This is a genomic window from Novosphingobium anseongense (genome assembly GCF_037482895.1).
In the GTDB taxonomy this organism is placed as follows: Bacteria; Pseudomonadota; Alphaproteobacteria; order Sphingomonadales; family Sphingomonadaceae; genus Novosphingobium; species Novosphingobium anseongense.
This window is the reverse complement of record NZ_JBBHJZ010000005.1, coordinates 230,687-285,301: the sequence shown is the minus strand read 5'-3', so window position 1 is coordinate 285,301 and position 54,615 is coordinate 230,687. Positions and strand designations below refer to the sequence as shown.

Annotated in this window: 62 protein-coding genes (2 of these 62 only partly in view); 39 read left to right on the top strand and 23 right to left on the bottom strand. The window is 65.2% G+C overall.

Annotated features, from left to right (window positions below; all coding sequences use genetic code 11):
- On the bottom strand, positions 1–136 hold the 5' end (the start) of the coding sequence (locus WG901_RS21020; RefSeq protein WP_339589082.1) for a tannase/feruloyl esterase family alpha/beta hydrolase. It extends 1,802 nt beyond the left edge of the window; the window shows 136 of its 1,938 coding nt (coding positions 1–136); it begins with the start codon at positions 134–136; its stop codon lies beyond the left edge, outside the window.
- A 106-nt stretch (positions 137–242) separates the two neighbouring features.
- Positions 243–1,379: an amidohydrolase family protein gene (locus tag WG901_RS21015; protein WP_339589081.1), complete on the bottom strand. Its 1,137-nt coding sequence runs from the start codon at positions 1,377–1,379 to the stop codon at positions 243–245.
- An 842-nt stretch (positions 1,380–2,221) separates the two neighbouring features.
- Here WG901_RS21015 and WG901_RS21010 point away from each other — a divergent pair.
- On the top strand, positions 2,222–2,773 hold the full coding sequence (locus tag WG901_RS21010; protein ID WP_339589080.1) for a sigma-70 family RNA polymerase sigma factor: 552 nt from the start codon (positions 2,222–2,224) through the stop codon (positions 2,771–2,773).
- A 2-nt stretch (positions 2,774–2,775) separates the two neighbouring features.
- Complete coding sequence (locus WG901_RS21005; RefSeq protein WP_339589129.1) at positions 2,776–3,819, top strand: FecR family protein; 1,044 nt, start codon at positions 2,776–2,778, stop codon at positions 3,817–3,819.
- Here WG901_RS21005 and WG901_RS21000 read toward each other — a convergent pair.
- Positions 3,816–4,871: a Leu/Phe/Val dehydrogenase gene (locus WG901_RS21000; protein WP_339589079.1), complete on the bottom strand. Its 1,056-nt coding sequence runs from the start codon at positions 4,869–4,871 to the stop codon at positions 3,816–3,818. The genes WG901_RS21005 and WG901_RS21000 overlap by 4 nt on opposite strands.
- A 120-nt stretch (positions 4,872–4,991) precedes the next feature.
- Between WG901_RS21000 and WG901_RS20995 the strand changes: the two genes are divergently transcribed.
- The 3 genes from WG901_RS20995 (at position 4,992) to WG901_RS20985 (ending at position 10,320) form a co-directional block, all read left to right on the top strand.
- Positions 4,992–5,456: an Lrp/AsnC family transcriptional regulator gene (locus tag WG901_RS20995; RefSeq protein ID WP_339589078.1), complete on the top strand. Its 465-nt coding sequence runs from the start codon at positions 4,992–4,994 to the stop codon at positions 5,454–5,456.
- Between the two features lie 188 nt (positions 5,457–5,644).
- Complete coding sequence (locus WG901_RS20990) at positions 5,645–8,161, top strand: TonB-dependent receptor (protein WP_339589077.1); 2,517 nt, start codon at positions 5,645–5,647, stop codon at positions 8,159–8,161.
- Between the two features lie 158 nt (positions 8,162–8,319).
- Positions 8,320–10,320, top strand: a complete 2,001-nt coding sequence (locus tag WG901_RS20985) for an Atxe2 family lasso peptide isopeptidase (RefSeq protein WP_339589076.1) — start codon at positions 8,320–8,322, stop codon at positions 10,318–10,320.
- Here the strand turns inward: WG901_RS20985 and WG901_RS20980 are convergent.
- The 8 genes from WG901_RS20980 to WG901_RS20945 form a co-directional block, all read right to left on the bottom strand.
- Positions 10,280–12,055, bottom strand: coding sequence for an asparagine synthase C-terminal domain-containing protein (locus tag WG901_RS20980; RefSeq protein ID WP_339589075.1), 1,776 nt, complete (start codon positions 12,053–12,055; stop codon positions 10,280–10,282). The genes WG901_RS20985 and WG901_RS20980 overlap by 41 nt on opposite strands.
- A gap of 71 nt (positions 12,056–12,126) precedes the next feature.
- Positions 12,127–12,765 carry a lasso peptide biosynthesis B2 protein gene (locus WG901_RS20975; RefSeq protein ID WP_339589074.1) on the bottom strand — a complete coding sequence of 213 codons (639 nt, stop codon included), beginning with the start codon at positions 12,763–12,765 and terminating at the stop codon, positions 12,127–12,129.
- 52 nt (positions 12,766–12,817) lie between these two features.
- Positions 12,818–13,006: a hypothetical protein gene (locus tag WG901_RS20970; protein ID WP_339589073.1), complete on the bottom strand. Its 189-nt coding sequence runs from the start codon at positions 13,004–13,006 to the stop codon at positions 12,818–12,820.
- A 68-nt stretch (positions 13,007–13,074) separates the two neighbouring features.
- Positions 13,075–13,206 (bottom strand): benenodin family lasso peptide, encoded by a 132-nt coding sequence (locus WG901_RS20965; RefSeq protein ID WP_339589072.1) that lies wholly within the window; start codon positions 13,204–13,206, stop codon positions 13,075–13,077.
- Positions 13,207–13,311: 105 nt separating this feature from the next.
- Positions 13,312–13,923: a GntR family transcriptional regulator gene (locus WG901_RS20960; RefSeq protein ID WP_339589071.1), complete on the bottom strand. Its 612-nt coding sequence runs from the start codon at positions 13,921–13,923 to the stop codon at positions 13,312–13,314.
- Positions 13,920–14,819: a phytanoyl-CoA dioxygenase family protein gene (locus WG901_RS20955; RefSeq protein WP_339589070.1), complete on the bottom strand. Its 900-nt coding sequence runs from the start codon at positions 14,817–14,819 to the stop codon at positions 13,920–13,922. Before WG901_RS20955 ends, WG901_RS20960 begins: the two co-directional genes overlap by 4 nt.
- Positions 14,816–15,457: an acyl-homoserine-lactone synthase gene (locus WG901_RS20950; RefSeq protein WP_339589069.1), complete on the bottom strand. Its 642-nt coding sequence runs from the start codon at positions 15,455–15,457 to the stop codon at positions 14,816–14,818. The genes WG901_RS20955 and WG901_RS20950 overlap by 4 nt, the downstream gene beginning before the upstream one ends.
- A gap of 136 nt (positions 15,458–15,593) precedes the next feature.
- Positions 15,594–16,340: a LuxR family transcriptional regulator gene (locus WG901_RS20945; RefSeq protein WP_339589068.1), complete on the bottom strand. Its 747-nt coding sequence runs from the start codon at positions 16,338–16,340 to the stop codon at positions 15,594–15,596.
- Between the two features lie 236 nt (positions 16,341–16,576).
- Here WG901_RS20945 and WG901_RS20940 point away from each other — a divergent pair, with 236 nt between their 5' ends.
- The 11 genes from WG901_RS20940 (at position 16,577) to WG901_RS20890 (ending at position 26,165) form a co-directional block, all read left to right on the top strand.
- Complete coding sequence (locus WG901_RS20940; protein WP_339589067.1) at positions 16,577–17,368, top strand: helix-turn-helix transcriptional regulator; 792 nt, start codon at positions 16,577–16,579, stop codon at positions 17,366–17,368.
- 119 nt (positions 17,369–17,487) lie between these two features.
- A complete protein-coding gene (locus WG901_RS20935; protein WP_339589066.1) occupies positions 17,488–17,715 on the top strand; it encodes a helix-turn-helix domain-containing protein in 228 nt (75 codons plus the stop codon).
- Positions 17,708–18,265 carry a S26 family signal peptidase gene (locus WG901_RS20930; RefSeq protein WP_339589065.1) on the top strand — a complete coding sequence of 186 codons (558 nt, stop codon included), beginning with the start codon at positions 17,708–17,710 and terminating at the stop codon, positions 18,263–18,265. The genes WG901_RS20935 and WG901_RS20930 overlap by 8 nt, the downstream gene beginning before the upstream one ends.
- Positions 18,266–18,279: 14 nt before the next feature.
- Positions 18,280–18,972: a lytic transglycosylase domain-containing protein gene (locus WG901_RS20925; RefSeq protein WP_339589064.1), complete on the top strand. Its 693-nt coding sequence runs from the start codon at positions 18,280–18,282 to the stop codon at positions 18,970–18,972.
- A 130-nt stretch (positions 18,973–19,102) separates the two neighbouring features.
- The gene (gene dinB / locus WG901_RS20920) at positions 19,103–20,182 is read left to right on the top strand and encodes a DNA polymerase IV (RefSeq protein ID WP_339589063.1); all 1,080 of its coding nucleotides are present in this window, start codon (positions 19,103–19,105) and stop codon (positions 20,180–20,182) included.
- A 61-nt stretch (positions 20,183–20,243) separates the two neighbouring features.
- Positions 20,244–20,477, top strand: coding sequence for a hypothetical protein (locus WG901_RS20915; RefSeq protein ID WP_339589062.1), 234 nt, complete (start codon positions 20,244–20,246; stop codon positions 20,475–20,477).
- A gap of 113 nt (positions 20,478–20,590) precedes the next feature.
- Complete coding sequence (locus tag WG901_RS20910) at positions 20,591–21,589, top strand: hypothetical protein (RefSeq protein WP_339589061.1); 999 nt, start codon at positions 20,591–20,593, stop codon at positions 21,587–21,589.
- Between the two features lie 464 nt (positions 21,590–22,053).
- The gene (locus tag WG901_RS20905) at positions 22,054–23,025 is read left to right on the top strand and encodes an ArdC family protein (RefSeq protein ID WP_339589060.1); all 972 of its coding nucleotides are present in this window, start codon (positions 22,054–22,056) and stop codon (positions 23,023–23,025) included.
- The gene (locus tag WG901_RS20900; protein ID WP_339589059.1) at positions 23,022–23,423 is read left to right on the top strand and encodes a DUF2958 domain-containing protein; all 402 of its coding nucleotides are present in this window, start codon (positions 23,022–23,024) and stop codon (positions 23,421–23,423) included. The genes WG901_RS20905 and WG901_RS20900 overlap by 4 nt, the downstream gene beginning before the upstream one ends.
- Before the next feature lie 108 nt (positions 23,424–23,531).
- Positions 23,532–25,379: a ParB/RepB/Spo0J family partition protein gene (locus WG901_RS20895; RefSeq protein WP_339589058.1), complete on the top strand. Its 1,848-nt coding sequence runs from the start codon at positions 23,532–23,534 to the stop codon at positions 25,377–25,379.
- A gap of 234 nt (positions 25,380–25,613) precedes the next feature.
- On the top strand, positions 25,614–26,165 hold the full coding sequence (locus WG901_RS20890) for a Ros/MucR family transcriptional regulator (protein WP_339589057.1): 552 nt from the start codon (positions 25,614–25,616) through the stop codon (positions 26,163–26,165).
- A 4-nt stretch (positions 26,166–26,169) separates the two neighbouring features.
- Here the strand turns inward: WG901_RS20890 and WG901_RS20885 are convergent, their stop codons facing one another.
- From WG901_RS20885 to WG901_RS20875, 3 genes are all read right to left on the bottom strand, one after another.
- Positions 26,170–26,430, bottom strand: a complete 261-nt coding sequence (locus tag WG901_RS20885) for a hypothetical protein (RefSeq protein WP_339589056.1) — start codon at positions 26,428–26,430, stop codon at positions 26,170–26,172.
- 74 nt (positions 26,431–26,504) lie between these two features.
- Positions 26,505–27,059: an AAA family ATPase gene (locus WG901_RS20880; RefSeq protein ID WP_339589055.1), complete on the bottom strand. Its 555-nt coding sequence runs from the start codon at positions 27,057–27,059 to the stop codon at positions 26,505–26,507.
- Positions 27,060–27,080: 21 nt separating this feature from the next.
- Positions 27,081–27,290, bottom strand: a complete 210-nt coding sequence (locus WG901_RS20875; protein ID WP_339589054.1) for a hypothetical protein — start codon at positions 27,288–27,290, stop codon at positions 27,081–27,083.
- A 374-nt stretch (positions 27,291–27,664) separates the two neighbouring features.
- On the opposite strand from WG901_RS20875, the gene WG901_RS20870 reads away from it, so the two are divergent.
- The 3 genes from WG901_RS20870 to rlxS all read left to right on the top strand — a co-directional run bounded on the left by WG901_RS20870 (position 27,665) and on the right by rlxS (position 30,774).
- A complete protein-coding gene (locus WG901_RS20870) occupies positions 27,665–27,985 on the top strand; it encodes a DUF736 domain-containing protein (protein WP_339589053.1) in 321 nt (106 codons plus the stop codon).
- Between the two features lie 329 nt (positions 27,986–28,314).
- Positions 28,315–28,449, top strand: a complete 135-nt coding sequence (locus tag WG901_RS20865) for a hypothetical protein (RefSeq protein ID WP_339589052.1) — start codon at positions 28,315–28,317, stop codon at positions 28,447–28,449.
- A gap of 345 nt (positions 28,450–28,794) precedes the next feature.
- Positions 28,795–30,774 (top strand): relaxase/mobilization nuclease RlxS, encoded by a 1,980-nt coding sequence (gene rlxS / locus WG901_RS20860; RefSeq protein WP_339589051.1) that lies wholly within the window; start codon positions 28,795–28,797, stop codon positions 30,772–30,774.
- A gap of 151 nt (positions 30,775–30,925) precedes the next feature.
- On the opposite strand, the gene WG901_RS20855 is transcribed toward rlxS, so the two are convergent.
- Positions 30,926–31,201: an HU family DNA-binding protein gene (locus WG901_RS20855; protein WP_339589050.1), complete on the bottom strand. Its 276-nt coding sequence runs from the start codon at positions 31,199–31,201 to the stop codon at positions 30,926–30,928.
- Between the two features lie 218 nt (positions 31,202–31,419).
- Between WG901_RS20855 and WG901_RS20850 the strand changes: the two genes are divergently transcribed.
- The 14 genes from WG901_RS20850 (at position 31,420) to WG901_RS20785 (ending at position 44,286) form a co-directional block, all read left to right on the top strand.
- A complete protein-coding gene (locus tag WG901_RS20850) occupies positions 31,420–33,444 on the top strand; it encodes a conjugal transfer protein TraG (RefSeq protein ID WP_339589049.1) in 2,025 nt (674 codons plus the stop codon).
- Between the two features lie 3 nt (positions 33,445–33,447).
- Complete coding sequence (locus WG901_RS20845; RefSeq protein WP_339589048.1) at positions 33,448–33,876, top strand: CopG family transcriptional regulator; 429 nt, start codon at positions 33,448–33,450, stop codon at positions 33,874–33,876.
- 32 nt (positions 33,877–33,908) lie between these two features.
- Positions 33,909–34,862: a P-type conjugative transfer ATPase TrbB gene (trbB, locus tag WG901_RS20840; protein WP_417603852.1), complete on the top strand. Its 954-nt coding sequence runs from the start codon at positions 33,909–33,911 to the stop codon at positions 34,860–34,862.
- Between the two features lie 40 nt (positions 34,863–34,902).
- On the top strand, positions 34,903–35,190 hold the full coding sequence (locus tag WG901_RS20835) for a TrbC/VirB2 family protein (protein ID WP_339589128.1): 288 nt from the start codon (positions 34,903–34,905) through the stop codon (positions 35,188–35,190).
- Positions 35,187–35,462: a VirB3 family type IV secretion system protein gene (locus tag WG901_RS20830; protein WP_339586475.1), complete on the top strand. Its 276-nt coding sequence runs from the start codon at positions 35,187–35,189 to the stop codon at positions 35,460–35,462. The genes WG901_RS20835 and WG901_RS20830 overlap by 4 nt, the downstream gene beginning before the upstream one ends.
- Positions 35,456–37,909, top strand: a complete 2,454-nt coding sequence (gene trbE, locus WG901_RS20825; RefSeq protein ID WP_339589046.1) for a conjugal transfer protein TrbE — start codon at positions 35,456–35,458, stop codon at positions 37,907–37,909. Before WG901_RS20830 ends, trbE begins: the two co-directional genes overlap by 7 nt.
- A gap of 26 nt (positions 37,910–37,935) precedes the next feature.
- A complete protein-coding gene (gene trbJ / locus WG901_RS20820; protein ID WP_339589045.1) occupies positions 37,936–38,679 on the top strand; it encodes a P-type conjugative transfer protein TrbJ in 744 nt (247 codons plus the stop codon).
- Positions 38,680–38,799: 120 nt separating this feature from the next.
- Complete coding sequence (gene trbL, locus WG901_RS20815) at positions 38,800–40,104, top strand: P-type conjugative transfer protein TrbL (RefSeq protein WP_339589044.1); 1,305 nt, start codon at positions 38,800–38,802, stop codon at positions 40,102–40,104.
- 2 nt (positions 40,105–40,106) lie between these two features.
- Positions 40,107–40,925 (top strand): conjugal transfer protein TrbF, encoded by an 819-nt coding sequence (gene trbF / locus WG901_RS20810; protein WP_339589043.1) that lies wholly within the window; start codon positions 40,107–40,109, stop codon positions 40,923–40,925.
- The gene (gene trbG, locus WG901_RS20805; RefSeq protein WP_339589042.1) at positions 40,922–41,761 is read left to right on the top strand and encodes a P-type conjugative transfer protein TrbG; all 840 of its coding nucleotides are present in this window, start codon (positions 40,922–40,924) and stop codon (positions 41,759–41,761) included. The genes trbF and trbG overlap by 4 nt, the downstream gene beginning before the upstream one ends.
- Positions 41,754–42,968 (top strand): TraB/TrbI/VirB10 family type IV secretion system protein, encoded by a 1,215-nt coding sequence (locus WG901_RS20800; protein WP_339589041.1) that lies wholly within the window; start codon positions 41,754–41,756, stop codon positions 42,966–42,968. The genes trbG and WG901_RS20800 overlap by 8 nt, the downstream gene beginning before the upstream one ends.
- A 3-nt stretch (positions 42,969–42,971) precedes the next feature.
- Positions 42,972–43,181: a DUF2274 domain-containing protein gene (locus WG901_RS20795; protein WP_339589040.1), complete on the top strand. Its 210-nt coding sequence runs from the start codon at positions 42,972–42,974 to the stop codon at positions 43,179–43,181.
- Complete coding sequence (locus WG901_RS20790; protein WP_339589039.1) at positions 43,150–43,419, top strand: helix-turn-helix transcriptional regulator; 270 nt, start codon at positions 43,150–43,152, stop codon at positions 43,417–43,419. Before WG901_RS20795 ends, WG901_RS20790 begins: the two co-directional genes overlap by 32 nt.
- A 144-nt stretch (positions 43,420–43,563) precedes the next feature.
- Positions 43,564–44,286 (top strand): phosphoribosyltransferase, encoded by a 723-nt coding sequence (locus tag WG901_RS20785; RefSeq protein WP_339589038.1) that lies wholly within the window; start codon positions 43,564–43,566, stop codon positions 44,284–44,286.
- Positions 44,287–44,900: 614 nt separating this feature from the next.
- On the opposite strand, the gene WG901_RS20780 is transcribed toward WG901_RS20785, so the two are convergent.
- On the bottom strand, positions 44,901–45,473 hold the full coding sequence (locus WG901_RS20780) for a TetR/AcrR family transcriptional regulator (RefSeq protein WP_339589037.1): 573 nt from the start codon (positions 45,471–45,473) through the stop codon (positions 44,901–44,903).
- Positions 45,474–45,615: 142 nt separating this feature from the next.
- Here WG901_RS20780 and WG901_RS20775 point away from each other — a divergent pair, with 142 nt between their 5' ends.
- From WG901_RS20775 to WG901_RS20760, 4 genes are read left to right on the top strand one after another with little or no spacing between them, the layout of a single operon-like run.
- Positions 45,616–46,473, top strand: coding sequence for a TauD/TfdA dioxygenase family protein (locus WG901_RS20775; protein ID WP_339589036.1), 858 nt, complete (start codon positions 45,616–45,618; stop codon positions 46,471–46,473).
- Positions 46,474–46,499: 26 nt separating this feature from the next.
- Positions 46,500–47,906, top strand: coding sequence for a hypothetical protein (locus WG901_RS20770; RefSeq protein WP_339589035.1), 1,407 nt, complete (start codon positions 46,500–46,502; stop codon positions 47,904–47,906).
- Positions 47,906–49,390, top strand: a complete 1,485-nt coding sequence (locus WG901_RS20765) for an acyl-CoA reductase (protein ID WP_339589034.1) — start codon at positions 47,906–47,908, stop codon at positions 49,388–49,390. The genes WG901_RS20770 and WG901_RS20765 overlap by 1 nt, the downstream gene beginning before the upstream one ends.
- Before the next feature lie 23 nt (positions 49,391–49,413).
- A complete protein-coding gene (locus tag WG901_RS20760; RefSeq protein WP_339589033.1) occupies positions 49,414–50,151 on the top strand; it encodes an SDR family NAD(P)-dependent oxidoreductase in 738 nt (245 codons plus the stop codon).
- A gap of 313 nt (positions 50,152–50,464) precedes the next feature.
- Here WG901_RS20760 and WG901_RS20755 read toward each other — a convergent pair whose 3' ends face one another.
- The 7 genes from WG901_RS20755 to WG901_RS20725 all read right to left on the bottom strand — a co-directional run bounded on the left by WG901_RS20755 (position 50,465) and on the right by WG901_RS20725 (position 54,095).
- The gene (locus WG901_RS20755; protein WP_339589032.1) at positions 50,465–50,611 is read right to left on the bottom strand and encodes a hypothetical protein; all 147 of its coding nucleotides are present in this window, start codon (positions 50,609–50,611) and stop codon (positions 50,465–50,467) included.
- Positions 50,608–50,841, bottom strand: a complete 234-nt coding sequence (locus WG901_RS20750) for an antitoxin Xre/MbcA/ParS toxin-binding domain-containing protein (protein WP_339589031.1) — start codon at positions 50,839–50,841, stop codon at positions 50,608–50,610. The genes WG901_RS20755 and WG901_RS20750 overlap by 4 nt, the downstream gene beginning before the upstream one ends.
- 100 nt (positions 50,842–50,941) lie before the next feature.
- On the bottom strand, positions 50,942–51,079 hold the full coding sequence (locus WG901_RS20745) for a hypothetical protein (protein WP_339589030.1): 138 nt from the start codon (positions 51,077–51,079) through the stop codon (positions 50,942–50,944).
- A gap of 123 nt (positions 51,080–51,202) precedes the next feature.
- The gene (locus tag WG901_RS20740) at positions 51,203–51,409 is read right to left on the bottom strand and encodes a cold-shock protein (RefSeq protein ID WP_339589029.1); all 207 of its coding nucleotides are present in this window, start codon (positions 51,407–51,409) and stop codon (positions 51,203–51,205) included.
- 279 nt (positions 51,410–51,688) lie between these two features.
- Positions 51,689–52,732: a rod shape-determining protein gene (locus WG901_RS20735; protein WP_339589028.1), complete on the bottom strand. Its 1,044-nt coding sequence runs from the start codon at positions 52,730–52,732 to the stop codon at positions 51,689–51,691.
- Between the two features lie 132 nt (positions 52,733–52,864).
- Complete coding sequence (locus WG901_RS20730) at positions 52,865–53,191, bottom strand: hypothetical protein (RefSeq protein ID WP_339589027.1); 327 nt, start codon at positions 53,189–53,191, stop codon at positions 52,865–52,867.
- Positions 53,192–53,531: 340 nt separating this feature from the next.
- Complete coding sequence (locus tag WG901_RS20725; RefSeq protein ID WP_339589127.1) at positions 53,532–54,095, bottom strand: TetR/AcrR family transcriptional regulator; 564 nt, start codon at positions 54,093–54,095, stop codon at positions 53,532–53,534.
- Positions 54,096–54,165: 70 nt separating this feature from the next.
- Here WG901_RS20725 and WG901_RS20720 point away from each other — a divergent pair, with 70 nt between their 5' ends.
- Both WG901_RS20720 and WG901_RS20715 read left to right on the top strand, forming a co-directional pair.
- Positions 54,166–54,375, top strand: coding sequence for a hypothetical protein (locus tag WG901_RS20720; RefSeq protein ID WP_339589026.1), 210 nt, complete (start codon positions 54,166–54,168; stop codon positions 54,373–54,375).
- Positions 54,372–54,615, top strand: the 5' portion of a protein-coding gene (locus WG901_RS20715) for a quinone oxidoreductase family protein (RefSeq protein WP_465263054.1). The gene runs 764 nt beyond the window's last position; only the first 244 of its 1,008 coding nucleotides appear in the window; its start codon is at positions 54,372–54,374; the stop codon falls past the right edge of the window. The genes WG901_RS20720 and WG901_RS20715 overlap by 4 nt, the downstream gene beginning before the upstream one ends.

Here is a 54,615-nt window from a genome sequence, read left to right as displayed (position 1 = left end):
ATCTCTTGGCGAGTTTTTGCATGATGGTAGGATTCCTGAAAAGTGAAATGGTCTTCTGCGACGCGGGGTCAAAGGCATCGCCTACGCTGCTGATCCGAGTTGCGCCGTTTGGCCATTCGAACGCCGACCATCGCAATTCGGCCTTGTGAAGCGGATGGGTTCGAAATCTCGCGCGGGCACGGTTGAAGGGGCTTGGACTTTGTTCATACCGAACACCGTGAGCCGCCCGTGTCGCGCAGCGGTCAGCGGTGTTCGAGCCTGTAGACGCGAACGGCGTTGTTCCAGGCGATATTCCGGAAAGTGCTGCGGTCGACCGAGTTCCAGGTTATGCTCAGAAGCTCGCGCGCGATGCATTTGCCCGCCAGTCCGCCCATCGCGGCCATACGCATCTGCATGGCCGCGGCATTGCCGGCATTGACGCCGCCGGCCGGACGTTGCGGATCCGACCCCGGAGGCACCGGCACGCTCGGCGCCATGGTGCCCATGCCGCCCCGCCCGTCGGCGCAGCCGCAGTCGCTGCCGAACATCAGCTTGTGCTGGTGACGTTGCAGAAAGCCGCGAGTGAACTCGGGATCGCGTCCCATCTGGATCAGGCAGGACGGTGCCCCGAGATCGCCATAGAGGTTCGGATAGTCGGCAAGCAGTCGGTCGATCAGACCACCGGGTTGAACCTTGTCCGTCAGGTATCCGCCCCCGTCGCTATAGCGCGCGTCGATGTGCCCCCAGAAATCCGATGCATGGCCAACGAGCTTGGCCTTCGGATATTTCTTGAGCATCGGCTCGATGTGGCTGAAGCCGCGCCCGGGCTGCGACGGTCGTCCCGGTAACCCGGCCTTCTGGAAATGCATCATTATCGGAACGTCGAGCTCGGCGGCCATTGCGAACATGCGATGCATGTCGGGACTGTCGACATCGCCAACCGCGCCGCTTTCCGCAAAGCCCTTCCAGCCTCGAGCTTTCAACCTTCGAAGCTCGTCGATCGCCTGCGCGCTCGCGCCGGCGGTGCTCAGGCTCGCCATGTTGAACGGCGAGGGCGCGGCATCGGACGCGCTCGATCCTCCCGGGGGGCTGAAACCAGCGCCTCTGGCCCAGCCGATGAAGCGCCCAGGATGTTTCCCGCGCAGTTGGGCATAACGAGTCGAAGCGTCGCCAAATGCGAGCATCAGGGCGCTGGAGACGCCCGCTCCGTCGAGGTGGGCGATCATCGCTTCTTCGGAGGCTCGCTCATGGAAATGGCAATCGACGATCTTCTCTCCGGCCCAGGGCGTGATCCTGTCAGGCGTTGGCGATGCGGCCGCCTGGACGAGGCGTGAGCCGAGGACGGCGGAACCGGCTGCCGCCAGGACAAAATTTCTACGATTTAGCTCGATCACCGGCACCCTCCCAGATTCATTGAGTTAGATCATCTAACATTCATATGCGTATGGTCAAAATTGGAATTCTGCATGACGCTCTGTTCGCAACACCATTCCCCGATCGCCGGGTGGCCAAACGAAGAATTTGTGAGGCATTACAGCGAAATAGAGCATAGGACTTGACCATTTCGGATTGTTTTGCTGCCCCGATGCAATGCCGATCGTCGCATGGAGGATATCATAAACATACGCATGAGTTGGGTGGATGTGGCGCACTGGCGCGCGAACGGTCTTTCCGGTCGCCAGAGGACGCCCGCGGCCTGCTGGGTCGATTGGGGTAACGCTCGGCCGCGAATTGCGATCTTGATCGATTCAGGCGGATGCTTTGCAGTTAAGGACGGCACCCAAGCTGTGAGCCACTTCTCATCGTGAACCTGAAACTCTAGCCGCAAGCATCGACACCATTTCGACGCCCCGGCGGCCCTTATGAGCTGGTTCGCCGGTACGCCGCGTTCAGTGCCGGTTCGCTCAGGCGACCCAAGACCAGCAGATACTCCGAGATGAAAATATTGCGGCTCGCTCAGCCGCTGCTTGGCTTGCAATGCTGGTAGGGGACACTAGACTATGCCTCGCGCTCGAACAGGGCGCCGAGACGCAAAGTCCTCGCCCGGATCGACACTGAGACCTGGCGATTGGCAGGTGGCCAAATCCAGGTCGTCGACGCGCATGTCCAGGTGCTGATCCAGCGCCAAAGGCGTCGATGCTAGTCCGCAGCGCAGGCTTTTGATTCCGGCTGGTCCGGCGTCCCGACAGGAGAAGCCCATGGCGACGAGCATCGCGCACTGGCGCGTGTCCTCAGCCATCGCGTGCGTCTGAGGATCTGGGGAAAGCTCGATCCGGCCGCGGACGGTCCGGCGCATGGCACCGCGGTCGATAGCGACCTTGCGTTGCTCTACCGAAACGAAGCGCCGCGTATGCGGCGATGGCTCGCGGCGCGCTTCACGCCGGACAAGGCGGCCGACTTCGTCCAGGCGACCTTCGTTCGCATGCTGCGCCTCGGCGCCGACAGGCGCGAGGCCATAGAGCATCCGCGCGCCTATCTGTACCGCGCCGCCGACAACCTCGCCACCGATCACCTGCGCTCACCCGCGCATCGCCTCGAGCATCAGTCTAGCGAGGATATGTCTGGTTCGAGTGATCCCCATAGTGCTCTGGAGGCGCGCGACCTTTTGCGCAGGATCGAGGCTGCTATACCCAAGCTCCCTGATCGAACCCGTGAGATATTCATGGCCCACCGCTTCGAGGACCTGACCTATCAGCAGATCGCCGATCGGCTCGGGATCACCACCAAGGTCGTCGAGTATCACATCAAGGTCGCCATGCGCGAACTGCACCGCGCCGTGAGCGAACGGCCGTGACAATGGCGCGGGACGACATGGGCGAGGGTGGGGATCGCTTCGCGCAGGCGAGTGCCTGGTTCTCGCGCATGCGCGGCCCTGATGCGGAGAAGTTTCGGGGGGCTTTCGCGGCCTGGTTGGATCAGTCCGGTAACGCCGACGCCTACCGTGAAATGGAGGCGATCTGGGGCGCGTCGGCGCAGGCATCGACTTTGGTCGCTCGGCGGCGTCCCGCCTACCTGCGGCCAGGCCTCATCGCGGCCGGCGTCGCGACCGCGCTGACCATCGGCTTCCTGGTCGTCTACGGAGGCCGCGGCAGCGACACGTCGGGCTTTGCCAGTTTTGCCAGCGACCGTGGCCAGATCCGTGTCGTGGAGTTGGCGGATGGCTCGCGCGTCACGCTCGATAGCGACAGCGCGGTGCGCGTTGATCTGACGAGCACCGAACGGCGCGTCACCTTGGTGTCGGGACGTGCGCGCTTTTCCGTCGCGCACGACGCCGAGCATCCCTTCGTCGTCGTGGTCGGCGAGGATGCGGTCGTCGCGCGCGGGACGATCTTCGATGTCAGGCTCGTGAGCGGTCAGGCGGAAGTGGCGCTCTACGAAGGCGCGGTCGACCTCGAGCGGCGCGAAAGCCGCGCGCCGCCGCGCGTCATCGGCCGCTTGCGCCCAGGACAGAAGGCGCGCTTTGCGGCGAACGATGCCGAACCCAAGATCGCGGCCGCGGGCATCGATCCCTGGCCGGCCGGAATACGACCGGGGCAATCGATGCGTCTTGCCGACGTTGTCGCCGAGGCGAACCGCTACGGCGCCACGCAGATCGTGCTCGCAGAACCGGCTATCGGCGACCTGCGTCTGTCGGGCGGCTTCCGGCCAGCGGACACGCGCGACCTGGCCCACGCGCTCGCCGCGGCTTTCGATCTGTCGATCGCCGAGGGACAAGCCGGTTCGATCACATTGTCGCGACACCTGTCCGCGCCGACGCACGCGCCTGGATCCGAGCCCCTGTCGCTACGCGCGCGCTGCACGAAATCGCTGCCCGACTGTCGCCTCACGGCCTCGGGCTAGATCCCGCCGGGTGGTTCCATGCCGATCATGATCTTCTCGGCGATGCGGTCGGCGACGAGCGCCGGGGACGTCTTCGTGCGCAGCGCCTCTTCGAGGATGATCGCTACGCGCATGCCGATCCGGCCGACACGCAGCGCGACAGCTTCCTCGTCCTCATCGAGGTATTCGGCCGAGGCGCTGATGATGCCGCCGGCATTGGCCGCATAGTCGGGGACGTAGACCACGCCGTTCTGGCGGAGGACCCCCGCGATCGCGGGCTCGGCGAGCTGATTGTTGGCCGCGCCGCAGATCAACCGCGCCTTCATCGTCGCGGCGACCCTGCGTGTGATCACTCCCCCGAGCGCGCACGGCGCGAAGACGTCGGCATCGAACAGCGCGACATCTTCGACCGAGGCGATCCTGGCACCGTAATCTCGCGCGATACGGGCGGTTCGGTCGACATCGATGTCGGCGACGACGAGGTCGGCACCGGCTTCGGCGAGCAGGCCGCATAGCCGCGATCCCACCTGGCCCAGTCCCTGGACGGCTACGGTCTTGCCCGAGAGCTCGCTGCCGAGGGCCGCGCGCGATCCGGCGCGCATGGCGTGGAATACGCCGAGCGCTGTCCAGGGTGCGGGATCGCCGCCGGCGCGCCCGGCCGCGCGGTCGCGACCGACTACGTGGCGTGTGTGCCTTGCGACCACGTCCATGTCGGCGATGGTGGTTCCGACATCTTCGGCCGTGACGTAGCGACCCTCGAGACGCTCGACCGCCTCGCCAAAGGCCGAGAGCAGTGCTTCGCGATCGAAGGGAGCGTCGGGCTGGCGGATCACGGCCTTGGCGCCCCCGAAAGGGAGGCCCGCCAGGGCATTCTTGTAGCTCATCCCCTCGGCGAGCCGGACGGCATCGACGAAGACCTCGTGGATGGAGGGATAGGTCCACAGCCGGCATCCGCCCGCGCCGGGGCCGAGCGCGGTCGAATGGATGACGATCATGCCTTCAAGCCGCGCATCGAGATCGTGCAGACGGACATATTCGGGGGGCGGGGCGGGCAATTTCTTGGTGGCATCCATCAGGGTCATTCTCCTCCCGCTCGTTATCCCGCGGCCGCCGAGGGCGTGCTTGATCGATTTCGCGGAGGCGGACGGCGGGATCGGTCGGAAAATCCTTGATCGCGCCTCTGGGAGAACGAATTGACCGAGCTTGACCTGTTCGAGACCAGAATCCTTCGCGAGCTGCAGCACGACGCTGATCTCACCACGGCGGAGATCGCCGAACGCGTCGGGCTATCGGTGTCGCCGTGCTGGCGCCGCATCGATCGTCTGGTGCGCGAGGGCGTGATCCGCGCGCGCGTCGCGCTGGTCGATCGCAGGAAGGTGGGGCTCAATGCGCACATCTTCGCGCAGGTCCGCCTGACCGCCCATGGCCGCGCAAATCTCGACGAGTTCGGTGCGGCGATCCGTAGCTTTCCCGAAGTGCTCGACGCCTATGTCATGATGGGCACAATGGATTTCCTGCTGCGCATCGTCGCGCGCGACATCGACGCTTACGAGCGCTTCTTCCTCGAGCGCCTCAGCAAGCTGCCCGGCGTCCAGGAAATCCATTCGACCGTCGCGCTGTCCGAGATCAAGTCGACCACGGTCCTGCCCGTCGGGTAGGCGCCGAGAGACTTTTTTCGCGCAATCGCAGAAAAAGTTCAGGGTATTCCGCATTTGCCTCGTCTCACGCCCGCCACCGCCATCGAACGCGCGGTCGGCGGGAGGTGGATATGAACATTGCAACTTCGGACGGGCGCAGGCGGCGCCGACTTCGGCTTGTCGCGACCTGCGCTCTGGCGGCGCTTCTCATGGCCGCAAGCCCGGCCTGCGCCGAGCGCGCCGGGATCGACTACGACATGCCGGCCCAGCCTCTGGCTTCGGCCCTCGCGCAGGCGGCCGACCGCAGCAGCGTGACAATCATCGCGCCCGAAGCGCTCGTCGAAGGGCTGCGTTCGCGGCCGCTCAAGGGGCACTTCTCGGCCGAGGAGGCGTTCCGCCATCTGCTTGAGGGGAGCGGCCTGGTCCTCGAGCGTGTCGGCGAAAGCTACGTGGTGAAGCGGGCGACGCGAAGCGAAGTCGAGCCGCTCGGCTTCGATGGCATGGAGCGCGACACCGACATCGTCGTCACCGGATCGCGCATCCGCGGCGCGCCCGTCGCCTCGACGCTCGTGCGCCTCGAGCCCGAGGCGATCCGCAACACGGGGCAAGCGAGTGTCGCCGATGCGTTGCGCGCTCTGCCGCAGAATTTCGGCGGCGGGCAGAACCCCGGCATCGCCCAGACCGTGCCCGAGTTCAACGGCGGCGACGCCGGTGGCGGTTCGGGCCTCAACCTGCGCGGCCTTGGCGCCGACGCCACGCTGACGCTGCTCAACGGTCATCGTCTGCCCTATTCGGCCGCGGCCCAGTCGGTCGATATCTCGGCGATCCCGCTCGACGCCGTCGACCGCATCGAAGTCGTCGCCGACGGCGCTTCGGCGATCTACGGTTCGGATGCCGTGGCAGGCGTCGCCAATATCGTTCTCAAGCGCGACTTCGACGGCTTTCGTACGCGCGCGAGGGTGGGCGGGTCCACGGACGGCGGCAATTTTTCGCAGCTCTATTCGGCCGTAGGCGGCCGGGCCTGGGGCTCGGGCGGCCTCATCGTGGCCTACGAATTCGGCCGCTCGACGCGGATCCGCTGGAGCGACCGCGACTACGCCAAGACCCGCTCGCCGGGCATCACGCTCTATCCGGCCTTGAAGCGCCACAGCCTGGTGGTTGCCGGTCATCAGGAGATCGCTCCGGGGCTGACCTTCTCTATCGATGGTCTCTACGGGACGCGTCGGCGGGACACGGAATTTCCGCTGAACGCGGCCGGCAATCTTGCCGTCAGCCGCGGCACCAACAATGCGAAGACACGGACCTTCGTGGTCGCGCCGTCGCTCGACGCCGAGATCGGAACCTGGCGCCTGTCGCTGAGCGGTTCCTACGGCAACGACCGCCTGGTCATCAGGCCCAGGAACTATGCCGGCACGACCTTGACCCGTGACGGCAGGACTTGCCTGTGCAGCATTGGCCGCTCTGCCGAACTGGGCGGCGATGGACCGATATTCTCGCTTCCCGGCGGCGACGCCCGGGTCGCCCTGGGGCTGGGTTGGCGCGACAATCGCCTCGAGCGATCGAACTCGATCAACCCTCTCGCCAATCTCGTGGCCTCCCAGGAGAGCCGCTATACCTATGGCGAGATCAACCTCCCCTTCGTGTCGCCGGCCATGGGCCTTGCCGGTGTTGATCGGCTCAATCTCTCCGCGGCGCTGCGCTACGAGAACTATCCGGGGATCGACGAGGTCGTGACTCCCAAGGTGGGGCTGATCTATTCCCCCGTCCCGGGCTTCACGCTCAAGGGTTCGTGGGGCAAGTCCTTCAAGGCGCCGACCCTCGTCCAGCGTTATCAGCTGACTTCCGTGCTCGTCGAGCTGCCCGCGAGTGTCGGCGGCACCGGCTTTCCCGCAGGCTCGACCACAGTTTACTACACGGGCGGCAGCGAAAGCCTGAAGCCGGAGCGCGCGACGAGCTGGTCGGCGACCGCCGTGATCGAGCCGCCGCCGATCCCGGGCCTGCGCCTCGAAGTCGGGCTGTTCCATACGCGCTATGCGGACCGCATCGTCCTGCCGATCCAGCGGCGCAATCTCTCGCTCGTCAATCCGGCCTTCGCCGATCTCGTGACCCGTTCCCCCACGGTGGCGCAGGTCAATGCGGTGCTGGGGATCGCAGACGAGTTCGCCAATATCTCGGGCCTCCCGCTCGATCCGACCAGGGTCGTCGCCATCGTCAACAACAGCTACGCCAACGCCGCGAGCCAGACGATCGAGGGCGTCGATTTCCTGATCGACTATCGTTTCGACCTGGGTGGCGGGACGGTCGGGCTCACGACCAATGCCAGCTTGCTCGACAGCAAGCAGCTTCGCGAATCCGGCCAGGCCGTCACCAGGCTTGCCGGCACGATCTTCAATCCGCCCCATTTTCGCGCGCGCGGTTCACTGTCCTGGGCGAAGGGACCGCTTAACCTGGCCGCCACGATCAATCGTGCAGGCGGGATCGACGATACCCGGTTCAGCCCGAGCATCACGGCCATCCCGGGCATGACCACGTTCGACCTTGCGCTACGCCTGCAGCCCACGGGCGGCTTCGCAAGGGGCTTCGACCTGATGCTGGCGGTCGAGAATGCCTTCAACGCCAAGCCTTCGCCGATCCGGACGACGAGCTATCTCGACCTGCCTTACGACTCCACCAACTACACACCGATCGGCCGCTTCGTGAGCCTGACCCTCGCGAAGACGTGGTGAGCGCCATGACGATCATCTCGTTTCGAACTTCGCTCCGCTGCGTCCTGCGCGGCGCGCTCATCGTTTCTGCGCTCCTGCCGTCCGCGGCCTGGGCGGAATGCGAGGATCTTTTGCCATCCGCGGAAGGGCCGGCAAAGGGAGGAGCCGCCTCGCGGTCGGTGGCTGCCAGCCGGCTCGTCACGCCCGACGACATCATCCGTCTGCGCGACGTCGGCCACCGCGATGTCATCAGCACACGGCAGACACCCCTTGGCGTTTCGCCTGACGGCAAGCGGCTCGCTTTCGTCATCTCGCGCGCGCAGATCGCGACCAACGACTATTGCCGGGCGCTCGTCGTCGTCGATCTGGCGCCCGGGACCGGTTCGCCCGCCGAGCCCCGTGTCGTCGATCGCGGGGGCGAGCTCATCAAGGTGCCGACCGCGGTGCGCGGACTGGTCCAGACGGCAGGCGCGCCCGACATGGTTACGCCGGTCTGGTCTCCCGATGGACGATCGATCGCCTATCGCAAGCGGATCGACGGGCGTACCGAGGCCTGGGTCGCTGCGGCCGACGGAAGCGGGGCGCGCGCCGTGGCGCGGCTCGATGGCGATGTGATCGACCTCGCGTGGGACCCGGACGGCGCCAGGTTGCTTCTGACCTGGCAGCCGGGTCTTGTCGCGCAGCGCGCGGCGATCGCGCGCGAGGCCTTGTCGGGCTATCTCTATGACGATCGATTCCAGCCGACCGACAGGCCCGAGCCGCTGTTGCAGGCTTCGCCCCTGGTCGGTTTGTCGGTCGATCTCGCGAGTGGGCGACGCCAGGATCTGGGCGCGGACGAGACTGCTAAGCGATTTCCGAACTACCGGCCCGGCCTGCCCGTGCCGCTCGATGTACGGTCGCAGGGCGGCATCCGAGCCCGGCTCACGCCGGTCAGCGACGACCTGCGCAGCGAGATGCGGATCGTCGCGGCAATGCCGGATGGTTCGGCGCGCGCCTGTCTCGCCAGGACCTGCAGCGGGTCGATCCCGCTCATGTTCTGGATCGGCGAAACGCTCGTCTTCCTGCGCCAGGAGGGCTGGGCGAAAGGGACCTATGCGCTCTACGGCTGGCGGCCGGACAGAGATGCGCCGCAGAAGATCGTCGCCGGCGAGGACCTTCTGTCGGGTTGTCTGCCCGCCGCGGGCCGGATCGTCTGCATGACCGAAAACGCGACCACGACCCGCCGGATCGTCACGATCGATGTGGCGGACGGCCTGCAGAAGACGGTGTTTGATCCCAATCCGGAGTTTGGCGCGATCCGGCTCGGCACCGTGAAGCGGCTTGCCGTCCGCAATGCCGTAGGGCGCGAGGCCTGGGGCGATCTCGTCCTTCCGCCCGGCTATCGCGGCGGCCGCCTTCCGCTCGTCATCGTCCAATACCGCTCGCGCGGGTTTCTGCGCGGCGGCGTCGGCGCGGAATACCCGATCCATGCCTTCGCCGCGCGCGGAATGGCGGTCTTGAGCTTCGAGCGTCCCGATCCCCTCGCGTCGGGCAAGACCGAGGCGGAGCAGTTGGGTTCGGCCACAAGGGACTGGGGCGACAGGCGATCGGTGAACGATGCGCTGGACCGCGTGATCGATGAGGCCGTGCGTCTGGGCGTCGCCGATCCCAGCCGGATCGGCATGACAGGGCTCAGCGATGGCGCCACGACGACCGCCTTCTCGCTGCTCAATTCACGCTACCGTATTGCAGCAGCCGCCGTGAGTTCATTAGCCATGGAGCCCCAGACGGTGATGACCGTCGGCGGCACGCGGTGGGCCGACAGTCTCAAGGCACAGGGCTATCCGCCGATGACGAAGGATGATCCCACCTTCTGGGCGCCGATGTCGCTGACGCGCAATGCGAGCCGGATCGACACACCAATCCTCGTCCAGCCGGCCGACCACGAGTACACGCTCTCGCTCGAGGCCTGGACGGCCTTGAGGGAAGCCGACAAGCCCGTTGAAATGTTCGTCTTTCCCGACGAGTACCACAACAAATGGCAGCCCGCGCACCTTACCGCAGTCTACGAGCGCAGCCTCGACTGGATGGACTACTGGCTCCTGGGCAAGCGCGACGCCGATCCCGCCAAGGCGCCGCAATATGCGCGCTGGGACGCTCTCAAGGTTCTGGCCGATCGCCCGAAATCGGCGGGGTCGTAACGGGACAGTCTGAGATTGGCTGGGCCCCGTCGGTTGCGGTGGGTGACGGGGCCTGGAGAGGCGTGGGAGGCGGGCTTGGAAGCGCTCGCACCCACGCCTCGACATCGGCGATCCGCAATATGCGATTGTAGTCGTAGCCTATGACGGCCTGCCCTGGGAGGAGGGCCGCCGCGATCGCGGGGCCGTCGAGCAGGCTGGCCTGGTCGAGCATGCCGCCGATCAGGAGCTCGCTGAGCTTTTCGCGATTGGCTTCGAAGATCGCCGCCACGAACCCGTCGGGTGTGCCCTTTCCGCGTCGCCAGGCGATTTCGGGCGGCAGCAGCTTTTCGAACGCCCGCCTTGCGACCGCGCGGTTGTGCCCGTTTTCGACCCAGTGCCAGGAAGGCACCGACAGGCAGAACTCGACGAGCGGCTGGGCGATGAGCGGCGACCACTCGGCCGGGTTGCCGAAACCGATGTCGAGGAGGTTCTCTGCCACGACGAGGTTGGCGATATGGTTCGCCGATCCGGCAAGCCCGCCGCGCGGCGCCTGCAGCCAGGCGTGGGCAGGCGCAACAGCCCGGCCGATCGCTTCGACGCTCAGGAATTCGTGGGCGAGTTGCCAACGATATCCGGGCGGCCGCAGGTAGGCCCGGCGCAGGGCGCGAACGAGCACTTCGGACAGGCTCGCGCCCGTTAATCGCGCCACGTCGCCCGCCGTTTCGAGCATCGCGCGGCCCGGGCCATGGCAACGAAGTCGGTCCGCGACCGGGGCAACCGATTGCGTGAAGCAGAACAGGCTGTCGCCCCCTCCGCCATCGACGACATCTTGCGAGCCCGTCGCGGCCGCGAGGCGTTGCTTGGCAAGGCGCGACGCCTGGCGGAAGCTCCGTCCGATCGGGCGCGCCAACCCCGGGCTGCCGCACAGCGCCACATCGACCTCGTCCAGTTCGGGCGCGATCTCGAAGATCGGCAGGCCGAAGTGACGAGCGACGGTTCGCGCATAGATCCGCTCGTCACCGATCGCATCGCCGAATGGCAGATTGAGGCAGGTGGGGCGCATGCCAACGGCGGCAAGGCAGGCCGTCAGGATCGAGGAATCGAGACCGCCGGACAGCATCACGTCGACCCTGTCGAGATGAGCCACCTGCGCTTTGACGCAGGCTAGGGTCAGTTCGCGCAGCCTGTCAGCGAGGTCGCCACTTGTTTCGGGACGCGGCGCGAGCGCGAATTGCCAGGGATCCCAGCAGAGCTCGGTTCGGATCCCGGCGGCAGTCACGGTCAGGCGATTGCCCCAGCGCAGCTCCTCGATGCCTTCGACGCAGGTCCGGGCACCGCGCAGACCGCCAGTACGCAGATGGGCGGCTACCTCATCCCAATGCGGGCGATCCGTCCGAACGCCGCATCGCGCGAGGAGCTCGAGGTCCGAAGCGACGAGGACGAGGCCATGACGGGAGGCATGGAGGCCGGGAAGGTCGGAGAATGGCGCGCGCACGATGGTCGCCACGTCGGTAACGGCGAGCAAGGCGACATAGTCGCCCCAATATTCTTCGATCAGCATCTGCCCGCGGGTTTCCGTCACGCGGCGGGAGACGTCTTCGTCCAGCGCGGTCACGCGCTTCATGGCGCCCTGTCGCTCGAAGAGGGGGCCAAGCACCACGCCGGCCGCGCCGGCGAGCGCGAGCGGCTCGGGAGCGTCGGTGAAGACCTGCAGGGCCGGGGCCGAATAGGCGAGCCCAAGACCGGCCTCCGCCATGAGGGCCGCAATAGGCCGCCTTGATCCGAACGGATCGCGGGGGCCGGCGAGGGCCAGATAGCGTGGCAGCCTCATAGCCGGCGGATCGGGGTGTAGAGGCGGACTCGGTCGAACCGGTCGTTGACGAGGGCGTTTTCGCACTCGACCCAGCAGTGTGCGCCAAAGGGACGCAATTGCACGCCTAGAACCACCTCGGCCGGGCATCCCCGGCGGACGAGGTCGAGTGCCAGGGCGAGCGAATGCGGGAGGCACAGGTCGTGCGCGCCGCGCAGCAGGCAAAGCCGATCGTAGGCGGCCGCGCTCGATACAAGATCGGTGTGCTCGAATGAGGTCGGTGAAGCTCGGCGTGCCGCGGCCAGTCTATCCGCCATCGCAACGATACCTTGCCGTCGTAGCGATGAGCGCGTGCGGGCAAAGCTCCAGGCAAGAGAGGCGACGCGGCCAACGGGCGGTGGAGGCATGTCACCGTCGAGAAGGCTCCGCCGCGCTGCCAGGTCGGGGCAGGGTTCAATCGGCGTGCCATCTCGGGGAACGACGACGCCGCGATGTGCGAGCAGATCGCAGGCAGCCGGTGTCGCCGTGCCGGCAAGCAGGTTTCCGAAAGCCTCGGCCAGCTCCTGACCCAGGCCGAAATAGCGGTCTCCGGGGAGATCCAGGAACAGGTAGCGATCGTGGATCCGGCAGAACGACAGCGCGGGATGGAGCTGCATCGTGGTTCACTTTCGGGCGTGCACGCGCCGACGCGTCGGCGCGTGCACTGGTTCAATCGCGTTCGATCCCCTCGGGAATCAGGGTGCAGACCGCGTCGGTCAAAAGACCCATGCATCCACGGGTCTGCGTGCTGGCCACTCCGAGATCGGTGACGCCCGATCCGAGAAAGCTGCGCCCAGGCGCATTGGCGCCAGCCTTGGGCACGTCGACGTCGCCGCGCTTGCGTCCGTTCTTCATCATGGCTGTGTGCCTTTCGCAGGCGGGCGCGCGGCGACGGCCGCGCGCCCCTTGTTTGTCGTTGCGACCGATCAGTCGTCGGTCATGCCGGCGACTTCGATCAGGTCGAAGATGCCGTCGCTCAGGATGCCCTGAACGCCTTTGGTCTCGGTGCTGGCCTGACCCAGTTCGATCAGGTCGGCGGTCTCGTGTTCACGTTCCATTTCGACTTCCTTTCGAATGCCGCGGATTGCGGCACGAAAAGAATGAGCCGTGGTCGAGAATATACGAAGTAAATACTTGATTGTATTGACAATATACTGGGGTGGTCAGACTTGCGAATTGGGGGCGATCATCTTGGCAACGATTTCAGCGACATGGAGATGGCGGCGGCGGTGATAGCGTTCGAGCTGCCGGCGCAAGTTGGCCAGCCTGCCGGACGACCAGGCCTCGGACAGCGAGCGAAGCTCGTCGAAGTAATCGGTGAACACCTGCGCTTCGGCCCTGCGCGCGCGGTGGAGTCGGTCTTGCGCCTGATCGATCGCGTGGCGAAACTCCTCATGGCCAAAGGCCTGCGCGATAGCGACGAAGAGGACGCGCGCCTTGTCGGGCGGGCTGTCGGCAGGGGGCAGGGAACTGCGCGGCCGTGCGCCGGACTTGCGTCCGCGTAGCAGCAGACCTGTGAGGTCGCCGTGCCAGCGGTAGAGATCGCGCAGGGCCGCCTCGGTCGGTACCGGCACCTTGAAGCCTTCGCGCGGCCAGGCCTCGACCAGGCGTTCGCCGAGCAGCTGATGAAGCGCGTCGCGGACCGGCGTCGCGCTCGTGCTCAGCCGCACCGCGAGCCTGGCGGGATCGAGGCGCTCGCCGGGGCGCCTGAACCCGTCCATGATCTGGGCCTTGAGGAGATCGTAGACGCGATTGGCCGTCCGGCCGGGGCTCATGTCCGGTCGCTCCGCTCGCGCGCAACGTGCTCTGCGACCATAGCTTGCTGGTCGGGTGTCAGCGCGTCGATTGCCGCGACATGGTCTTCGATGTCGGGCTCGAGCAGGCGCGAAGGACATTGTCCGTCAACATTGCCGAGATTGGGGCGGTGCTGGCTGTAGCCGGCGAGCGCGGCGAGGCTTGCCGGGAAGTGTCGCGCAACATCGGGCGGATAGGCGAGCCAGGGGTTTTCGTAAGGCTTGAGCCAGCCGAGCGAATAGCCCGTAACGATCGCCCGGCGCGGCGTGGTAGTCGTATTGGCGCCGGCCCCGTGCAGGGTCGAGCCGAGGAACAGGAGCGCGTCGCCGGGCTCGCATTCGATGGCTACGCCCGCTTTGCTCGGCGGGGGAGCGAGCGCCGCCTCGCCATGCGAACGGGGCCAGAGCCGCGTCGCGCCATTGGCCTCGCGGAAGGGCGTCATCGGCCACATCACGTTGAGCAGGTATTCGTGGGTGCCCTTCGGCCCATGCCACATGTCCTGGTCGCGGTGCGGTACCTGCGCGATCTCGCCGGGGTGGACTTCGATCGCCTGGCAGACGTTGAGCTGGATCGTATCGCAGTGCGGCTCGAGGAGATCGCGCGCGATGGCGACGATCGCCGGCTGCTCCGCGAGGAGCCGGGCATGGGCGGCACGGATCAAGAGCTTCCCGAAACGCTTGGTCCGCGTCCCGTAGAAGCCGCCCTCGCAGAACGGCGTGTCGAGAAAACGCTCGGCAATGTCCTGGTCGAGCTCCTCGACGATCGCTTGGGGCAGCATCTGCCGCATCAGGCAGAAACCCTGTTCGCGAAGCTGCGCGATCGTTCGGTGCCGACGTCGCAGGGGCCGCGTTCCCGCTATCGCGAGGAGGGCGCTCATGCGCGTTGCTCCGGTCGATGGAAAGCCGGCGGCGGCGTTCCAGGTTCGGTCCCCGTCTCGGCCCATATGCCGTTCGCGTGGAGCCGGGCGGGCGTGTGCTCGTCGATCGCGATGATCATGGCCGCGAGCATCCGGCCGCCGAGCACCATCGGTGTTCCGAGCGCTTCGCAGTCCCATCCGAAAGCGGCGATCTGGTTGTACCAGCCGATCTCGGCGACGCCGGTATAGCGCGCGATCCCGGCGGCGAGGGCGTGTTCGGCGAGCGCGGAGACCAGCATGTCGCGCGCTTGGCGCCGCTCGGGCGCCCGCTGGCGCGGATCGATGCAGAAGCGCGTGATCTCCCTCGTGTCGGGGCCGGTGGGGATCGGGCCCTCGACGAGCATCGGATAGAGCTGATCGAGCAGGTGCGGGCGCGTCGTCTTGAGGAGCCGCGCCGAGGCGAGATGGCCTCCTCTGCCGTCGCCGATGATGATGTAGGTCGCCTGCTCGTCGTCGAAATGGTCGAGCTCCCAGGTCCCCGCGAGAACCGGCACGTCCCATTTGAGCATGTCCACGAAGACGCGCTTCCTGGCCTCGAACATCTCGCGCAGCAGCGGCCCTTCGGCCTCGCTCATCTGGTCGAGCTTGTGAACTGGCATGACGGAAACTCCCGATCGTTGTTCGACGAGCCAAGTCGAACAGATCGGTCAGGAGCCGAGTATCCCTAGATCTAGGGAGGGCTGCAAATAAAGTTGAGCGCCCTGCACCGGATCGGGCGCAGGGCGTATTCTTGGTTCAGTAAAGCAAGTCGCGGCAGTCGGTGAAGCACAGTTCGCCGCCGTCGAGCAGGTCGACCACCAGCTCGGTCCGCGTGTGGACGCCCAGCCGCCCGCGCGCCTCGCGCAGGTATTCCATCACGGTCTGCTCGCTGATCCCGAGCTTGATCGCGATAGCACGGTTGCTCATGCCGCGCCCCGCGAGCGCGATGCACTGGCGTTGGCGCAGGCTGATCGGCGGGCGGCGTTTGGGATCGAAATCGCGCTCCAGTCGGCGCATGCCTTCGAAAGCGCGCACGCCGATGGCGTGGGCGCAGATGATCAGTTCGTCATGCAGTCTCGAGCCGACTTCGGCCACGAAGCTCACCGAGCCGCGCGCCTCACCCGGAATGTGCACGGGAATGGTGATACCCTCGCCAAGGCCGATCTGTTTGCCGAGGCCCAGCAGTTCTTCGTCGCACGGGCTCATCGGGATGATGTCGCCCACCTCGCTCCAGAAGAAGGCGCTCGCGGTCCGGTGGCTCGCGCGGTGGATCGGGTCGGAAAGGCCGAGGCTCTGCGCATCGTACCAATCCTGCCAGCCGCCCGGGTAGTTGTGCATTCGCAGCGCCTTGGGCACGGCGGCGAAATCGACGTGGTGCGACACCGCGAAATAGCGGGCGCCGAGGAGTTCGCAGATTTCGGTCATCGAGTCTTCGAGCGCATGTCGGTTGGTTACGCCGAGCATACGGCGCGCGAGATCCGCGGCAGCGGAAAGCCTTGGCATGACAATTCCATCCGGCCGGGTCGCGCGCGCTCTCGATACACGAGGGGCCCGGCCGCCTTTCATGTCAGTCCAGCCCGGCGAACCCAAGCGCCGCAGTCTGGCTATGTGGAGTGCGATTATCTCGCACCGTCTCGTTCTGTTTAGCGACCCCATCACTCAGACTTGGGGCATCTGATAATAATCCTCGCAATATCCTCTTGGCAAATATAATCAGAATGTATTCGAGAGGTGCGCGGATGATCCCGTATGATCGGTCGGATAGGGCTTGTTCATGGACGCATGTGCGTCATGAAGGCCTTTCTGCCATCGCCGAGTATCTGCGTTCCTGTGCCACGGTCGATGAGGTTTCGATCAGGGTCGGACATGTTGCGCGGGAACTTGGATTTACTTTCCATGCGCTCGTTCACCACGCCGATCTGACCCGGCCGCCGCCTTCTTTCATCTTCCTCCAGAACTATCCTGCCGACTGGGTGCAAGCATATGCGCAAGGTGGACTTCACCGCTTCGATCCGACCCAGCGGCTCGCCGCAGCGCGTCCGGCGAGCTTCGCCTGGGAGGACCTGGGCGGTGTGACGCCGCTCGCGCCGAACGAAATGCGCGTCCTCGAGGCGGCGCGCAAGGCGGGCCTCGGCGAAGGCTTCACCGTGCCGCTCAATGCCCCGGGCGAACGTGCGGCCAGTTGCTCCTTCGCCTGCGAGGCCGGAGCCGCGCTCCCGGTGGAGGCGCTGCCGCTTGCAGAGTTTGCAGCGCACATCGCTTGGGGCGCGCTGTTCGACCTGCTGCATCCCGACCGCGTTACCGCCGTCATGCGCCTGACGCCGCGCCAGCTCGAATGCGTCGAGCTGATGGCCCAGGGCAAGACCGATTGGGAAATCGGCAAGATCGTCGGCCTCACCCGGAGCAGCGTTACGACCTACCTCCAGAGCGCGCGCCGACGGATCGGGGTTGCGCGGCGCACGCAGCTCGCCATGTCGGCCGCGAGCTTCGGTCTCATCGGATTCGAAGAGATCCGGCCGGTCAATATCTAGCTTTGTAGATATTGCTCCGACTCGCTTGCCTGGGTTCTGATCTCGGAACCGCGATCGCCTGATCAAGGCACGACGGTTCGCGGATCTGCGGCGCGCATCGGCGCCAGGCGGAGGCAAACATGGAAATGCATCGCGATATAGCGGCTTCTGCCGCCGCGGGCTCGCGCGCCCATCTCAGCGCCAAGGACACGGCAAAGTTTCTCGGATGCTCGCGCCGGCATCTGCAACGGATGCGCAGTCGCGGCGAGGGGCCGCCCTTCTTCGTCTACTCGCGCACGCTCTGCTACAACATCGAGGATCTCATCGTCTGGACGAAGACCCGGCGCCGGACACGCGCCCATGCGTGATCTAATCACCGGCAAGCTCGTCGCGATCCCGCCGCTGGGCTCCCGGGTGCCAAGGCCGCGCTGGCATCTGGCCGCCGCAGCTGGTGTGATCGGAGTGGCCGCATGCCTGTTCACCCTGGCGCCGCGGATTCCGCTGCTGCTCTGGAATGGCAGCGCAAGCATGCCCATCGGGCTCTATGCTCTCGACCCGGGTGGCGGGATCGGGCGAGGCGCCATCGCCGTCGCCGAATTTCCGGTCCCGGCGCTCGAGCTGGCCGCATCGCGGGGCTATCTGCCCCATGGTGTGCCGGCGATAAAGCGAGTGGTGGCCGTGACGGGCGATCTCGTCTGCAGCCGGAGCCAGCAAATCTTCGTCAACGGCCGCCTCGTCGCTACGGCGCAAAGCGTCGATGGATGGGGACGGTCTCTCGAAGCTTGGCATGGATGCCGCAGGCTAGGGGACGAGGTCCTGCTGCTCGGCGATGCGCGTCGATCGTTCGACGGCCGCTATTTCGGGCCGATCGGAACCGGTCGCGTCAAGGGATCGGCGAGGCTGCTGTGGCGCTGGTAAGAACTGGCCGGTTGATGGCGGCCTTGCTCGTCGCCGTGCCCGACGCAAGCCCGGCATTTGCAGGTGACGTCGAGCGATGGCGTGCGTCCATCGAGGTGGCCTCGCGCCGTTTCGGCGTTCCCGTCGCCTGGATCGAGAGCGTCATGCGCGCCGAGAGCGCCGGCAAGACCATGCTTGGCGGGCGTCCGATCGTCAGTTCGGCCGGTGCAATGGGTCTCATGCAGCTGATGCCGGCGACCTGGCGCGACGTGCGCGCCAAGCTCGGCTTGGGTCGCGATCCCCACGAGCCCCACGATAACATCCTGGCCGGCACCTACTACCTGCGGCTGATGCATGACCAGTATGGCTATCCGGGCCTGTTCGCGGCCTACAATGCGGGGCCGGGCCGCTACGAGCAGTATCTGCGTGGCGGCCGCCGCTTGCCCGCCGAAACGCGCGCCTATGTCGCGGCCGTCGCCGGTGGGAGAACGGTCGGGCCCGTAGAGGTCGCAAGAGCGCGAGCCGTCGGCGAACGTGAGGGAATATCCCGGAGGGCGCCGTCGTATGAACCTGCGCGGCAGAGTGTGGATCGCATCTTTTTCGCTCCGTCCGGTTTCTCGACAGCGCCGCTTAGCGGATCGGTCGCGGACGGCGTCGTGGATGCTGCGGTGAGGCGAGGCGGGTCATCGGGACTGTTCGCGATCGGGGGTGAGCCCGGCGATCGCTGACTTCGGTCACGCCTCGCGACCGCTGTAGCGGCATCCCAGCTGTGGGTTGCGCGAGCGGGTCTCGAGCGCGGTTGCGGTCCAATCGTTGAGTTTTGTTCACAATTTGTTCGCTTGGTGATAGGGCAGCGCCATGGCGAGTCTCACGGCCCGAAAGATCATTCACGTCGATATGGACGCCTTCTTCGCGTCGGTCGAACAGCGTGATGATCCTTCGCTGCGCGGCAAGCCGGTGGCGGTGGGATATGCGGCGGCGCGCGGCGTCGTCGCGGCGGCGAGCTACGAGGCGAGGCAGTTCGGCGTGCGTTCGGCGCTGCCTTCGGTGACCGCGCTGCGCAAGTGTCCCGATCTGATCTTCGTGCCGCCGCGGTTCGACGTCTACAAGGCGGTCTCCGGGCAGATCCATGCGATCTTCGCCGACTACACCGATCTCATCCAGCCGCTCTCGCTCGACGAGGCCTATCTCGACATCACCGCGAACCGTCGCGGCATCGAGACCGCCTGGAAGACCGCCAAGGAAATCCGCGCGCGGATATTTGCGGAAACCGGGCTCACCGCTTCGGCCGGAATTTCGTACAACAAGTTCCTGGCCAAGCTCGCCTCCGACCAGCGCAAGCCGAACGGCCAGTTCGCTGTCACCCCCGATATGGGCGCCGCCTGGGTCGAGACCTTGCCGGTCACGCGGTTCCACGGTGTCGGGCCGGTGACTGCGAGGAAGATGGCCTCGCTCGGCATCGAGAGGGGCGCGGACCTGCGCGCGAAGTCGCTCGACTTCCTGCAGCAGCATTTCGGGTCTTCGGCCGACTGGTATTACGGCATTGCGCGCGGGATCGACGAGCGGCCGGTGAACCCCGACCGAGAGCGCAAGTCCTCGGGATCGGAAACTACGTTCGATCGCGACCTGATCGATGGCGGCGAAATCGAGGAGGGCGTGCTGCGCCAGGCCGACGATGTCTGGGCCTGGTGCGAGAGGGCAGGGGAATTCGGCCGCACCGTCACCGTCAAGGTGAAGTACGGCGATTTCCAGATCGTCACGCGCAGCAGGACCCAGCCGTCCGTTGTCGCGTCCCGCGAAGCGCTGCGATCCGCGAGCCAGGCACTGATCAGGTCGGTACTCCCGACGGCGAAGGGCATCAGGCTGGTTGGCGTGACGGTGTCGAATTTTGAGCGTTTACTCTCGGAAACGGCGAGCGAACTGCCGCTGTTCGGTTAGAGAAAGTTTGTGTGCTATAGACGAGTCGGTCGGCGCTCTGATTACATGGAGACAATCCACATTGGAGCTATCGATCATCGCGTCACAACTTGCGGATAGCTATGGTGGCGAGATGGAAGACGATCGTGGCGAACGGGTCTACATGGTCTGGGGCACCGATGAACTCGGCGACGCCCATATGATCAGTACGTCGAGTCAGGAGCGAGCCCTGATCGCCTATCGCGACATGAATACGAGATACGAGTCTGTGCGCTACAACGATGCGGTGCACTGGGCCTTGATCGGCGAGATCTGATCTCGAGCGAAGTCCGGTCCGGGCTGATCACGAGCGGCAGGTCGCCTGATATGCGCTATGCGGGCGTTTCGAAAGAACGTTGCGGTCCTCTCGCTAGATCATACGATGGACAGATGGCGAAGGCACGATTGACGAAGCAAGGCGCACTGGTGCCGACCCGCTTGTCGTTTGGTTTGCTCCTGACGGGGCTGGCGGCAACAGGTGGCGCGGCTTGGGCGAACCCGACCGCAGACGCTGACATAGCAGCTCCGCTCCGAGCCGCGCAGGCGGCCAAGCCCGCTGCTCCGGCAGAAAGCCAGTTTCGCAATTTGTTCGACACATGGCAGCGCGCCGAAATTCGCGAGAAGCCGCCTGTCGCGCGTGTAGGTCCCGATTGCTCGGTTTACCTCGGCCAAGTCCTTGCCCTGGATAGCTTTGCGACGATCGCCGCGAAGCTGAGAACCATTCCCACTCTGAAAGGCGAATACGAGACCACGGCTGCCTTCGAGGCCCGGGCTGCGGCCGCGCGCGCCGGCGCGCCAGGCAAGGTGATCATCCGCGGCATGCTCGATCCCGAATATCTGACCTATGATGCGGACAATGGTGCGCTCAAGGTCCAAGCTTACGCGCTCAGCAATTATGTCGCCAATTACTCCGGGGTCTTTGGCTACGGTCAGCCGCTCTATGGAAAAGTCGACTACGGTGGATTGGGCAATCGGGACGTGGTGGTAGCCGATCACGAGGTCCCCGTTGGATCGTATATCGGTAGCAATGCATTCGGCGCGAAAGTGCGAGTGACGAGGAGCACCCGGCTGACCCAGGCGATCTTCGAGGGAAAGCCCGCGGTCTACGATGAGAAGCTGTTCGTGGGGCAGCATAAGGGAACCGACGCCTTTATCGGCGCAGTGCCGATGACGATCGCCGAGGCCAGGGCGCTGAAGTTCTCGGGCAAGGTCGCATTCGTCGCCGAACCCAAATGGCCGTTTTTCGCCGAAGGCATCCACTACGGTAATCCCAGGTTCGACAATCCCAATGACGTGACCAACCCGACGCAGGTGATCATTGCGGACATCCAATGCGGGCTCCTGCTCACCGGCGCGAACCGGGTCGTCGGTGCTTTCGCCACCTATTGAGTCTTTCCCGGACCCTCCAGCCGACGTGTCATCTCGGGTCTGAACAAACCCCAAGGAGTTGACGCCTCGCACTCCAGGTGCGACCGCGCTCTAGTCCGCTAGCGGCCCCATTGGGCCTCGCCACCGGACCCGGACCGCGTGAACGCGTTCCGGCCTGGCGGTAACGATCGCATGGCGCGGGGGCGGGCGTTGCCCGCCGCATAGTCGCCGCGCCTCGTGGGCGCGGCGGCGCTTTTTGTCTGGGCCTTCCCCTCGTCGCGACGGTGGGCGGCGCACCCTTCTGGACGGGGCCCGGCGAGCCGCAAGCCGGACCCTCGCTGCGCTCGCATCCGGCTCCTCCACTGGCGTTCCGGCCTGCGGTGCGGCCCGCCTCCCTGGCCCCGCCCGGCAGGGCGCTCGGCGCCGCCCACCCCCGCTCCGCGGGGAAGCCCTGGTGGGTTCTTGGGGCGGTGTTGGAGGAAGCCATGTCCCATGTTCCGAACCGCCGCGCGGGCCGTGAGGCCGAGCCGCGCGCGAACCTCTATGACGAGGTCACGCACAAGATCATCGCGCAGCTGGAAGCCGGGCGCCTGCCTTGGGTCCAGCCGTGGAGCAACGGCGCCGCCGGGGCCGGCCCCTGCGCGGGCATGCCGCGCAACGCCGCGAGCGGGCGCCCCTATTCGGGCATCAACGTCCTGATCCTGTGGAGCGCGGTGATCGAGGCGGGATATTCCTCGCAAGGCTGGCTGACTTTCCGCCAAGCCATCGCGGCGGGCGGCTGCGTGCGTAAGGGCGAGCACGGGACGACCGTGGTCTATGCCGACCGCTTCACTCCCGAGGCCGAGAAAGCCCGCGCCCGCGAGGCCGGCGACGACGCCCGCGCCGTGCCTTTCCTCAAGCGCTTTACCGTCTTCAACCTCGCCCAGATCGATGGGCTTTCGGGTGGTGTCGTCCCCGAGCCCGCCCCGCTTCCCGAGCGCGAAATCGTGCCGGTCGGCGAAAGCGTCATCGCAGCATCGGGCATCGATTTTCGTATCGGGGGAGCCCGCGCCTACTATGCGCCCGAGCCCGATTTCGTGGCCGTGCCGCCGCAGCCCGCTTTCGGCGATCAGATCAACTACTACCGCACCGCTTTCCACGAGCTGACCCACGCCACGGGGCACTCCTCGCGGCTCGCGCGCGACCTCAAGAACGCCTTCGGCTCCAAGGACTACGCGCGCGAGGAACTCGTTGCCGAAATGGGCAGTGCCTTCCTCTGCGCCGCGCTCGGCATCGTGCCCACCGTGCGGCATGCCGACTACATCGGCGCTTGGCTCGAGGTGCTGCGCGAGGACAACCGCGCGATCTTCCGCGCCGCCAGCCAAGCCAGCAAGGCCGCCGACTGGCTGCTGACGCGCCATGTCGAGGCCAGCGCGCCCGATGGTGCCCTGGTAGTCGAGGGGAGGGCGGCAGCATGATCCTCCTGCCCCCCGATCTCCGCATTGCGCTGCGCACCAACGACGCCGCGCACCGTGCCGCCCAGCGCCGCGAGGAGGTTGAGCCCGATCCGGTGCCCGTGCTCAAGCTGTTCAATCCGCTTGGCCCCGCCACCTGGCTCGCGACCGAACTCGATGCCGATGGCGACACGCTCTTCGGCCTTGCCGACCTCGGTTTCGGTTGCCCCGAACTCGGCTCGTTCAGCCTCGCCGAGATCGCCGACGTGCGCCTGCCGTTTGGACTACGCATCGAGCGCGATCCCGCGTTCGCGAGCGAGCATCCGCTCTCTGTTTGGGCGGACACGGCCCGCCGCGCGGGTTCGATCCTTCACGCCGAGGCGCTGCTCCGGCGCCTCCTGCCCGGCACGACCCTTCAATAGCTTCCGTCAGCAGACGGATGACGCGGGCGGCCGTTCGCCGTCCAACCTAAGCCGGTCCGCGATGCACGCTAATGAAACGCGGACCGGCACCCATGTTGAGGTGTTCCCATGAAACTCGAATTCATCAGCTTAGACAAGCTCAGCGTCAGCAAGGCGAACATGCGCTATACGAAGAAGGCCCCAGACGTTTCCGACATCCTGCCGACCGTGCGCAAGCGCGGCGTCATCGTTCCCGTGCTCGTGCGGCCTAATTGCGCACCGGACGCCTACGAGATCGTCGCGGGCGCGCGGCGCTTCCACGCCGCGCTCATTGCGGCCGAGGAGCGGCGCAAGGTCGCGAACGACGACGCGGGCGAGGGTTTCGAAGTCGAGCAGTTGCCCTGCGCGATCCTCGACGATGGCGACGATGCCGACGCCATCGAAGCTTCCCTGATCGAGAACGTCGCGCGCCGCGATCCCGACGAGGTGACGCAGTGGGTGACCTTCACGCGGCTCGTCAAGGAAGGCCGCAGCCCCGCCGACATCGCCGAAACCTTCGGCATGCCCGACCTCATGGTCAAGCGCGTGCTCGCGCTCGGCAACCTCCTGCCGCGCATCCGCGATCTCTATGCCCGCGACGAGATCGACCGCGCGACCGTCCGGCACCTGACCCTCGCGAGCAAGGCGCGCCAGCGCGACTGGCTGGCGGTCCACGATGACCCCGATCAGCGCACGCCGACCGGACACGGCCTCAAGGCTTGGCTGCTCGGCGGCCAGTCCATCCCGGCGCGATATGCGCTGTTCGATACGGCAGAGGTCACGCTCGTCTCCGACCTCTTCGGCGAGGACGCCTATTTCGCCGACGCTGACGATTTCTGGACCCGGCAGGACGAGGCCATCGAAACGCGGAGCGCCGTATATCTCGAAGCGGGCTGGCGCGAGGTCGTCGTCGTGCCGCGCGGCGAATACTTCCATGCCTGGCAGTTCGAGAAAGCGCCCAAGCGCAAGGGCGGTCGCGTCTACATCGACGTCCAGCAGAGCGGCGAGGTGACCTTCCACGAAGGCTACATCAGCACCAAGGAAGCGCGTGCCGCGAAAGCTCGGGCCGAAGGGGGCGATGCTCCCGCAATCGAGGCCAAGCCCGCGCGCGCCGAGATCACCGCCGCGCTCGGCACCTATGTCGATCTGCATCGCCACGCGGCGACCCGCGCGGTGCTTCTCGATCACCCCGGCATCGCGCTGCGGCTGATGGTCGCCCACGCCATCACCGGTTCGTCGCTCTGGACCGTTCGCCCCGAACCGCAGTCGACGCGCAACGAGGACATCGCGCAGAGCGTCGCGGAATCGAAAGCCGAAGCGGACTTCGATCTGATCAGGGTCGCCGTGCTGCGCCTTCTCCATCTGTCCGATGACGAGCCGCGCGTGACCGGCGGCGCGGCCTATGGCCTCGTCGGCCTGTTCCTGCGGCTCGTCGCCTGCAGCGACGAAGACGTCATCACCGTGCTCGCCGTCGTCATGGGCGAGACGCTCGAAGCCGGAAGCGCCATGGTCGATGCGCTTGCAGCCGAGGTCGGCGTCTCGATGCCCGATTGGTGGGAAGCTGACGACGCGTTCTTCGACGCCTTGCGCGACCGCGAGGTGCTCGTCGCCATGGTCGAGGAGGTCGCGGGCCCGACCATCGCGCAGGCCAATGCCAGGGAAAAGGGCAAGACCTTGAAGGCGATCGTGCGGGCGCATCTTACGGGCGCCGAAGGCCGCGAGAAGGTCGAGGGCTGGGTGCCGCGCTGGATGGCATTCCCACCGTCGGCCTATACAGAACGCGGCGGCGTCGGTTCCGTCGCGGCCGCCGAGCGCGCGGCGGCCGCGCGCAGTGAATGGGACGAGGTTCGTGCCGCGACCGAGGCCAGTGCGGCCGAAGACCCTGACGAGGCGGCCGATGCCGTCACGCCCGAGGTTGTTTCTCCGCTCGCGGCCTAGTTGCATTGTCAGAGACCGGCGGCGGCTCTCGGCCGCCGGTCTCTGATAAGGATAGGGGCAAATTCCGTCGCCGCTCGGCCTTCGGCCTCGCGGCGATTTTCTTGTATCTAGAGGATAGGGAGGGGACGATGCGGATCGCGGTTTCTACGAGATCAGAATTAGAATTCCGTCAGTTGTTGACCTCTACTGGTTTGCGTCTAGACCGAACCGGGGGCTTCGGCAGAAAGCGAGTATATGGCAGACGATATTTCCAGTGCAGCAACAAATCCCGCAACCGATCTGCTCGAACTCGCCACCGAATTGACGATCGCCTGGCTTTCCAATCCCAACACGCGCGCTTCGGCCGATGAAGTGCCGGCATTCCTCCAGACCATGCATGGCGCCGTCAAAGATCTCGTCGCGGCGCCGACGGCTGCGGAAGTCGAGGCAGTGCCCGCCAATGAATATACGCCGGCTGTGACCGTTCGTCGCTCGCTTGCTTCGAAAGATCACATCATCTCGCTGATCGACGGCAAGCCCTATAAGACGCTGAAGCGCCATCTGTCGGGTCATGGACTGACGCCCGACGAGTATCGCGCGCGCTATAAACTCAAGGCCGACTATCCGATGGTCGCCGAGAGCTACGGGGCTTTCCGCCGCGACATGGCTAAGAAGCTCGGTCTGGGACGCAAACCCGGCGTGAAGGTCGCTGCCGCTTCCAGCGCGCCGAAGTCCGCTCGCAAGTCTGCCGCCAAGCCCGCGGCGAAGCGCGCTACCAAGTCCGCGGCGCCCGCGCCGACCACATGATTCATTAAAGGGTCGGGCTTTTGCTCGGCTGCGACGTGATGCGCCGCGCGTGCGTGAACGCGTTCAGGACCAGGTCCGCATCGGTTTCGTCCGCGAAATCGATGCGGACCTGGTTGCCGATTGGCGAGGGCCAATAGGCGCCGCGTGCCTGCGTTTCGAGCAGCTCAAGCGCGCGCGGCACGTCTTCCCAGCCGATCCGCACTGCCGGATTGCCGCTGCTCGATCCTATCGGCTGCTGATTGGTCCTGTTCATGGCTGCGACCATGTCGGGCCTTGTCCGGCAATGCGCCAACCTGTGTTATTGCGCCAAGGCTCGCATTCCTCTCGCCGCGTTCGGCGCTAGTTCGCGAGCAGTCGCGCGCGGATAAAGTCGGCGCGATCCGTGACGGGCAGGCGGGGAACGGTCAGGGTTTCGTAGCCGAGCTTGTCGTAAGCATCTTTGAGCCGTTCGATTTCCTCGACGGCTTCGTCGTATCCGTGCCGGCGATCGGCATCGTTTTCGAAGATCTCGCGCCAGGGCGGAACGAGGAAGACGCGCCTGTTGTACCGCTCGTCGGCGACGCGCTGAAGGGCCGCTTCACCCGTCGCGTGCTCTAGCGCGGCGGCGGCATCGACGAGGCCGCGATCGAAGAATACGAGACCCGATGCCCGCAGGGCCCAGCTCCGATCGCGGCGCGCCATGTCGAGCGCCTTGCGCGCGAATGCGACGAGATCGACCCAGGGAAGCGCGCGGCCTTTGTTCATCCGCTCGCGCGCGATCACGCGCCGCCCGGGCTCTTCGACGATGCCCGAACCGCGCTGTTCGAGCTCGGCGAGCAGTGTCGACTTGCCGCCGCCCGAGCAACCCGAGACGACGACGAGACGCGTGATACGGCTGACTTCATCCCTTACCATGCGATGCCTCGCGCGTTGCCGCTACTTCTTGCGGATGGTCAGGCGATGCTCACCGCAGATGCCACAATCGGCGTTGTCGCGCTCGAATTCGCGGGCCGCGGCAAGCTCGCTGAGCGCAAGTCCGATCTCTTCGAGGTTCGGGCCCTCGACCCGCTCGGCGATGCACGGCGCACAGACCTGGGTCGGAGCCAGCCGCTCGACCAGCCGCTTCACAGCGCTAAGAATCTGCATGTCGTCGCCCATGCCTAGCCTATAGGCACGGCGGGCCGGCGCCACGAGTGCAAGCGATTGCGATACCCACAGATCGGCGCCTGGAACGGTGCATTGCCAGCCTTCGGCGAGGTCTCCTGAATGCTCAATGCGCGGCCGTCTGGCGCGGGCCCATGACCTGGGCCGGCCACCGTGCGCGCGAAACCATCGCTGTCAGACTGATTTCCCCGCCGGGCTGCGCCCGGCTCCTCGCGGCCGCTTCGCTGCAAATCAGCCCCTCGCTCCGGTCCTCCGCTGACGCTTCGGCCTCACGGTTCGCGGCCCGGCTGAAGCCGTCCCTGTCGGTCGGGCCGTCGCCCGGACGGTCCGGGCGCGCAATACTCAGGAGAACTATCATGCCTGCAATCGGTCACGTCACCCGCCAGAGCGACGGCAGCTTCAAGGGTTCGCTCCGCACGCTTTCGGTGAGCACGGACATCCAGCTCGTACCCAACCGGGCGAAGATGGGCGACCAGCCCGACTACCGGGTTTTCGCGAGCGGCGTGGAACTCGGCGGCGGCTGGAACCGCACCAGCGAGGTCAGCGGCAACGATTACATCCGCGTCTCGATCTCGGCGCCCGAGCTCGGCAATCGGCCGCTCTTCGCGAACCTCGGCCGCGCCGCCGGTCAGGACGACGACGAGACTTTCGCCCTGATCTGGAACCCCGGCAACTGATCGCCGATGCCCCGCGCGGACTATCGCGCGGGGCATTTTCGCGTGCTCGATCCCGGTCCAAGTCGACCAGGACGAGCAAAGTCCGGTCGTGGGTAAGGGGTTTCTGCTCGGGTCGGCCCATGATCCGGGGCTCTCGCGGCCCGCCTCAAGGACGACGGGGCCCCACCATTTTTCGCGGGCGGCGCGCGCGATGCGCGCGCTCGCGGACGCCGTTCGCCCGCAAAAAATCGTTGCCCCCATCGCCGCTTCGCGGCCGCTTCGCGATCCTTGACCCGGACCACGAGAGCCCCGGGCGAGGCCGTCGTCCTCAAGCAATCAGGAGACGGATCATGGCCCTGGAACAGCAGATCGAAGAGCTTCGCGCCGAGCTTTCCGTGTGCAGCGACGATGCGGAACGTGCACAGATCGCGGCCGAATTGGAACTGGCCAAGGCGCAACTTACGGCTCAAGAACGCCGCGCTTGAACAGCAGGATAGGGCTTCCGGGCGGCTTCGCTCGGGAGCCCTTTTTGCTTGCTCGCCGGGAGCCAGATTCGATGACGGTGGGTGCCGTCGGGGAAGGAGAAGGTACGGGGGATCAGGGAGAAATCGTAAGGCAAGATATAGGCAATGGCACTGTCAGCTGGGCTGACATGCCATAAGCTGTTGTCTGCACATCGTTTTCTAGGAGGTGGGGACAGTGCCTGCCCGAGTCGGACAGTGCCAATTTGGCCGAAAATGGCCGATTTCTGCGGGATTGGCAGGCACCGATTTCCAGATTGACCGAATTCTGCGCAGCCTTGGCGATCCACAGCGACGCGAGACTTCTCCATGGCGCGCGATGACGATTTCCTGCCCGTGCTTGGCCGGCAGCGTGCCCGCGGTAAGGGCACGGCTCGGCCGGTGCTCGGCGCGATCCTGGCGGCGACAAACCTGGCGCAAGGCGGCGTGTTTTCACGAGGCCGGCGCAGCTTCACCGGAAGCCGGATCGGGCGAGGTTCGGGAATGGGCCAGGCGCTTGGCGCGCGAGACCGGTTCGCGTCACTTCGATCACGGCGGGTCATCATCAAGGCGCGCGTCGTTCATCTGAAGGGGAAGGGGTTCGCCGCGGCCAAGGCGCATCTTCGCTACGTCCAGCGTGATGGAACCTCGCGGTCGGGCGAACGCAGCGAGCTCTACGGTCCTGACAGCGATCATGCTGATCGTGATGCCTTCCTCAATCGGTCGGAGGGAAACCGCCACCAGTTCCGCTTCATCGTCTCACCCGAGGACGGCGCCGAATACGAGGATCTGAAACCGCTGACGCGGCGGCTCATGGCGCGAATGGAACAGGATCTCGGGACGAAGCTCGATTGGGTCGCGGTCGATCACTTCAATACGGCGCATCCGCACGTCCACATCATCGTGCGCGGCGAGGACGAGTCCGGGCAGAACCTCGTCATCGCCAAGAGCTACCTCAGCCACGGCATGCGCGAGCGCGCCGCGGAGCTCGTCGACCTGGACCTGGGGCCGCGCACCGATGCAGCGATTGCGCGCGGCCTCATGGCCGAGGTCGAGCAGGAGCGGCTGACCAGCATCGATCGCCGTCTCCTTCGCGAGACCGATGGCATGGGGCTCGTATCTCCCGCCCATGGCGATCCGTTCCAGCAGACCACGCGTACGGCTCGTCTTCGCTATCTCGAAGGCCTTGGCCTCGCGGAATCCAAGGGCTCGCACTGGCGGCTATCGCCGGCGCTCGCCGAAACGCTCAAGCGGCTTGGCGAAGAGGGCGACATCATTCGCACAATGCAGCGCGCCTATACCGTGCGCGGCGAGGAGCCGCCCGGAGCTAGGTCTTGGGCAAAGTATGATCCATCGCTACCGGAAGCCCAGGCCCTCGTTGGACGGGTAATCGAGAGGGGCCTCGCCGACGAACTCGAGGACCGGCACTATCTGGTCGTCGCAGCGACGGATGGCCGGGCTCACTATGTCGACATCGGCAAGGGCGAGAACTTCGAGGCTCTGGCGACCGACTGCATCGTGCGCATCGAACCCAAGTCCGGCGAGGTGCGCGCTGTCGATCGCGTGGTCGTCGAGGTCGCGGCCGCGAACGAGGGACGCTATTCGGCCGATCTTCATCTCGAACATGACCCGACCGCGTCGGGGAGTTTCGTCGACACGCATGTCCGCCGCCTCGAAGCAATCCGGCGCCGGCTCGGTTCATTGGAACGCGAGCCCGATGGGGCCTGGGTGATTGGACCCGAACATCTTGCCACCGCGGCAGCCTACGAAGCCCAGCGCCTGCGCGACAATCCCGTCAGCGTCGAAACGCTCAGTCCCGCGCCCCTGGAAAAGCTCGTCGGCGCTGAGGCTGCCACCTGGCTCGACCGGCAACTGGTTGGCGAACTCCAGGTCACGCGAGCCGACGTCGGTTTCGGACGGGAATTAGGCGACGCGCTCAAACGTCGCGATCGATGGTTGGCGCAGGAGGGCCTCGTCGCGGATCAGGCAGGTCAGCGTCGCTACGCTCCGGACGTTATCGCGCAGCTTCGTCGGCGCGAGCTTCTCCGGGTTGCCGGCCAGCTATCGGCAGAGCTGGGTCTCCGGTTCACCGAGAGCGGGCCGGGTGAGCGCATCGAGGGCGTCTATCGGCGCCACGTAGATCTCATGAATGGCCGCTATGCCCTGATCGAGAAGTCGCGCGAGTTTACGCTGGTGCCCTGGCGGCCCGTGCTCGAGCGCGAGGTCGGCAAAAGCGTATCGGGCATCATGCGCGAGAGCGGCATCAACTGGACGATCGGGCGATCACGAGAAGGTCCGTCGATTTCGTGACATTTCCATGGGCGGGATAAGAAGGAGGCCTGCGTGCCGGAGCGCGCAGGCCTCATTGAGGCATCCAGTCTTGCGACCAAATGCCTCGGTCGCTTGACGACAATAGCACGTTGCCGCTCGGGAAATTGTACAATCCCGACACGGCTTGGTGTCAGCCGTTCAGCTTATCCTTGACTGCCTTGGCAGGCGCGAAGGTCAGCTTCTTCGAGGCGGCGATCTGCATGGCAGCACCGGTCGCCGGGTTTCGGCCTTCGCGGGCCGGGCTGTCCTTGACCTTGAACTTGCCGAAACCGTTGAGCGCGATTTCATCGCCCTTGGCGGCGGCTTCGGCGATCGCGGTGAAGACCGCATCGACGTACTTGCGCGCGTCGGCCTTGGTGAGGGCGTGATCGGCGGCGAGCGCTTCGGCAAGGTCGGTATTGTTCATGATCGTCTCCCAGAAATAGCGAGGCGCACGAATTATCGGCCGCCGCGACTCGGGTCCATCGACAGCGCGCGAAAATCCCCGGCTCTCTCTGATTTTGTGGCCTCGGCGCCAAAGGAGTCCTCGCCTGTCCTCCTGAGGCACCACTGGTCTACTACCGCGGACCTTGGAGCGATGGGACAATTGCGTCGGCCGGATTGCGGCCAGCCGGGGAACGCAGGATGTCGCCGACCAAGCTCCTCTTTGGACAGATCCTGATCGTTTTCGCGATCGTCATCGCAGGCATCTGGGCCGCCACCCAGTGGTGCGCGGCAATGCTCGCCTACCAGCCCGAGCTTGGCCGGCCCTGGTTCGAGATCGCCGGTTTCCCGATCTATCGGCCCTGGTCGATTTTCCCGTGGTGGTATCACTTCGAGGCCTATGCGCCGAAAGTCTTCGACAAGGCGGGCACCCTTGCAGGGGCAAGCGGCTTCCTCGGCTGCGCAGCCGCGATCACAGGCTCCTTGTGGCGCGCGCGCCAGGCGCGGCAGGTCACGACCTATGGCTCGGCGCGCTGGGCTTCCGCCCGTGAGGTCGCCCGGGCAGGTCTCTTTGGTCATGCTGGCGTATTCCTCGGCCGGTTCGCGGACCGGTACCTGCGGCACGACGGACCCGAGCATGTCCTCGCCTTCGCGCCGACGCGTTCCGGCAAAGGCGTAGGCCTTGTCGTGCCGACCTTGCTCAGCTGGACGGGCTCTGCCGTCGTCCACGACATCAAGGGCGAGAACTGGGATTTGACTGCCGGCTGGCGCGCCCAGTTCAGCCATGCCGTGCTCTTCAATCCGACCGACCGCCGGTCCGCCTGCTACAACCCGCTGCTCGAGGTTCGCCGCGGCGAGCATGAAGTCCGCGACGCGCAGAACATCGCCGACATTCTTGTCGATCCGGAAGGGGCGCTCGAGCGTCGCAACCATTGGGAGAAAACCAGCCACAGCCTGCTCGTCGGCGTGATCCTTCATGTGCTCTATGCGGAAAAAGAGAAGACGCTCGCCCGTGTCGCGACCTTTCTCTCCGATCCGCGCCACGACCTGCCTTCGACATTGCGGCGGATGTTGACCACCAATCACATCGGTACGCCCGAGGCGCCGATGGCTCATCCGGTGGTCGCCTCGGCCGCGCGCGAGATGCTCAACAAGAGTCCGAACGAACGCTCGGGAGTGCTGTCGACGGCAATGTCGTTCCTGGGCCTCTATCGCGATCCGATGGTCGCGGAGATTACGTCGAGAAGCGATTGGCGCATCGCCGACCTCGTTCACGGCAAAAGCCCGCTCTCGCTCTACCTCGTCATCCCGCCCTCGGACATCAGCCGCACCAAGCCGCTCGTCCGGCTCGTGCTCAATCAGATCGGGCGCCGGCTGACCGAGACGCTTGAAGGCGAGCGGGGTGGACGTCGCCATCAGGTCCTGATGATGCTCGACGAGTTCCCGGCGCTCGGCCGCCTCGATTTCTTCGAGACGAGCCTTGCGTTCATGGCGGGCTACGGCGTGCGCGCCTTCCTCATCGCCCAGAGCCTCAACCAGATCGAGAAGGCCTACGGCGAGCACAATTCGATCCTCGACAACTGCCATGTGCGCGTCGCTTTCGCGAGCAATGACGACCGCACGGCGCGGCGGATTTCGGAAACGCTCGGCGTTGCGACCGAGCAGCGCGCGATGAAGAACTACGCCGGGCACCGGCTCGCGCCCTGGCTCGCCCACGTCATGGTCAGCCGCCAGGAGACCGCGCGGCCCCTGCTGACCCAGGGCGAGGTCATGCAGCTTCCGGCCGACGACGAGCTCGTCATGGTCGCTGGGCTCGCGCCAATCCGGGCCAAGAAGCTCAAGTATTACGAGGATCCCCTGTTCCTCGCGCGCCGCCTCGCTCCGCCGGCACTGGATCTGGGTGGCTACGAAGATTGCCCGGAGGCACGCGCGGACGATTGGGGCCAGGATGTGCGCCGCACCGACCCGCGCCTGGACGTGCAGACCGAGGATCAGCTGGCTGGTCTCGATGACGGCGGGCTCGGTCAGGAGCGTCATCCCGGGATCGAGGAAGCGAACGCCGCGCCGCAGGCGCCCGTCCCGCCCCAGGACAACGAGCCCGACCGCGATGACGTCGACGTTCCCGCCGACAAGCGGGCGATGGACCTGGTGAACACTGCGGTCGCGCGCGGCCACGCGATGAACGAAGGTCAGGACCAGGATCCCGACCTCCTGCCGGGGTTCTAAGCCATGCGCATTCGCCACAACCTCTATTTCGGGCAGCAGCTGACGCGGGAGCTCGATGCAATCATCGCGCGCGAGGGCGGCAACAAGTCGCAGCTCATCAACGACGTCATGCTCGAATGGATCGCCAACCGGGGCGCGGGCAAGGTCGAGACCCTGCTCAAACCCCGCCTCGACCGGCTCTCCAAGGAAAACGGGCAGCTCAATCGCGAGCTCGGCAAATGCCGCCGCGATGTCGGCATCGTGCTCGAGGCGCTGATGCTCTTCGTCCGGTATGTGCTGACGGCTTTCGCTGCTGATCCCGAGCACGACCAGGCAGCGCTCCGCCGCGGTAGCGAGCGCTACGACCGCTTCATCGCCCAGCTCGGCCGCCAGATCGCCGCGGGCGGCAGCAACCTTGCGTCCAATGACGACGATGAGGAGGCGGCCTCGTGAGCGAACTCGTTTCCGACACCCGCAAGCGCGGGATGCTGAAAAGCGCCATGGGGCCGACGATCGCCGCAGCCCTCGGCGATCCTTTGGTGATCGAGATCATGGTCAATCCGGACGGCGCGCTCTGGCTCGACCGGCTCGGCGAAGGACGCGCCGATACCATGGTGCGCTACGAGCCTGCGCAGGTGGAGCGGATCATCCGCCTCGTCGCCTCGCATGCGCGGACCGAAGCCCATGCGGCGGCGCCGATCGTCTCGGCCGAGCTGCCGCCGCACGGCGAGGGTGCGGGCGAGCGCTTCGAGGGCGTGCTGCCGCCCGTCAGCCTTGCGCCGTGCTTCTCGATCAGGAAGCCCGCCGCGCGGGTCTACACGCTGCTCGATTACGTGAATGACGGGATCATGGCGCCTGAAGCCGCGCGCATCCTTGCGCAGGCCGTAGTCGATCGGCGCAATATCCTCGTCGTGGGCGGCACCTCGTCGGGCAAGACCACGCTTGCCAATGCCCTGCTCGCCGAGATGGCCCACCTTGAGGACCGGGTGATCCTCATCGAGGATACGCGCGAGTTGCAGTGTGCCGCCCAGGACGTCGTGGCGCTGAGGACGCGCGCGGGCTCCGTTACCATGGCCGATCTCGTGCGCTCGACCCTGCGCCTCCGGCCCGACCGCATCATCGTGGGCGAGGTCCGCGGACGCGAGGCGCTGGACATGCTCAAGGCCTGGAACACCGGCCACCCCGGCGGGATCGCTACGGTCCACGCCAACTCGGCGGCAAGCGCGCTCTACCGGCTCGAACAACTGGTCCAGGAAGCCGTGATCACCGTGCCGCGCCGGCTGATCGCCGAGGCCGTCGATACGATCGTCTTCATCAGTGGCCGCGGCCGCGCGCGCCGCGTCGAGACGATCGCTCGCGTTACGGGGCTCGGCCCCGACGCCAACTACGCGCTTCTCGACCTCACGCCCGATCCCGCTCTCAACACGCAAGGAGACTGATATGCCTGCAAAGACCATACTGCGCGCCGGTGTCCGCCTCATGGCTGCCACGAGCACGATCGCGCTGACTGCGCCGGCCTATGCCGCCGGCTCGGGCATGCCCTGGGAGCAGCCGCTCGAGCAGGTGCTAGAATCCGTCCAGGGTCCGGTCGCCAAGATCATGGCGGTGATCGTCATCATCGTCACGGGGCTCACCCTCGCGTTCGGCGAGACGGCCGGCGGCTTCCGCCGGCTGATCCAGATCGTCTTCGGTCTGTCGATCGCCTTTGCCGCCTCGAGCTTCTTCCTCTCGTTCTTCAGCTTCGGCGGCGGGGCGCTCGTCGTATGATCGCCGCGCCCGATCAGCCCTGCGAAGGCTTCGAAGCCCCGATCCACCGGGCGCTCGTCGAGCCGATCCTGCTTGGCGGCGCGCCGCGCGCTATCGCGATCGTCAACGGCACACTCGCCGCCGCGCTCGGGCTCGGTCTGCAGCAGTGGCTGGCCGGGCTGGTGGTCTGGGCGCTCGGCCACACGGCCGCGGTCTTCGCCGCCAAGCGCGATCCCGACTTCGCGCCCGTCGCCCTGCGCCACCTTCGCCAGAAGGGATATCTCTCGTGCTGAACCTTCGCGAATATCGCCAGCGGGCCGATCGGCTTGCCGACCATCTGCCCTGGGCCGCGCTGGTCGCGCCTGGTGTCGTGCTCAACAAGGATGGGGCGTTCCAGCGCACGGCGCGCTTTCGCGGTCCCGATCTCGAGAGCGCAAGCCAAAGCGAGCTCATCTCGGCCTGCGCGCGAGTGAACAATGTGCTCAAGCGCTTCGGCACGGGCTGGGCGCTCCATTTCGAGGCCGAGCGCCGCGAGGCGCTGGGCTATCCCGAGAGTCGCTTCCCCGATCCCGCCTCCTGGCTCGTCGACGAGGAACGGCGCGCGACCTTCGAGGCCGCCGGGCAGCATTTCGAGAGCCGATACTACCTGACGCTCACATTCCTGCCGAGCGTCGACCAGGCCGAGAGCGCCGGCCGCCTGATGATCGAGCGCGAGGTGCCGGGCGAGGGCCGGGATTGGCGCCAGGCCTTGGCAGCCTTCGTCGCCGAGACCAATCGGGCCTTCGATCTGTTCGCGGGCTTCATGCCCGAGATCGCCCCGCTCGATGACGGCGACACGCTGACCTATCTCCACGGCACGGTCTCGACGCGGCGGCATGCGGTCGCGGTGCCCGAGACGCCGATCTACCTCGACGCGCTGCTCGCCGATACCCCGCTCGCCGGTGGGCTCGAGCCGATGCTCGGCGAAAGCCATGTGCGCACGCTGTCGATCCTGGGCTTCCCCAATGTCAGCCGGCCCGGGATCCTCGACGCGCTCAACCACCAGGGTTTCGCCTATCGCTGGGTCACCCGATTCATCGCGCTCGACAAGACCGAGGCGACCCGGGCGCTGACGAAGCTGCGGCGCCAGTGGTTCAACAAGCGCAAGTCGGTGACCGCGCTGCTGCGCGAGGTCATGTACAATCAGCCCGTCCAGCTGCTCGACAGCGACGCCGACAACAAGACCGCCGACGCCGATCTCGCGCTCCAGGCGCTCGGCGGCGATCATGTCGCCTTCGGGCACCTGACCGCGACGATCACCGTCGCCGACGAAGATCGCGCCCGCGTCGAGGAAATGGTCCGCAGCGTCGAGCGTATCGTCAACGGCCTCGGCTTCACCTGCATCCGCGAGAGCGTGAATGCGGTTGAGGCCTGGCTGTCGAGCCTGCCCGGCCAGACCTACGCCAACGTCCGTCAGCCGCTCGTCCACACCTTGAACCTCGCGCACCTGATGCCCTTGTCGAGTGTCTGGGCCGGGCCCGACAAGAACGCGCACCTCGCCGGACCGCCGCTGCTCCACGCGACGAGCTCGGGCTCGACGCCGTTCCGTCTCTCCACTCACGTCGGCGACGTAGGGCACATGCTGATCGTCGGTCCGACCGGGGCGGGCAAGTCGGTGCTGCTCGCGCTGCTTGCGCTGCAGTTCCGGCGTTACGAGGGCGCGCAGATCTACGTCTTCGACAAGGGCTTCTCGGCCCGCGCTGCGGTCCTCGCCATGGACGGCGCGCATCATGCCCTCGGGCTTGGCGGCGAGGATGGCGCCGGCGTTGGTGTTGGCACAGGCGCGCTGGCGTTCCAGCCGCTGCGAAAGATCCAAGACGCCAAGCATCGCGCCTGGGCGGCCGAGTGGATCGGCGCCTTGCTCGAGCATGAGCGGGTGCTGGTCACGCCCAACATCAAGGAAACGGTCTGGTCCGCGCTCACCAGTCTCGCGAGCGCAGCGCCCGAAGAGCGCACGCTGACCGGACTTTCCCTGTTGCTCCAGTCCATTCCGCTGCGTTCGGCGCTCGCGCCCTATACGCTCGAAGGGCCGTTCGGCCGGTTGCTCGACGCCGCCGAAGACCAGCTCGAGGTGGCAGACGTCCAATGCTTCGAGACCGAGGCGCTACTCGGACACACCGGCGTCGTCGCTCCTGTCCTGACCTATCTGTTCCACCGGCTCGAAGAACGCTTCACCGGACGGCCGACCCTCATTGTGCTCGATGAAGCCTGGGTCTTCCTCGACCATCCGCTCTTTGCCGCGCGGATCCGCGAATGGCTCAAAGTCCTGCGGAAGAAGAACGTCTCGGTCGTCTTCGCGACGCAGAGCCTTGCCGATATATCGAGTTCGACGATCGCCCCGGCTATCATCGAAAGCTGCCCGCAGCGGATCTTGCTGCCCAACGACCGGGCGATCGAACCGCAAAGCCTCGAAGCCTACGCACGCTTCGGTCTGAGCGAGCGGCAAATCGAGCTGATCAGCCGGGCGACACCAAAGCGGCACTATTACCTCCAGTCCGCCCGCGGAAATCGCCTGTTCGAGCTCGGCCTCGGCCCATTGGCCCTGGCTATCTGCGGCGCCTCGGATCCCGCCGCGCAAAAGCGGATCGACGCCCTTCTCGCGAGTCACGATCGCGGCGGCTTCCTCGCCGCCTTCCTCGCCGATGCGGGACTCGAATGGGCCCGCGAGGTCCTTCCCCATTTCTCCAGGCCCGACGCCTGATCCTCAAGCAGAAGGAGTTAGCTGTGATGAAAACCAAGATCCTCTCCGCCGTCGGTTCGGCTGCACTCGTTGCCGGCGGCGTCGCTGCCGTCATCTGCGTGGGGCTTCCAGCAACGCCGGCGCTCGCCATCCCGGTATTCGACGCCAACAACTACGCGCAGAACATCCTGACGGCGGCGCGCACGCTGACCTCGATCAACAATCAGATCCAGTCGCTGCAGAACGAAGCACAGATGCTGATCAACCAGGGCAAGAACCTGGCGCGCGTCGACTTCCCGCAGCTCCAGGAGCTGCAAGCCAAGCTGCAGGAGATCGACCGGCTGATGGGGCAGGCCCAGGGTATCGACTTCAAGGTCGGCTCGCTCGACCGTCAGTTCGAGGGCCTGTTCCCGCAGGACTTCACTGGGCTCGGTACGCGCAATCAGCGGCTGACCGCGGCGCGCGCGCAGCTGGAGGTCGCCATGGGCAGCTTCCGGCAGACGATGAGTATCCAGAGCCAGATCGCTGAAAACGTGGAAGGCGATGCCCGGACGCTCGCGGCGATCGTGTCGCGCAGCCAGAGCGCCGAAGGTTCGCTCGCCGTCAGCCAAGCCACCAATCAGCTCCTCGCGCTCTCGACGAAGCAGCAGCTCCAGATCCAGAATTTGATCGCCTCGCAGTTCCGCGCCGAGGCGCTGGAGCAAGCGCGGCGCGGCCAGATCGAGCGGCAGGCGCGCGAGGCGACCGCGCGCTTCCTCGGCGACGGCAAGGCCTACAGCCCGCGCAATTGAACTCCCGCGCGCCGGCTCCTTGAAGCCCGCCGGCGCACCTAGCCGCGAGGACTGCGGACCTCCGGGGGCCAGAGCTCCCGGTCCTCGCGGCGCTTTGTCTTCTTGGGTCAGGACAGTTCCGTGAACGATCTCAATGTCATCGATCAGTTCCTCGACGCCTTCGTCCGATATATCGACTCGGGCTTCGGCTTGCTCGGTAGTGACGTCGGCTTCCTGACGACAACGCTGATCGGCATCGATATCACGCTCGCCGGGCTCTTCTGGGCGCTCGGGGGCGAGGACGATGTCATCGCCAAGTTCCTGAAGAAGATCCTCTACGTTGGGGCCTTCGCGCTTATCCTCAACCGCTTCAACGATCTCGCGGATATCATCTTCCGCTCGTTCGCGGGGCTCGGCCTTACGGCCGGGGGCGGGACGATCACAGCCGACGAACTGCTGAAGCCCGGGCACCTTGCCGGCGTCGGCTTCGAGGCCGCAGCGCCCCTGCTCGAGCAGGTGAGCGAGCTCGTCGGACCGATCGCCTTCTTCGAGAACTTCGTCCAGATCGCCGTGCTCGTGATCGCCTGGATCATCGTCATCGTCGCCTTCTTCGTGCTCGCGGTGCAGATGTTCGTGACGATCCTCGAGTTCAAGCTGACGAGCCTCGCAGGCTTCGTCCTCGTGCCCTTCGCGCTTTGGAACCGGACCAGCTTCCTTGCCGAACGCGTGCTTGGCGCCGTCGTCTCGTCGGGCATCAAGGTCATGGTCCTCGCCGTCATCGTTGGCATCGGCTCCAACTACTTCGGGCAGTTCGTCGAAGCGCTGCAGGGACAAGAGCCCGATATCGACCAGGCCCTGTCGCTGATGCTGGCAAGCCTCGCGCTGCTGGGTCTCGGCATCTTCGGTCCAGCTGTCGCTTCCGGTCTTGTCGCGGGCGCGCCTCAGCTCGGCGCTGGCTCGGCGGCCGCTACCACCGCCGCAGCCGCGGGCGGGCTAGCCATGGCCGGAGCAGGCGCGGCCGGCGCGGCGCGCGGCCTGGCTGGTGCCGGTATGGGCGCGATCCGCGCCGGGACATCGATGGGCTCTGCCGCATCGACTGCCTACAAGCTCGGCCAGGAAACGAGCGGATCCTCTTCGGTGTCCGCCGGCATTGGCGGGATGGCGACCGCAGCGCGCGGCGCGGCGGCGCAGAAGGCTTCCTCCGCGTTTGGGCTCGGCGAAGCAGCCGAGCGCGGCCAGCAGTCCGCCTGGAATTCCGGCACCACCAAGGGCGGCGCGAGTGCCGCCGCGCCCAGTGAAGCGCAAGGTTCCATGCCGGCCTGGGCCCAGAAGCTGCAGTCCGAGCAGAGCGCGCGCAATCGCCGTCAGCTGGCGCTCCATACGATCCGCGACGGCGACCGCGGCGGTGCTTCCGCCACTCCCGACATCAAGGAAAGGGACGACTAGCCATGCCATTTCGACGTGCCGTGCAGCGCTATGGGCGCACACCCGAACCCGAGACGCCATACCAGCGCGCCGGGCAGGTCTGGGACGAGCGGATCGGCTCGGCGAGAGCCCAGGCGAGCAACTGGCGGCTGATGGCGCTGGGTGGTCTCGCGGTCTCGGCCGGTCTTTCGGCGGCCTTGGTCTGGCAGTCGTTGCAGAGCCGGGTCACGCCCTATGTCGTCGAGGTCGACAAGCTCGGCGAGGCGAGGGCGGTCGCCCCCGCCACCGCTGCCTATGAGCCGAGCGACGCACAGATCGCCTGGTTCCTGTCGCGGTTCGTGACCAACATCCGGTCCCGCTCGCTCGATCCGGTCCTGATGCGCGCGAACTGGCTCCAGGCCTACGACTTTGTCAGTCACAAGGGCGGAGTCTTTCTAAGCGAGTACGCCCGGTCGAACGATCCTTTCGCCAACGTCGGCGAAATGACCGTCTCGGTCCAGGTGACAAGCGTCGTGCGTGCTTCGGACAAGTCGTTTCAGGTCCAGTGGCGCGAAAGCGCTTTCGAGCGCGGCAGCCTGGCTGGCACGTCGCGCTGGACCGCGATCCTGACGATCGCCGTGCGGACGCCGCGCTCTGCCGAAATCTTGCGGAAGAACCCACTCGGGCTCTACGTCGAGGCGGTCGACTGGAGCCGCGAGCTCGACGGTGCGGGCGAAGCCGCCCAGCCGCCGCGACCGATACAGCGCGCGCCGGCACCGACCAACCTGCCGCTGGGATCTCCGCTTGATCCGGGCCTCGCCCAGCCGGCCGCCATCACTCTCACCGAAGGGACGAACCCATGATCAGGCAGACTATCGTCGTCGCCAACCTCGTTACGCTCGCGCTGTCGGGGACCGCAGATGCCCGCGGAGCGGGCGCGGCCAGTCGGGTCGCGAACGCCAACCGCGCCGCATTGCGCGAACCGGCACGCGCCGGCTTCGTCCAGGCCGTCCAGGTCTATCCCTATTCGGACGGAGCGCTCTACAGGCTGTTCGCGGCGCCCGAGCGCGTCACCGACATCGCGCTGCAGCCGGGCGAAGCGATCACATCGGTGGCTGCGGGCGATACCGCGCGCTGGACTGTGGGCGATACGACCAGCGGCGCAGGCTCGGGAAAGCGCGTGCATATCCTGGTGAAACCATATTCGGCCGGGCTGACCACGAACTTGGTCATCGCCACCGACAGGCGCGTCTACCGACTCCAGCTCGAAAGCACGGGGCGCACGGCGATGGCGGCGCTCTCGTGGACCTACCCGCAGGACGAGATGCTGGCGCTCCAGCGCCAGCGGGAGGCCGATGCGGCCGCGGCACCAATCGCCCGCGGCCTGGCCGTCGATCGCCTGCGTTTCGACTACCGGATCTCGGGCGACAAGCCCGCCTGGCGCCCGGCGCGGGCATTCGATGATGGACGGCAGACCTTCATCGAGTTCCCCGCCGGGATCGCCGTCGGCGAAGCGCCACCGCTTTTCGTGCTAAGCCAGAACGGCGAGGCCGAGCTCGTCAATTACAGGATGGCCGGTCGCTACTATGTGGTCGACCGGCTGTTCGGTGCGGCAGAGCTGCGGCTCGGCGGTAAGCGCCAGAGCGTGGTGCGCATCACGTCGCAGGCATCCCGCCGTCGGGAGACGGCTCATGACTGATCCAACCAAGCCAAGACTTCCGTCTCGTCCGAAGGCCGATCCAGAGACTTTGGTCACGCGTGGGACGCCGAGAAAAGCGGTCCGGTTCCGGCGCAGCGCGGTAATTGCTGCTGCTGCGCTGGGTTCGGTCGCGGTGGTTGGCGTTGCCTGGCTTGGCCTGAGGCCTACGTCCTTCCGCATGGTGGCAGAAGCGAACGACAAGATCGAAGCAGCGGCGCCTCCCGAACAATTGGCCAACGCGCCCAAGTCTTACGGCGACGTCCCGAAGCTCGGTTTGCCACTGCCGGGCGATCTCGGGCGGCCGATCCTCGCGCATCAGCGCGCAGTCATGGCGACCGAGCCTGCTGTCGATCCGTCGGCCCGAGATGCCGAGGCTGAGCGCCAACGGCTGGAAGCCGATCGCAAGGCTGCACGCGAGTCCGGTGTCATGATACAGATTGCGAGTGGCGCAAGGCAGGCTGGGAGCACCGCAGGACTGGGCGCGATGGCGCCCAATGGCGACACTGCCGCCGAGGATCGCAGCCTGGACCTCGATCGGATCGCTGATCCGAATGGGCAGCGCCGGAAGGCGAGTTTCTTGCGGCAGGGTGATGCGGCATCCGACGTGAATTCTGGTCGCCTCGTTGAGGCGCCATCGCCCTATACATTGAGCGCGGGCAGCATCATCGCGGCGAGCCTGATCACCGGTCTCAACTCCGACCTGCCGGGGCTGGTCACGGCACAGATCAGCGAGAATGCCTACGACAGCGCCACGGGCCAGATCTTGCTGCTCCCCCAAGGTTCGCGCCTGATCGGTCGATACGACAGCGTCGTGGCCTTCGGGCAGAGCCGGGCTCTGGTCACCTGGAACCGCATCGTGCTGCCAGATGGTTCGTCGATCCGCATCGACAACATGCCCGCGACGGATACCAGCGGTTACGCCGGTCTGTCCGACAGCATCGATCGCCACACCTGGCAATTGCTCAAGGGCGTGGTTCTGTCGACGCTGCTCGGCGTGGGTACGGAAATCAGCTTTGGCGACGAGCGCAGCGACCTCGTCCGAGCGCTGCGCCAGTCCGCGCAGCAGAACGGGGCAAGGGCAGGGGATCAAATCGTCGGGCGTAGCCTGGATTTCCAGCCAACGCTCAAGATCCGGCCGGGCTGGCCACTCCGGGTGCTCGTCCACCGGGACATCGTGCTGCGGCCTTGGCGCCAGGGAGGAGCGTGAACCATGTCGAACATCAGGCTCGCCAAACTGCCGGAACGCTCCCCGGTCAAACTGACGGTCTGGGTCACCCCGGAATTGTCGAAACGGCTGGAGGACTATGCTGCGGTATATTCCGAGACCTATGGGATGAAAGAGCCCGTGACCGAACTCGTGCCGGCAATGCTGGCCACATTCCTCGATAGTGACCGTGGCTTCTCAGGGCGCAGGCGATAGCGCCGCGGGGCCAATCGCTGCCCCGTTTCCGCAAAAGCCCGAACGCTTCCTGCGTCTGAAGGAGGTCTGCCACCGGGTCGGCCTCGGCAAGTCGATGATCTACGAGATGATCGGAGAGAAGCGTTTCCCGAAGCCTTACCTGATCTCGCCAAGTGCGGCGCGCTGGAGCGAACAGGAAGTCGTCGCCTGGATCGATGAGGTCAAGGATGGTTTCGAAGGAAAACGACGCAAGTTCTGAACTGCAAGTCGCTGGTCAACCTCTTTGAGCTCGTAGTCCGGCTTGAAATTGCCATCAAAAGATCACAAGTGCGCAAATCGGATATTCCTGTGGCCGCCTCTATATGAAAGCCGGTGGAATTTTTGCCATGGGCTGGAGGTTGGTATGGGGATTGAGGTGTCGGCGGATAATGTCGTCACTATCAACGATCAGCACGAAAAGGGTGTCGATACATCCGTTGCTGGAAATCCAAATAAGAGCCGATTCAAAGGCATTCCTCTATTTCACGTATTTAAGCGGAATCAGCGAGGTGCCCGGCGCGATGACGGCAATCCTCTGATCCACGCGCTGAAGGACCGACGGGGTTTTTCGATCCTGCCGTTTTGGAGGAATCTGATCATGAGCCGGGCCAAAGCGATTCTCGAGAAATCCAAAGCAGAGCTCGAAGGTTTCGACTTCGTCATGCCAATGCCATCCTCATCGCCCTTCTGCGCTCAATTTGCCGAAATGGTCTCGCAGGTCGCAGGTGCTCCGCTTCTGGCATCGGACTTTTTGAGGAAGCGTACGGTCGGTGAGGTCCTCGCCGAGGTGAAGGCCCATCCGCCGAAAGTGAGGCCTGGGAAAACCTCCTCCTTGGCCTCGCAGGTCCATGCATGGGAGAAAATGAGCCCCGAATCTCAGTATCAGGCAAAGGAAGTCGATCTATCTCTTCGACCGCTATTCAGCGGTTTCGCTATGGATGGTGATATCCCTGACGTGCAGGGCAAGCGGGTCTTGGTGGTCGATGACCTGTTTGCGACCGGTTCGTCGCTCTTGTCGGTGAGGGAGATTCTGGGCGGGCAAATGGGAGCGGAGGTCTGTGGATTGTGCTTCCTCAGCGGCACATGATGCGAGCGCAATTCCCTCTATCTTGACTTTAGAGGGATTTTTGACTAGCTAAGGCATTCAATCGGAGCGATCCGCGACCCTGTATCAACCTCAGGGTCGTAAAATATGAGGCAGGGCGTCAAAAACCTTGCAGGTCCGCGCGAGCACCTTTCCCGAGGTCACACCCATAAGGGGGGAATTTCGGGAAGACCATGAAGCGGATGGTCCTAATTTTCCATGGGGAGGCCTTTGTGCCTCCCTTTTTCTTTGTCTCACAGGGAGGCGATCCCTCAGAGAGGGGCTTGGCGCGCCCTTTCGCTTGAGGATGTCCGGCGAAATGAGTAGTAATACCGAGCCGTTTGACCCGATTGGTTAAATGTTTGATTTTTCAGCATAAAAAATCTTATGGTACGTGGCATGGTGCAGAGAGATTTGGTTAAAATTTTTTTCTAACGAATTCAAATCGTTGGGCAATTAATTCGAATCCCACCCTCTCCGCCAAGTGGTCTCGCCTCTTCCCAAATTCGGTTTCTCTTCCGCGCAAACCTCCGGGGTTCTGCGCGGTTCCAGGGCTCCAGCCGTACCGAGAGATCGGCATAGCGATCGCTGGGTTGCAGACATCATTCAGGGCCTGATTATGGTGCCAGGCGGTCGATCCAGGCCTCGATCAAAATGCGCATCTCGTCCGGCGGCGGGGTCAGGCCCATCTCTTCCTCGACGAGCAGGTTGCGCGCCACCGAGGCGATCACGAAGTTCACGAAGGCCGGCGGGGCGAGCGCCGGATCGGCGCCCGTGGGAAGCGGCCGCCGAGCCAGCCCCTCTTCGATGATGGCGTTGGCGGCGCGGTTGTATTCGCGAACTTCGTTCTTGAGTGCGGCATTGCGCGTGGCCATGGCCATGAACTCGATGGTCAGGCGACCGCTGCGGTCGCTGATCAGCGACCAGATCTCGCGCAGCGGCGCGGCCGAGGCGGCGGCTGCGCGCAGGCGGCCGAGAAAATCCTCGCTGCGTCGGTGGAACGTCGCGACGACCAGATCCTCCATCGTGCGGAAATAGTAGAACACCAGCTTCTGGTCGACGCCGGCCTCCTTGCCGACATTGCGCGAGGTGACCGCGGGGTATCCGTCGCGTGCCAGGACCCGCTCGGTCGCGTCGAGCAGCTCGAAACGCACCGTGGCATCTGGCGGACCCATTCTTCTGCCCGCCATCGTATCACTCCTTGCCCGGTGGGCTTCAAGCCCTCGGGATTTCATCGTCGTTTGACAAGATGTCGATTTGCTATCAGGGTGAGGAACATAATTCGCGAGTCCTTTTCGGAGCGACGCGGAAACGGGAACGAGGAGTGCCGACATGACGCTCAAGACTTGCGCAATCGCGCCGTTTGGCGTGGAAGTGATGCTCGACCTTGCAGCGGGGAAAAGCCTTGGCGAAGCGGTGCGGGGCGAATTGCAGGCGTTGTTTCTGCAGCATCATTTGCTGGTCTTTCGCGGGTTGCACCTGACGATGGACGAGCAAATCGATCTCTGCCGCAGCTTCGGCCCGGTGCCGGCGAGCGCCTACGAGAACTTCTATGTCTCCAACACGCGCGAGGACGGCTTCCTCGGCACCCGCGAGCTGCAGTGGCACAACGACGTTCCCTATCTGCCATCGCCCTACCTCGTCGCCGCGCTCCACGCGGTCGAGGTCGATCCTGACACAACCTCGACCAAGTTCGTGGATGCGGCGGCGGCCTATGCGCGGCTTCCGGCCGCGCTCAAGGCACGCGTCCAGGGGCTGAAGGCCTTGCAGGTGCGGCAGCGCCTCCACGATCGCGCGAACCGGCTCGAAGATCTCGAGGCGGGCGATCTCTGCACGGTCCATCCCGTCGTGCGGACACAGCCCGAAACCGGCCAGCCCTACCTGTTCGTCAACGAGAACATGACCGCAGAGATCATCGGCCTCTCGCGCGACGAGAGCGATGCCCTGCTGGGAGAGATCTACGCTGGGCTCTATGCCGAAAGCGGGGTCTACGATCACGCCTGGCAGCCGGGCGACATGGTGATCTGGGACAATCTCGTGGTCCAGCACGCCCGCGGCCAGGTCGGCAGCGGCGCGCGCACGCTGCAGCGCGTGACCTGCACGCGGCACACCTACACCGAGCAGTATCCGGCCGACAGCGTCGGCGAAGACCTGCTCAACACAACCCTGCTCGTCGGCGCCGACAGCTGAACCCCATTCCCGGAAGGAGCCTGATCATGACCGAGGCCGTTCTCGACAAGCCGAACCTGTCCCCCGAAGCGCCCGACACCTGGCTCGATAACGGCTACGAGCCGCTCTATGCGATGAGCTGGCGCGGCTATCAGGACTTGCAGCTCCAGGCGCTCAAGCTCCACTTCGCCAAGGTCAGCGGCCGTGTCGCCGCGCTCGACAAGCTGGCCGAGCGCGAGGGCATCACGAGCATCGACAGCATCGAGGAAGGCCTGCCGCTGCTGTTCGACCACCGCGTGCTCAAGAACTATCCGCTGTCGCTGATCGAGAAGCGGGACGTCGGCCGGCTCAACGCCTGGCTTGATCGCCTGACCACGCACGATCTCTCGAAGGTCGATCTCACCGGCGTGAACACGGTCGACGGCTGGCTCGATCGGCTCGACGCATTCGGCATGCTGATCGGCCACTCGTCGGGCACGACGGGCAAGCTTAGCTTCGTGCCGCGCTCGCAGGTCGAGTTCCCCTCGTGGCAGAAGACCTATTACGAGGCGCAGCGTGCGACCACCGGGGTCGACGCCTATACCGACAAGGTCGAGACCTTCTTCCCCGGCTATCGCGGCGGGCATCAGATGATGATGAAGATGCTCGAGCTGTTTAACGTTCCGGCTGCGGGTGGCCCCGAGCATTACCACACGCTCTATCCGCACCACATCTCGTCCGACCTGCTTTCGTTGGCGGCGCGAATGCAGGTGGCCGAGGATCGCGGCGAGCTCGACCAGCTCGGGCTCGACCCCGCGCTGCTCGAAGCGCGGCAGGCGCTGATCGCCCAAGGCAAGCGCCGCGAGCAGGACATCGAGACCTGGTTCTTCGAGCTGTTCGAGCGCAACCGCGGCAAGCGCGTCAAGCTGGGCGGCAGCTTCGGCGACCTGATCAAGACCGCCCGCAGCGGCATCGCCAAGGGCCTCAAGCCCGATTTCGCAGCGGGATCGTTCATTATGACCGGCGGCGGGATGAAGGGCCTCAAGGACGTGCCCGACGACTGGGAAGGCTATGTTCGCGACTATTTCGGAATCGATACGATTGGCATGTTCTATGGCATGTCCGAAGTGATGAGCATGTCGCCGCGCTGCTCCTGCGGCAACTATCACATCATGCCGCACACGATCCCGCTGCTGTTCGATCGCGAGATGAACCTGCTGCCGCGCGAAGGCACGCAGACTGGCCGCTATGCCTTCTACGACCTGCTGCCGCAGACCTATTGGGGCGGCTTCATCTCGGGCGACCAGCTGACGATCAACTGGGACGAAGACTGCGCCTGCGGCTGGAAGGGCCCGCGGGTCCTGCCCGAGATCACGCGCTTCGCCGAGATGGAAGGCGGCGATGACAAGATCAGCTGCGCCGGTACCCAGCAGGCTTACAACGAGTTCCTCGACTTCGTGTCGGGAGGCGAATGATGCCCAGCTCGGTCGACATTCCGATCATCGCTCGCGGTCGGATCATCCTGCCGACTGATGGCGACGCGGTGGAGTTCAAGGGCCGTGGCGGCGCTGCCTTCCGCTCGCCCGACCCGCACCGTCATATCCAGGACCTCGTGCTCGGCAATGCCGCGCTGCTCGCCGATCTCAACGCGGCGAAGGTCGCCGACATCGTCGATTTCCTCGCCGAGGCGGGCAAGCGGCTGCGGTTGGAAGACAACGCCTGGCTGCAGGAAAGCTTCGCGCTCGCCCTCCAGGCGGGCGGCCTGGCCGAGCCGATCCTGCGCGGGGTCTACGACCAACTACCCTATATGTTCGACGGTTGTGCGTTGACGGCCTTGGCTGACCAGACGATCGGCATTGCCTACCTCGACGGGTGGGTTTCGGGCGGTGCGCCGTACGACAACGTTCGCGTGCGTGCGGTGGGCACGCGCCAGCTCCACATCACCGCGGGCAACGTGCCCGTGGTAGCCGCGCTGACCGTGATCCGCGGGGCTCTGACAAAGTCCGACATCCTCATCAAGTCGCCGTCGAACGACCCGCTGACCGCCAATGCCATCGCGCGAACGTTGATCGATCTCGATCCCGCGCATCCCGTGGTGAAGCACATCGCCGTGGCCTATTGGAAGGGCGGCGACGAGGCGATGGAATCGCAGATCGTGCGCACCAGCCGCATCGACAAGATCACCGCCTGGGGCGGGATGAGCTCGGTCAAGCACATCCAGAAGTTCCTCTCGCCGGGCATCGATCTGACCGCGCTCAATCCCAAATACTCGATGTCGATGATCGGCGCCGACGCGCTGGCAAGCGAGGCGGCGATGGACGAGGCGGCGCTGGGCGTCGCGGTGATCTCTGGCTTCTACAACCAGACCGCCTGTGCCAACACGCGCGTGGTCTATGTCGAATCGGGCACTGACGAAGCGGATATCGAACGCTTGGTGCAGTTCGGGCGCCGGATCGTCGCGGCCTTCGCGGCGTTGCCGCCGGTGATCTCCACCCCGGCCGAAACGCGCAACCGCGATCTCGAAGCCGAGCTCGAGGCGGTGTCGCTCGAGGACGATTTCTATCACGTCGAGGGCGATACCCTGACCGGCGGCGTGGTGATCTCCAAGTTCCCCGACCGCGTCGATTTCTACGACCAGCTCAACAATCGCGTGGTCAACATCGTGCCGGTGCCCGATCTGCTCGACGTGGCGAAATGGTGCGACGACACCACCCAGACCGTGGGCATCTATCCCGAGACGATCCGGGATCGCCTGCTCGACACTTTCTCGCTCGTCGGCGTGCAGCGGATGGTTTCGCTGTCGGGCGGCGATTCGATGCAGATATTCCACGACATGCACACCTTGCCGCCGGGCATGCCGCACGACGGCATCGAGCCACTGCGCCGGAACGTGCGCTGGGTGATCGACCACCGTCCTGCCAGCCACGAGGCGTCGGCGCTCGGCATCGCCGCAGAATAAACTCAAGGAAAAGCAGGAACATCATGGCAAATCTGGAAGGCAAGATCGCGCTCGTCACGGGCGCGGGGCGCGGCATCGGCCGCGAGATCGCGTTGCGGCTGGCGCAGGACGGCGCTTCGATCATCGCGCACTATTCGGGCAGCAAGGACGGCGCCGAAGAGGTGGTCGCGCAGATCACCGCAAACGGCGGTACGGCCGTCGCCTACAAGGCCGATATCGCCAAGCGCGACGAGATCGTCCGCCTGTTCGAGCAGATCGATGCCAATCCCGGCGTGCTCGACATCGTCGTCAACAACAGCGGCGTCATGACCACCGAAGGTTTCGGCAATCTGACCGAGGAGACTGTCCAGTTCATCTTCGGGGTCAACGTGTTTGGCCCCCTCTACATCGTCGACGAGGCGATCAAGCGCATCCGCGACGGCGGTCGCATCATCAACTTCAGTTCGAGCGTCGCGAAATATCCGCTCGCCGGCGCCGGGCTCTATTCGGCGGCGAAGAAGGCGATCGAGAGCTTCACCGAAAGCTGGGCGCGCGAACTGGCGCCGCGCAACATCACGGTCAATGCGATCGTCCCCGGCGCGGTCAGCCCCGGCATGATGGACGCTTCGCCGCAATACCGCCCGATGATGGAGGCGGCCTCGCCGTTCAAGCGCATCGGCAAGGCCAGCGAAATCGCCTCGATCGTCTCTTTCCTGGCCTCGGAAGAGGGCGCCTGGGTGACGGCGGGCACGATCCTGGCGAACGGCGCCGCCAACACCTGAACGGGAAGCGCCGAGATAGCCGTCCTTCAAAAGCCCCAATGGGCTCCTTGAAAGTGGCCGTTCATTCAGGTGGGCCTGAATTTGAGCTTTTGGGGCCGGCGCACTGGTCGGGAAATATGGACTTCGCCATGTGGCGCGTTTCGCCGATTGATCGTGCGCGATAGGCGGCCATTTTCGACCGCCTATCGTCAAGGGCTCCCTGGGGGCAGGCCCAATCCGTAATACCCGCTATCGCTGCGTCCGCGGAAAGGCGATTGATCTACGTGACCAACGCGTAGCCGCATAGCCTGCGGCAGCCGAAGTCCTGGGCTCCCTACTCGGCACCAATGCTGGCGTGGGAGGATATCTCTTGCAATACCGTCTCGGGCCGGGAGACGCCTGCGTGCCATGCCGCGGCCATGATCGCCAAGCCGGCGAAGCCGATCAGCGCTGTCCAATAAGGCTTGGCCCAGGCGATCATTGGGTACGAGCACCGGCAAGGCGTTTGATCGCCTGCGTCACGCGCGCGGCGCCTTCGGCGCTGGCAAGCGCGACGTCGAGCGGGCGTCCGCCGAGATCGGCATCGGGCAAATTGAGGAACTCCACGGCGGCATCTCGCCCACCTAGCGCCAGGAACGCCAGATGGGTCACTTCGCCTTGCCGCCGCGCGGCGTCCGCTGGAAGCTTATCGCCGCTGCGACGAAAGCGCATGGTTCTTGGAGGCCGCGGCGCATCGATCGGCGAATTGCTCATGTGAACCTGTTCCTATCGTATCGAGCACGCGACGGCGAAGGCACCGGCACGGGAGAAGTCAGCGCTTGTCTTTGGGTTTCTGCATCAAGTTGTGGACCGGTGACGCAGAGGTGTTTGCCAAGCCCGGCAAAGGCTTGGTCTTTTCCGCCTTGGGTTTGCGGACTTCGCGATTGCTGCGCTTCTGCGATTTGGCCATTCGTAAAACTCCTGTCGAAAGGCGCGCTAGCGATCGCAGGAACGCCGGGGCGCTCCAGGCAAAACGCGACCGGCTGGCGGAAATACGGGGGTGGGGATACTTGATCCCGCGCCCCCGTATGGCTCATGCGACCTGAAGGTTTACGGCCGACGTCTTTCCGCGCTGATCCTGCTCCAGATCGTAGGAAATGCGCTGATCCTTATCGAGCGTTTGCAGGCCTGCACGTTCCACGGCCGATATGTGAACGAAGGCGTCCGTGCCGCCACCCTCGGGCGCGATGAAGCCATAGCCCTTGTCGGCGCTGAAGAATTTTACGGTTCCGGTGATCATATGGATATCCTTTATCCCAGGAGTGACGGGCATGGGCCTTTGCGGGCACATCCCGGCTTTGTGAGGCTAGAGGGACAAAGGGGGCGCCAAGCGGCCCGATATCCGTCGCACGCGACGTAAGCTGATCCGATATGGGCTCGGCTTGTGAAATTGCAATGCGAAAAAGGGTGATGTGCTAATTTATCTTCGGGGATTCTAAGTATTAATAAGATAAAAAAGAGACATTCGATAATTGTAGGCAGTAGTAATTACATCACCAATTTTGGTCAATGCTGACGGTTAGATAGGCTGAAGGACGCCTTGATAGGAACGATCCTCAAGCGTGCGCCCGGCGCCGATCGCCACGCAGCTCAGCGGATTGTCCGCGACACGGACGGGCAAGCCGGTCTCTTCTGCCAAGGCGACGTCGATCCCGGCGAGCAATGCGCCGCCACCAGTCAGGCAGATGCCGCTTTCGATGATATCGGCGGCGATTTCCGGGGCGATCTTTTCGAGCGCGCTGCGCACCAGTTCTAGTATTTGTCCGACGCTCTCGGCCAAGGCGTCGGCAATTTCCGATTGCAGTATCGATATCTCGCGCGGGACGCCGCGCGTGGTGTCGCGTCCTTTGATCAGGGCTTGCACGGGTTGGCCCTTGTCCATGGGGCCTGCACGGCCGAGGGTCTTCTTGACACGCTCTGCTGTGGTTTCACCGATCAGAAGATTGTGGTGTCGGCGGACATGTAGCGCAATCGCCTCGTCCATGTTGTCGCCGCCGACGCGGGCGGACATGCTCATGTTCATCCCACCCAGGGAGATGACCCCGACTTCGGTCGTGCCCCCGCCGATATCGACGACCATCGATCCCAAGGGATCGGTAACGGGAAGATTGGCCCCGATCGCCGCTGCCATCGATTCGTCGATCAGCCAGACCTTGCGTGCCCCCGCATTGGAGGCCGCGTCGCGGATCGCGCGGCGTTCGACGCGAGTGGATCCGGACGGAACGCAGATTACGATTTCGGGTCCGAACAAGGGCTTGCCGCGTCGCCCTTGCGCTTTCTTGATGAAGTGCTTGATCATCTGTTCCGCGACATCGATGTCCGAGATCACGCCGTTGCGGAGCGGGCGTACCGTCTTGATGTGATCGGGCGTCTTGCCCATCATCAACTTGGCATCTTCGCCGACCGCCAGAACGCGCATAGCGCCGTTGATCGTCTCGATCGCGACGACCGACGGTTCGGCCAGGACGACGCCTTGATCCTTCACGTAGACGACGGTGTTGGCAGTCCCCAGATCGATCGCCAGATCGGACGAGTGGAGCGCGAGATGGTCGAGTAGCGACATGCGGTTCGGACGACTTTCGAATTCGGTGATCGCCAGCGACGATCGGCTTTGAAGGCCCGGGCGGGCGAAAATGTACGGTTTCCCATCCTGCCGATCGTCTCGTGGAGCCGGGCAGGATGATCGGCGTCCCGCTTACGAGACCGCGTAGGTCTTCGCTGTCGAGCCGTCGGTACGCGTCACGCGCCAAGGCAGTCCCATGCTCTTCAATTTGAGATTGAGGTAGTCGATTGGTGCGAGAGCCTTGCCCTGCTGCATGGCGGATGTCGCGGGATGCCCGCGCGAAACGTAGACTTCGGTCAGGCCCGCAAGAATGACGTCTCGCCGCGAACCTTCCGTTCCGTGCGCAGCGCCCTGTTCGGGCTTACCCAGCACGGCGCTGCTGCCATACGTAAAGCCCATCACCACCAAGGGCGTGAACGCGAGGCCGGCTATCGCCAGGCCAGTTTTCCAAACGGACATTGGCCTCGATAGCAGCTATTCCTGACAGGCTTCCATGAATTCGTATGGCGCCAGTTCAAGCGATGCAGCGCAAGAAACGCAGGCTCGCGGGAGCGGGCGATGCTCGGTGAAGACCCTTTCAGAGGTTCGCCTTGGTCCACGGCAGCGCAATCAGCCACTTCAGCCAGGAGTGCCTTCTCGTAGATCGACAGACCTACAGGGAACGCCGCTCGTCCGGCTCTGGCCGAGTGGCAGTCGAACTAAGGCGGCGCACGGAGGGGGCTCTGCCTCGCTGGCTCGCTTAGACTGACATCCGCGGCGCGCTGCTGCCGGAACCGCTAGTCGCGCTGCACCGCTCCGTTCAAGATGACTTCGACATATGTGTCAGCGATCTCTGCGGGCTGCGTGCGCCTTTGGGATCGTACCATTGAGTGACCCAGTGGGTTGCTCCCAGGATGATGAAACGCAGCAGTTTGACGTCGATCGTGGCAGACAGCTGGCCTACGGTCTGCGCGCGTTCGAGCAGGTCGATCCACAGTCTGCGAATGGCAAGGCGGCGTTCGCGGAGTTCGGCGGCGAGTGATGGCGGAACCTGGCCGACGATACGCTCGTAGGCGACGAAGTACGGATCGCGCGCGGTGTATAGAAGCACCATCGATCGGATCGCCTCCTTGACACGATCAAGCGGCGTCGCTTCGCGCGACATGGTCGCGAGCGCGTCGGTAATCGCACTCTGCAGCCTTTCAAGCGCGGTGAAAGCCACTTCGCGGACCAGATCTTCGCGCGACGGGAAGTAGTAGTAGATACTGGCGGCGTAGATCCCGATTTCGTTGGCGACGTCCTGCAAGGTCATGCCCGCGTAGCCTCGATCAGCCAGGGCTTTATTCCGTCCCTCCGATATTCCAATGCAATAATATGAGTGCATTGCGGATGGCACGCGGCCGTGCGATTTCTCGCGAGCTACAATATCGGCCGCTTTCCCCAGGAGAAATCTCATGGCGACGCTAGCACCAAGCAGGCAGCGCATTCGTCACTCGGAACGTCTGTTCAATTTCTCGTTCGCCTTTGGCGGCCTCAAGCAATCAGGGCTGGGCGGGGACGACGGGGGCGAAGGCCTGCAACCCCATCTCGAAGCCGAGACGGGGATTTTCGAGGCGGCCCGGAGGAACGCTAGCCCAGGCCAGCAGGATCGGAGCGCGAAATGAAAGCTGCCTATTGCTCGCAGGCGGGCGGTCCGGAAGTCCTGACTTATGGCAACGTGGCCGATCCCGTGATCGGAGACGGCGACGTCCTCGTGAGAGTGGAAGCCGTCAGCATCGAGGGCGGCGACGTCATCAGCCGACGTATCGGGCAGCCAGCCAGCGAACGTCACGTCGTAGGTTACCAGGCGGGTGGCGTCGTGGCGGCGGTCGGCGCCGCAGTGACGCGATTCAGTCCCGGCCAGC

Bases quoted from the DNA above. Each gene is read 5' to 3' on its own strand.
- WG901_RS20910 (WP_339589061.1), top strand. From the start codon at position 20,591: ATGGCGAAGGCACGATTGACGAAGCAAGGCGCACTGGTGCCGACCCGC.
- WG901_RS20725 (WP_339589127.1), bottom strand. From the start codon at position 54,095: ATGCACTCATATTATTGCATTGGAATATCGGAGGGACGGAATAAAGCC.
- WG901_RS20865 (WP_339589052.1), top strand. From the start codon at position 28,315: ATGGCCCTGGAACAGCAGATCGAAGAGCTTCGCGCCGAGCTTTCCGTG.
- WG901_RS20950 (WP_339589069.1), bottom strand. From the start codon at position 15,457: ATGCCAGTTCACAAGCTCGACCAGATGAGCGAGGCCGAAGGGCCGCTG.
- WG901_RS20885 (WP_339589056.1), bottom strand. From the start codon at position 26,430: ATGGTCGCAGCCATGAACAGGACCAATCAGCAGCCGATAGGATCGAGC.
- WG901_RS20775 (WP_339589036.1), top strand. From the start codon at position 45,616: ATGACGCTCAAGACTTGCGCAATCGCGCCGTTTGGCGTGGAAGTGATG.
- WG901_RS20845 (WP_339589048.1), top strand. From the start codon at position 33,448: ATGCGCATTCGCCACAACCTCTATTTCGGGCAGCAGCTGACGCGGGAG.
- WG901_RS20930 (WP_339589065.1), top strand. From the start codon at position 17,708: ATGCGTGATCTAATCACCGGCAAGCTCGTCGCGATCCCGCCGCTGGGC.
- WG901_RS20780 (WP_339589037.1), bottom strand. From the start codon at position 45,473: ATGGCGGGCAGAAGAATGGGTCCGCCAGATGCCACGGTGCGTTTCGAG.
- WG901_RS20855 (WP_339589050.1), bottom strand. From the start codon at position 31,201: ATGAACAATACCGACCTTGCCGAAGCGCTCGCCGCCGATCACGCCCTC.
- WG901_RS20935 (WP_339589066.1), top strand. From the start codon at position 17,488: ATGGAAATGCATCGCGATATAGCGGCTTCTGCCGCCGCGGGCTCGCGC.
- WG901_RS20965 (WP_339589072.1), bottom strand. From the start codon at position 13,206: ATGGAACGTGAACACGAGACCGCCGACCTGATCGAACTGGGTCAGGCC.
- WG901_RS20980 (WP_339589075.1), bottom strand. From the start codon at position 12,055: ATGGCGGAGGCCGGTCTTGGGCTCGCCTATTCGGCCCCGGCCCTGCAG.
- trbG (WP_339589042.1), top strand. From the start codon at position 40,922: ATGATCAGGCAGACTATCGTCGTCGCCAACCTCGTTACGCTCGCGCTG.
- WG901_RS20740 (WP_339589029.1), bottom strand. From the start codon at position 51,409: ATGATCACCGGAACCGTAAAATTCTTCAGCGCCGACAAGGGCTATGGC.
- WG901_RS20720 (WP_339589026.1), top strand. From the start codon at position 54,166: ATGGCGACGCTAGCACCAAGCAGGCAGCGCATTCGTCACTCGGAACGT.
- WG901_RS20955 (WP_339589070.1), bottom strand. From the start codon at position 14,819: ATGAGCGCCCTCCTCGCGATAGCGGGAACGCGGCCCCTGCGACGTCGG.
- dinB (WP_339589063.1), top strand. From the start codon at position 19,103: ATGGCGAGTCTCACGGCCCGAAAGATCATTCACGTCGATATGGACGCC.
- WG901_RS21000 (WP_339589079.1), bottom strand. From the start codon at position 4,871: ATGGATGCCACCAAGAAATTGCCCGCCCCGCCCCCCGAATATGTCCGT.
- WG901_RS20770 (WP_339589035.1), top strand. From the start codon at position 46,500: ATGACCGAGGCCGTTCTCGACAAGCCGAACCTGTCCCCCGAAGCGCCC.
- WG901_RS20755 (WP_339589032.1), bottom strand. From the start codon at position 50,611: ATGATCGCCTGGGCCAAGCCTTATTGGACAGCGCTGATCGGCTTCGCC.
- WG901_RS20850 (WP_339589049.1), top strand. From the start codon at position 31,420: ATGTCGCCGACCAAGCTCCTCTTTGGACAGATCCTGATCGTTTTCGCG.
- WG901_RS20745 (WP_339589030.1), bottom strand. From the start codon at position 51,079: ATGGCCAAATCGCAGAAGCGCAGCAATCGCGAAGTCCGCAAACCCAAG.
- WG901_RS20900 (WP_339589059.1), top strand. From the start codon at position 23,022: ATGATCCTCCTGCCCCCCGATCTCCGCATTGCGCTGCGCACCAACGAC.
- WG901_RS20735 (WP_339589028.1), bottom strand. From the start codon at position 52,732: ATGTCGCTACTCGACCATCTCGCGCTCCACTCGTCCGATCTGGCGATC.
- WG901_RS20835 (WP_339589128.1), top strand. From the start codon at position 34,903: ATGGCTGCCACGAGCACGATCGCGCTGACTGCGCCGGCCTATGCCGCC.
- trbJ (WP_339589045.1), top strand. From the start codon at position 37,936: ATGAAAACCAAGATCCTCTCCGCCGTCGGTTCGGCTGCACTCGTTGCC.
- WG901_RS20895 (WP_339589058.1), top strand. From the start codon at position 23,532: ATGAAACTCGAATTCATCAGCTTAGACAAGCTCAGCGTCAGCAAGGCG.
- WG901_RS20945 (WP_339589068.1), bottom strand. From the start codon at position 16,340: ATGCCAAGGCTTTCCGCTGCCGCGGATCTCGCGCGCCGTATGCTCGGC.
- WG901_RS20905 (WP_339589060.1), top strand. From the start codon at position 22,054: ATGTCCCATGTTCCGAACCGCCGCGCGGGCCGTGAGGCCGAGCCGCGC.
- rlxS (WP_339589051.1), top strand. From the start codon at position 28,795: ATGGCGCGCGATGACGATTTCCTGCCCGTGCTTGGCCGGCAGCGTGCC.
- WG901_RS20830 (WP_339586475.1), top strand. From the start codon at position 35,187: ATGATCGCCGCGCCCGATCAGCCCTGCGAAGGCTTCGAAGCCCCGATC.
- WG901_RS20875 (WP_339589054.1), bottom strand. From the start codon at position 27,290: ATGCAGATTCTTAGCGCTGTGAAGCGGCTGGTCGAGCGGCTGGCTCCG.
- WG901_RS20870 (WP_339589053.1), top strand. From the start codon at position 27,665: ATGCCTGCAATCGGTCACGTCACCCGCCAGAGCGACGGCAGCTTCAAG.
- WG901_RS20970 (WP_339589073.1), bottom strand. From the start codon at position 13,006: ATGATGAAGAACGGACGCAAGCGCGGCGACGTCGACGTGCCCAAGGCT.
- WG901_RS20960 (WP_339589071.1), bottom strand. From the start codon at position 13,923: ATGAGCCCCGGCCGGACGGCCAATCGCGTCTACGATCTCCTCAAGGCC.
- WG901_RS20750 (WP_339589031.1), bottom strand. From the start codon at position 50,841: ATGCGCTTTCGTCGCAGCGGCGATAAGCTTCCAGCGGACGCCGCGCGG.
- trbB (WP_417603852.1), top strand. From the start codon at position 33,909: ATGCTGAAAAGCGCCATGGGGCCGACGATCGCCGCAGCCCTCGGCGAT.
- WG901_RS20975 (WP_339589074.1), bottom strand. From the start codon at position 12,765: ATGCAGCTCCATCCCGCGCTGTCGTTCTGCCGGATCCACGATCGCTAC.
- WG901_RS20765 (WP_339589034.1), top strand. From the start codon at position 47,906: ATGCCCAGCTCGGTCGACATTCCGATCATCGCTCGCGGTCGGATCATC.
- WG901_RS20795 (WP_339589040.1), top strand. From the start codon at position 42,972: ATGTCGAACATCAGGCTCGCCAAACTGCCGGAACGCTCCCCGGTCAAA.
- WG901_RS20800 (WP_339589041.1), top strand. From the start codon at position 41,754: ATGACTGATCCAACCAAGCCAAGACTTCCGTCTCGTCCGAAGGCCGAT.
- WG901_RS20760 (WP_339589033.1), top strand. From the start codon at position 49,414: ATGGCAAATCTGGAAGGCAAGATCGCGCTCGTCACGGGCGCGGGGCGC.
- WG901_RS21005 (WP_339589129.1), top strand. From the start codon at position 2,776: ATGGCGCGGGACGACATGGGCGAGGGTGGGGATCGCTTCGCGCAGGCG.
- WG901_RS20940 (WP_339589067.1), top strand. From the start codon at position 16,577: ATGATCCCGTATGATCGGTCGGATAGGGCTTGTTCATGGACGCATGTG.
- WG901_RS20990 (WP_339589077.1), top strand. From the start codon at position 5,645: ATGGCCGCAAGCCCGGCCTGCGCCGAGCGCGCCGGGATCGACTACGAC.
- WG901_RS20925 (WP_339589064.1), top strand. From the start codon at position 18,280: ATGGCGGCCTTGCTCGTCGCCGTGCCCGACGCAAGCCCGGCATTTGCA.
- WG901_RS20890 (WP_339589057.1), top strand. From the start codon at position 25,614: ATGGCAGACGATATTTCCAGTGCAGCAACAAATCCCGCAACCGATCTG.
- WG901_RS20880 (WP_339589055.1), bottom strand. From the start codon at position 27,059: ATGGTAAGGGATGAAGTCAGCCGTATCACGCGTCTCGTCGTCGTCTCG.
- WG901_RS20785 (WP_339589038.1), top strand. From the start codon at position 43,564: ATGGGGATTGAGGTGTCGGCGGATAATGTCGTCACTATCAACGATCAG.
- WG901_RS20730 (WP_339589027.1), bottom strand. From the start codon at position 53,191: ATGTCCGTTTGGAAAACTGGCCTGGCGATAGCCGGCCTCGCGTTCACG.
- trbF (WP_339589043.1), top strand. From the start codon at position 40,107: ATGCCATTTCGACGTGCCGTGCAGCGCTATGGGCGCACACCCGAACCC.